The 46737-nt window shown below is 41.0% G+C and carries 59 protein-coding genes and 2 other annotated features; all 59 genes read right to left on the minus strand.

Going from position 1 to position 46737, the window contains the following annotated elements; translation table 11 throughout:
- Positions 1-80 (minus strand): hypothetical protein (locus tag ACIQXV_RS27910; protein WP_402965228.1); only part of this gene is annotated, 80 nt, incomplete at its 3' end.
- 176 nt (positions 81-256) lie between these two features.
- Positions 257-646: a 30S ribosomal protein S11 gene (rpsK, locus tag ACIQXV_RS27915; RefSeq protein ID WP_024027886.1), complete on the minus strand. Its 390-nt coding sequence runs from the start codon at positions 644-646 to the stop codon at positions 257-259.
- A gap of 21 nt (positions 647-667) precedes the next feature.
- Positions 668-1033 (minus strand): 30S ribosomal protein S13, encoded by a 366-nt coding sequence (gene rpsM, locus ACIQXV_RS27920; protein ID WP_166243776.1) that lies wholly within the window; start codon positions 1031-1033, stop codon positions 668-670.
- A 23-nt stretch (positions 1034-1056) separates the two neighbouring features.
- Positions 1057-1170: a 50S ribosomal protein L36 gene (rpmJ, locus tag ACIQXV_RS27925; protein WP_000868344.1), complete on the minus strand. Its 114-nt coding sequence runs from the start codon at positions 1168-1170 to the stop codon at positions 1057-1059.
- Between the two features lie 37 nt (positions 1171-1207).
- Positions 1208-1426 (minus strand): translation initiation factor IF-1, encoded by a 219-nt coding sequence (infA, locus tag ACIQXV_RS27930; protein WP_007085268.1) that lies wholly within the window; start codon positions 1424-1426, stop codon positions 1208-1210.
- 289 nt (positions 1427-1715) lie between these two features.
- The gene (locus tag ACIQXV_RS27935) at positions 1716-2366 is read right to left on the minus strand and encodes an adenylate kinase (protein ID WP_402965104.1); all 651 of its coding nucleotides are present in this window, start codon (positions 2364-2366) and stop codon (positions 1716-1718) included.
- A 58-nt stretch (positions 2367-2424) separates the two neighbouring features.
- On the minus strand, positions 2425-3720 hold the full coding sequence (secY, locus tag ACIQXV_RS27940; protein ID WP_402965107.1) for a preprotein translocase subunit SecY: 1296 nt from the start codon (positions 3718-3720) through the stop codon (positions 2425-2427).
- On the minus strand, positions 3720-4160 hold the full coding sequence (rplO, locus tag ACIQXV_RS27945) for a 50S ribosomal protein L15 (protein ID WP_402965109.1): 441 nt from the start codon (positions 4158-4160) through the stop codon (positions 3720-3722). Before rplO ends, secY begins: the two co-directional genes overlap by 1 nt.
- 29 nt (positions 4161-4189) lie before the next feature.
- A complete protein-coding gene (rpmD, locus tag ACIQXV_RS27950; protein WP_098533198.1) occupies positions 4190-4369 on the minus strand; it encodes a 50S ribosomal protein L30 in 180 nt (59 codons plus the stop codon).
- 13 nt (positions 4370-4382) lie between these two features.
- Positions 4383-4883, minus strand: coding sequence for a 30S ribosomal protein S5 (gene rpsE / locus ACIQXV_RS27955; RefSeq protein ID WP_402965112.1), 501 nt, complete (start codon positions 4881-4883; stop codon positions 4383-4385).
- Positions 4884-4907: 24 nt separating this feature from the next.
- Positions 4908-5270 carry a 50S ribosomal protein L18 gene (gene rplR, locus ACIQXV_RS27960; protein ID WP_402965115.1) on the minus strand — a complete coding sequence of 121 codons (363 nt, stop codon included), beginning with the start codon at positions 5268-5270 and terminating at the stop codon, positions 4908-4910.
- 33 nt (positions 5271-5303) lie between these two features.
- Positions 5304-5840 (minus strand): 50S ribosomal protein L6, encoded by a 537-nt coding sequence (rplF, locus tag ACIQXV_RS27965; RefSeq protein WP_402965118.1) that lies wholly within the window; start codon positions 5838-5840, stop codon positions 5304-5306.
- A gap of 31 nt (positions 5841-5871) precedes the next feature.
- Positions 5872-6270 (minus strand): 30S ribosomal protein S8, encoded by a 399-nt coding sequence (gene rpsH, locus ACIQXV_RS27970; RefSeq protein WP_402965120.1) that lies wholly within the window; start codon positions 6268-6270, stop codon positions 5872-5874.
- 29 nt (positions 6271-6299) lie between these two features.
- A complete protein-coding gene (gene rpsN, locus ACIQXV_RS27975) occupies positions 6300-6485 on the minus strand; it encodes a 30S ribosomal protein S14 (protein ID WP_007085277.1) in 186 nt (61 codons plus the stop codon).
- 21 nt (positions 6486-6506) lie between these two features.
- On the minus strand, positions 6507-7046 hold the full coding sequence (rplE, locus tag ACIQXV_RS27980; protein WP_402965123.1) for a 50S ribosomal protein L5: 540 nt from the start codon (positions 7044-7046) through the stop codon (positions 6507-6509).
- Positions 7047-7074: 28 nt separating this feature from the next.
- Positions 7075-7383 carry a 50S ribosomal protein L24 gene (gene rplX / locus ACIQXV_RS27985; protein WP_402965126.1) on the minus strand — a complete coding sequence of 103 codons (309 nt, stop codon included), beginning with the start codon at positions 7381-7383 and terminating at the stop codon, positions 7075-7077.
- A gap of 36 nt (positions 7384-7419) precedes the next feature.
- Positions 7420-7788 (minus strand): 50S ribosomal protein L14, encoded by a 369-nt coding sequence (gene rplN, locus ACIQXV_RS27990; RefSeq protein ID WP_149868112.1) that lies wholly within the window; start codon positions 7786-7788, stop codon positions 7420-7422.
- A 39-nt stretch (positions 7789-7827) separates the two neighbouring features.
- Positions 7828-8091 (minus strand): 30S ribosomal protein S17, encoded by a 264-nt coding sequence (gene rpsQ / locus ACIQXV_RS27995; RefSeq protein ID WP_066207109.1) that lies wholly within the window; start codon positions 8089-8091, stop codon positions 7828-7830.
- Positions 8092-8114: 23 nt separating this feature from the next.
- Complete coding sequence (rpmC, locus tag ACIQXV_RS28000) at positions 8115-8315, minus strand: 50S ribosomal protein L29 (protein ID WP_007085282.1); 201 nt, start codon at positions 8313-8315, stop codon at positions 8115-8117.
- Positions 8305-8739 carry a 50S ribosomal protein L16 gene (gene rplP, locus ACIQXV_RS28005; protein ID WP_402965131.1) on the minus strand — a complete coding sequence of 145 codons (435 nt, stop codon included), beginning with the start codon at positions 8737-8739 and terminating at the stop codon, positions 8305-8307. Before rplP ends, rpmC begins: the two co-directional genes overlap by 11 nt.
- 2 nt (positions 8740-8741) lie before the next feature.
- Positions 8742-9398, minus strand: coding sequence for a 30S ribosomal protein S3 (rpsC, locus tag ACIQXV_RS28010; protein ID WP_402965134.1), 657 nt, complete (start codon positions 9396-9398; stop codon positions 8742-8744).
- A gap of 3 nt (positions 9399-9401) precedes the next feature.
- Positions 9402-9743, minus strand: a complete 342-nt coding sequence (gene rplV / locus ACIQXV_RS28015; RefSeq protein ID WP_402965137.1) for a 50S ribosomal protein L22 — start codon at positions 9741-9743, stop codon at positions 9402-9404.
- A 17-nt stretch (positions 9744-9760) separates the two neighbouring features.
- Positions 9761-10039 (minus strand): 30S ribosomal protein S19, encoded by a 279-nt coding sequence (rpsS, locus tag ACIQXV_RS28020; RefSeq protein WP_026565526.1) that lies wholly within the window; start codon positions 10037-10039, stop codon positions 9761-9763.
- 60 nt (positions 10040-10099) lie between these two features.
- Positions 10100-10930: a 50S ribosomal protein L2 gene (rplB, locus tag ACIQXV_RS28025; protein ID WP_402965140.1), complete on the minus strand. Its 831-nt coding sequence runs from the start codon at positions 10928-10930 to the stop codon at positions 10100-10102.
- 29 nt (positions 10931-10959) lie between these two features.
- Positions 10960-11244 (minus strand): 50S ribosomal protein L23, encoded by a 285-nt coding sequence (rplW, locus tag ACIQXV_RS28030; protein WP_402965143.1) that lies wholly within the window; start codon positions 11242-11244, stop codon positions 10960-10962.
- A complete protein-coding gene (rplD, locus tag ACIQXV_RS28035) occupies positions 11244-11867 on the minus strand; it encodes a 50S ribosomal protein L4 (RefSeq protein ID WP_402965146.1) in 624 nt (207 codons plus the stop codon). Before rplD ends, rplW begins: the two co-directional genes overlap by 1 nt.
- 29 nt (positions 11868-11896) lie before the next feature.
- Positions 11897-12523 (minus strand): 50S ribosomal protein L3, encoded by a 627-nt coding sequence (gene rplC / locus ACIQXV_RS28040; protein ID WP_402965147.1) that lies wholly within the window; start codon positions 12521-12523, stop codon positions 11897-11899.
- A 39-nt stretch (positions 12524-12562) separates the two neighbouring features.
- Complete coding sequence (gene rpsJ, locus ACIQXV_RS28045; RefSeq protein WP_034676072.1) at positions 12563-12871, minus strand: 30S ribosomal protein S10; 309 nt, start codon at positions 12869-12871, stop codon at positions 12563-12565.
- 372 nt (positions 12872-13243) lie between these two features.
- Positions 13244-14431 carry an elongation factor Tu gene (gene tuf / locus ACIQXV_RS28050; protein ID WP_402965150.1) on the minus strand — a complete coding sequence of 396 codons (1188 nt, stop codon included), beginning with the start codon at positions 14429-14431 and terminating at the stop codon, positions 13244-13246.
- A gap of 129 nt (positions 14432-14560) precedes the next feature.
- Positions 14561-16642 carry an elongation factor G gene (fusA, locus tag ACIQXV_RS28055; protein ID WP_402965153.1) on the minus strand — a complete coding sequence of 694 codons (2082 nt, stop codon included), beginning with the start codon at positions 16640-16642 and terminating at the stop codon, positions 14561-14563.
- A gap of 50 nt (positions 16643-16692) precedes the next feature.
- Positions 16693-17163 (minus strand): 30S ribosomal protein S7, encoded by a 471-nt coding sequence (rpsG, locus tag ACIQXV_RS28060; protein WP_402965155.1) that lies wholly within the window; start codon positions 17161-17163, stop codon positions 16693-16695.
- Positions 17164-17202: 39 nt separating this feature from the next.
- Positions 17203-17625: a 30S ribosomal protein S12 gene (rpsL, locus tag ACIQXV_RS28065; RefSeq protein WP_248736895.1), complete on the minus strand. Its 423-nt coding sequence runs from the start codon at positions 17623-17625 to the stop codon at positions 17203-17205.
- A gap of 104 nt (positions 17626-17729) precedes the next feature.
- Positions 17730-17978 carry a 50S ribosomal protein L7ae-like protein gene (locus tag ACIQXV_RS28070; protein WP_402965158.1) on the minus strand — a complete coding sequence of 83 codons (249 nt, stop codon included), beginning with the start codon at positions 17976-17978 and terminating at the stop codon, positions 17730-17732.
- Positions 17979-18129: 151 nt separating this feature from the next.
- Entirely contained in the window at positions 18130-21729 is a 3600-nt protein-coding gene (gene rpoC, locus ACIQXV_RS28075) for a DNA-directed RNA polymerase subunit beta' (RefSeq protein WP_402965160.1), read from the minus strand.
- A gap of 87 nt (positions 21730-21816) precedes the next feature.
- Positions 21817-25377 carry a DNA-directed RNA polymerase subunit beta gene (gene rpoB, locus ACIQXV_RS28080; RefSeq protein ID WP_402965163.1) on the minus strand — a complete coding sequence of 1187 codons (3561 nt, stop codon included), beginning with the start codon at positions 25375-25377 and terminating at the stop codon, positions 21817-21819.
- A gap of 257 nt (positions 25378-25634) precedes the next feature.
- Positions 25635-26234 (minus strand): class I SAM-dependent methyltransferase, encoded by a 600-nt coding sequence (locus ACIQXV_RS28085; RefSeq protein ID WP_402965166.1) that lies wholly within the window; start codon positions 26232-26234, stop codon positions 25635-25637.
- A gap of 145 nt (positions 26235-26379) precedes the next feature.
- Positions 26380-26742 (minus strand): 50S ribosomal protein L7/L12, encoded by a 363-nt coding sequence (gene rplL / locus ACIQXV_RS28090; RefSeq protein WP_402965170.1) that lies wholly within the window; start codon positions 26740-26742, stop codon positions 26380-26382.
- 59 nt (positions 26743-26801) lie between these two features.
- Complete coding sequence (rplJ, locus tag ACIQXV_RS28095; protein WP_402965173.1) at positions 26802-27302, minus strand: 50S ribosomal protein L10; 501 nt, start codon at positions 27300-27302, stop codon at positions 26802-26804.
- 33 nt (positions 27303-27335) lie between these two features.
- Positions 27336-27481 (minus strand) — a sequence feature (ribosomal protein L10 leader region).
- A 53-nt stretch (positions 27482-27534) separates the two neighbouring features.
- Positions 27535-28233 (minus strand): 50S ribosomal protein L1, encoded by a 699-nt coding sequence (rplA, locus tag ACIQXV_RS28100; RefSeq protein WP_402965175.1) that lies wholly within the window; start codon positions 28231-28233, stop codon positions 27535-27537.
- Positions 28234-28404: 171 nt separating this feature from the next.
- On the minus strand, positions 28405-28830 hold the full coding sequence (gene rplK, locus ACIQXV_RS28105; RefSeq protein ID WP_007085303.1) for a 50S ribosomal protein L11: 426 nt from the start codon (positions 28828-28830) through the stop codon (positions 28405-28407).
- Between the two features lie 181 nt (positions 28831-29011).
- Complete coding sequence (gene nusG, locus ACIQXV_RS28110) at positions 29012-29545, minus strand: transcription termination/antitermination protein NusG (RefSeq protein WP_402965178.1); 534 nt, start codon at positions 29543-29545, stop codon at positions 29012-29014.
- A gap of 125 nt (positions 29546-29670) precedes the next feature.
- Positions 29671-29853 carry a preprotein translocase subunit SecE gene (gene secE, locus ACIQXV_RS28115; RefSeq protein WP_402965181.1) on the minus strand — a complete coding sequence of 61 codons (183 nt, stop codon included), beginning with the start codon at positions 29851-29853 and terminating at the stop codon, positions 29671-29673.
- 50 nt (positions 29854-29903) lie between these two features.
- A complete protein-coding gene (gene rpmG / locus ACIQXV_RS28120) occupies positions 29904-30050 on the minus strand; it encodes a 50S ribosomal protein L33 (RefSeq protein ID WP_402965184.1) in 147 nt (48 codons plus the stop codon).
- 116 nt (positions 30051-30166) lie between these two features.
- Positions 30167-30817: an RNA polymerase sporulation sigma factor SigH gene (gene sigH, locus ACIQXV_RS28125; RefSeq protein WP_402965186.1), complete on the minus strand. Its 651-nt coding sequence runs from the start codon at positions 30815-30817 to the stop codon at positions 30167-30169.
- A 69-nt stretch (positions 30818-30886) separates the two neighbouring features.
- Positions 30887-31396 (minus strand): NYN domain-containing protein, encoded by a 510-nt coding sequence (locus ACIQXV_RS28130; RefSeq protein ID WP_402965189.1) that lies wholly within the window; start codon positions 31394-31396, stop codon positions 30887-30889.
- Positions 31397-31399: 3 nt separating this feature from the next.
- Positions 31400-32143 (minus strand): 23S rRNA (guanosine(2251)-2'-O)-methyltransferase RlmB, encoded by a 744-nt coding sequence (gene rlmB / locus ACIQXV_RS28135; RefSeq protein WP_402965191.1) that lies wholly within the window; start codon positions 32141-32143, stop codon positions 31400-31402.
- Positions 32144-32563 carry a Mini-ribonuclease 3 gene (locus ACIQXV_RS28140; protein ID WP_402965194.1) on the minus strand — a complete coding sequence of 140 codons (420 nt, stop codon included), beginning with the start codon at positions 32561-32563 and terminating at the stop codon, positions 32144-32146.
- A gap of 3 nt (positions 32564-32566) precedes the next feature.
- Positions 32567-33964 carry a cysteine--tRNA ligase gene (cysS, locus tag ACIQXV_RS28145; RefSeq protein WP_402965196.1) on the minus strand — a complete coding sequence of 466 codons (1398 nt, stop codon included), beginning with the start codon at positions 33962-33964 and terminating at the stop codon, positions 32567-32569.
- Complete coding sequence (gene cysE / locus ACIQXV_RS28150) at positions 33945-34613, minus strand: serine O-acetyltransferase (RefSeq protein WP_402965199.1); 669 nt, start codon at positions 34611-34613, stop codon at positions 33945-33947. Before cysE ends, cysS begins: the two co-directional genes overlap by 20 nt.
- 52 nt (positions 34614-34665) lie before the next feature.
- Positions 34666-34931 (minus strand) — a binding site (T-box leader).
- Between the two features lie 48 nt (positions 34932-34979).
- A complete protein-coding gene (gene gltX / locus ACIQXV_RS28155; protein ID WP_402965202.1) occupies positions 34980-36437 on the minus strand; it encodes a glutamate--tRNA ligase in 1458 nt (485 codons plus the stop codon).
- Between the two features lie 176 nt (positions 36438-36613).
- The gene (gene ispF, locus ACIQXV_RS28160) at positions 36614-37090 is read right to left on the minus strand and encodes a 2-C-methyl-D-erythritol 2,4-cyclodiphosphate synthase (protein ID WP_402965204.1); all 477 of its coding nucleotides are present in this window, start codon (positions 37088-37090) and stop codon (positions 36614-36616) included.
- Positions 37090-37782, minus strand: a complete 693-nt coding sequence (ispD, locus tag ACIQXV_RS28165) for a 2-C-methyl-D-erythritol 4-phosphate cytidylyltransferase (RefSeq protein ID WP_402965207.1) — start codon at positions 37780-37782, stop codon at positions 37090-37092. The genes ispF and ispD overlap by 1 nt, the downstream gene beginning before the upstream one ends.
- A gap of 32 nt (positions 37783-37814) precedes the next feature.
- A complete protein-coding gene (locus tag ACIQXV_RS28170; RefSeq protein WP_402965210.1) occupies positions 37815-38903 on the minus strand; it encodes a PIN/TRAM domain-containing protein in 1089 nt (362 codons plus the stop codon).
- A gap of 203 nt (positions 38904-39106) precedes the next feature.
- Positions 39107-40180, minus strand: a complete 1074-nt coding sequence (disA, locus tag ACIQXV_RS28175) for a DNA integrity scanning diadenylate cyclase DisA (RefSeq protein WP_402965212.1) — start codon at positions 40178-40180, stop codon at positions 39107-39109.
- A 55-nt stretch (positions 40181-40235) separates the two neighbouring features.
- Positions 40236-41615: a DNA repair protein RadA gene (gene radA, locus ACIQXV_RS28180; RefSeq protein WP_402965215.1), complete on the minus strand. Its 1380-nt coding sequence runs from the start codon at positions 41613-41615 to the stop codon at positions 40236-40238.
- A gap of 112 nt (positions 41616-41727) precedes the next feature.
- Positions 41728-44169: an ATP-dependent protease ATP-binding subunit ClpC gene (clpC, locus tag ACIQXV_RS28185; RefSeq protein ID WP_402965217.1), complete on the minus strand. Its 2442-nt coding sequence runs from the start codon at positions 44167-44169 to the stop codon at positions 41728-41730.
- Positions 44170-44186: 17 nt separating this feature from the next.
- A complete protein-coding gene (mcsB, locus tag ACIQXV_RS28190; protein WP_402965220.1) occupies positions 44187-45257 on the minus strand; it encodes a protein-arginine kinase McsB in 1071 nt (356 codons plus the stop codon).
- A 1-nt stretch (position 45258) separates the two neighbouring features.
- Positions 45259-45807: a protein-arginine kinase activator protein McsA gene (gene mcsA / locus ACIQXV_RS28195; protein ID WP_402965223.1), complete on the minus strand. Its 549-nt coding sequence runs from the start codon at positions 45805-45807 to the stop codon at positions 45259-45261.
- Positions 45808-45832: 25 nt separating this feature from the next.
- The gene (locus ACIQXV_RS28200) at positions 45833-46294 is read right to left on the minus strand and encodes a CtsR family transcriptional regulator (protein WP_402965225.1); all 462 of its coding nucleotides are present in this window, start codon (positions 46292-46294) and stop codon (positions 45833-45835) included.
- Positions 46295-46737 lie beyond the last annotated feature (443 nt).

Consider the following 46737-nt stretch of genomic DNA (forward strand, 5'->3'; position numbering starts at 1 on the left):
GGCTCTACGACGAACTTACCGTACAAGGCATCATCGTAGATCTCAACCGTTTCGATTTTTGGTTTTTCTATTTCGATCATCAAATAACCCTCCTTCAAAACGTCGAAACCTCAATTAGACTCTTTTGCTAATTGAAATTCCCCCATGTATACGTTCCCGTTTTGTGCACAACAACTGGAATAATTCTCCTGTAACAGTACAAAAATTAATATCATATCCCATTATAGACATACGATACAAAATCTATACAGAAAAATTAAACACGACGGCGTTTTGGTGGACGGCATCCATTATGAGGAACAGGTGTAACGTCTTTAATTGCAGTTACTTCAAGACCAGCAGCTTGAAGAGCACGGATAGCGGCTTCACGGCCAGCACCAGGTCCTTTTACAGTAACTTCTAAAGTTTTCATACCGTGTTCAATGGATGTCTTAGCTGCAGTTTCAGCTGCCATTTGTGCTGCGAATGGAGTAGATTTACGAGAACCTCTGAATCCAAGCGCACCAGCACTTGACCATGAAATTGCATTACCATGAACATCAGTGATTGTTACGATCGTATTGTTAAATGTTGAACGGATATGAGCGATCCCTGATTCAATATTCTTTTTAACACGACGTTTACGTGTATTAGTTTTACGTGCCATTTAAATAACCTCCTTTGCCGATTACTTCTTCTTGTTCGCAACAGTCTTACGAGGACCTTTGCGTGTACGAGCGTTGTTTTTCGTATTTTGTCCACGAACCGGTAAACCACGACGATGACGTAATCCGCGGTAGCAGCCGATTTCCATTAAACGCTTAATGTTAAGAGAAATTTCACGGCGAAGATCACCTTCAACTTTTAATTTGTCGATGATGTCACGGATTTTATTTAATTCATCTTCAGTTAGATCACGCACACGAGTATTTTCAGAAACACCGGCTTCTGCTAAGACCTTTTGTGCAGTATTTTTACCAATACCATAAATGTAAGTTAAAGAGATAACTACACGCTTTTCACGTGGAATATCTACACCAGCAATACGTGCCATATTTTAGCGCACCTCCTTCAAAATTAACCTTGTTTTTGTTTATGTTTAGGGTTTTCACAGATAACCATAACTTTTCCGCGTCTACGGATAACTTTGCACTTTTCGCAGATCGGTTTAACAGATGGTCTTACTTTCATTATCCTAACCTCCTTAATGGTACGGAGTGCAAGCTGATTATTTAAAGCGGTAGGTAATTCTTCCGCGTGTTAAGTCATATGGAGAAAGCTCAACAGTCACCTTGTCACCCGGAAGAATGCGAATAAAATGCATTCGAATTTTACCAGAAACATGAGCTAGCACAGTATGACCATTTTCTAATTCTACCTTAAACATCGCATTTGGCAAAGTTTCAATAACTTTACCTTCAATTTCAATTACATCATCTTTGGCCATCGGTCTCGTCTCCCTTCTCTTTTCAAAAATAGCGTTTAATAAAATGCAAGCGAGTCAATCGTTTGTACGACATTATGCAACCTTATAATAGTAACATATAATACTGCAATTTGTCCGCAAGGAATTTCATCAAAATGAGGAATTGAAAGGTCCTCATGTCATTCTTGCCCAACTCTCGGTCCTGCATACTCAGCACAATAGAAAAGCATTTTGCTTTTACATACTTTTGAATCTTATTGGAGAAATTCGAGAGTCGAATGCCAAATTGTTCGAACTTTGCAAATCACCATTAAGCTAAACCCTCAAGTAATTGCTTGATATCAGTGAATACTTGATGTATATCCTGCTGACCATCAATTGTGCGGAGATAGCCTTTTGTTTCATAAAAAGTTAATAATGGTTCTTGTTGTTTGATATTGACGTCTAAGCGATTTTGAACTGTCTCAGCATTATCATCAGCTCTTTGATATAGCTCACCGCCGCAGCGATCGCATACACCCTCTTTTGCAGGAGGATTAAAAACTAAATGATAGGTTGAACCGCACTCTTTACAAATCCGGCGCCCTGTCAAACGATCCATTAAAATACTCTTATCAACGTTAATATTCATTACATAGTCAATCTTTTTATTTAAATCAACTAGTAAATTTTCCAACGCATCAGCTTGAGGTACTGTTCTTGGAAAGCCATCTAACAAAAAGCCTTTTTGGCAATCCTCTTTGCTTAATCGCTCACGAACAATGCCAATTGTTACCTCGTCCGGAACAAGTTCGCCTTTATCCATGAATGATTTTGCTTGTAGACCTAGTTCCGTTCCTTCTTTCATCGCTGCACGGAACATATCTCCGGTAGAGATATGAGGGATGCCGTATTGTTCGACGATTCTTTCAGCTTGAGTACCTTTACCGGCACCTGGTAGCCCCATTAATACTAAATTCACACGTGTTCCCCCTCGTGCTATAAATGGGTTTCAGGGGCCAAAAGGTCCCTAAAACCTTTTACTTAATAAAACCTTTATAATGACGTTTAACCAATTGTGCTTCAAGCTGTTTGTACGTATCAAGTGCAACACCGACAACGATCAGCAAGCTTGTTCCCCCAATTTGGGCTGATTGCGGTAAATTCGCTATTTTTATAAAAATAGTAGGAAGTACAGCAATTACAGTTAGGAAGATGGCACCAACAAAGGTTAAACGATATAAAACGCGAGTTAAGTATTCCTGCGTACTCTTGCCTGGACGAATTCCAGGAATATATCCGCTTTGCTTTTGTAAGTTTTCCGCTGCTTGTTCAGGGTTAACTTGAATAAAAGCATAGAAATAAGTAAACGCGATAATTAAAGCTGCATATAGCGTCATCCCAATTGGATGAGAATAGTCTAAATTTTTATTAATCCATAGCGTTACATCATTTGTTGGGAAAAATGATGCAACAGTTCTAGGAGTTACAATGAATGAAACGGCAAAGATAACAGGAATAACACCAGCTGCGTTAACTTTTAACGGCATGTGAGTGGATTGACCACCTACCGGATTACGTCCTGCCACAACCCGTTTTGCATACTGGATTGGTATTTTACGATTGGCTTGTTGGATGAAAATAACACCAACCACGATTGCAATCACCGCAAGAATGATTAAAGCAACCGTTACAATACGTAAGAATAGGGCCTCTCCTGCGTTTTCAAATTGCTGTACATAGATTTGATTAATTGTGGAAGGCATACCGGCAACAATCCCGGCAAAGATGATGATGGAAATTCCATTTCCTACACCTTTTTCGGTGATTTGCTCTCCCAACCACATCAAAAATGATGTCCCAGCAGTTAAAGTAACTGCAATTAAGAGATACGTACCAATTCCAGGGTTTTGAATCAATTGTCCACTGGCCAAGTTATTAAAGCCGTAAGACATACCTAATGCTTGGATAAATCCAAGTATGATAGTGAAATAACGGGTGATTTGAGCAATCTTACGACGGCCCGATTCTCCTTGTTTGGACCATTCCGTGAACTTCGGAACAACATCCATTTGTAAAAGCTGAATGATAATCGAAGCTGTAATATACGGCATAATACCCATTGCAAAGATGGAGAATTGTTTCAACGCTCCACCGCCAAAGGTATTTAAAATACCAAATACACTAAGCTTATCTTGATTAGCTAGAACTTCAGCATTTACATTCGGTACAGGGATAAATGTACCAAGTCGAAAAACGACTAACATTAAAAGGGTGAATATGATCTTACGTCTTATATCACCCACGCGCATAAAATTGGAGATTGTCTGGAACATTAGATCACCTCAGTGGTTCCACCAGCAGCTTCGATCGCTTCCTTAGCAGCAGAGGAGAATTTGTTAGCTTTAACAGTCAACTTTTTCTCTACGTTCCCTTTAGCAAGAATTTTGATTCCTGCTTTCTCGTTACTTACAACGCCTGTTTCGATAAGAAGTTCTGGAGTAACTTCTGTACCTTCTTCAAAGCGATTTAATGCATCAAGGTTGACAATAGCATATTCTTTACGGCTAATGTTGGTAAAACCACGTTTTGGTAAACGACGATATAAAGGTGTTTGACCACCCTCAAAACCAACGCGTACGCCGCCGCCAGAACGAGCATTTTGACCTTTATGACCTTTACCTGCTGTTTTACCTTGACCAGATCCGATCCCGCGACCTAAACGTTTCCGTTCTTTACGAGAACCTTCGGCAGGTTGTAATTCATGAAGTTTCATATTGGCACCTCCTTATGAAAAAGAATCAATTATTGTTCTTTAACTGTTACAAGGTGAGCAACTTTGTTAATCATACCGCGAATCGCAGCGTTATCTTGATGCTCAACTGTTTGATTTAATTTACGCAATCCTAGCGCTTTAACTGTTTCACGTTGGTCCTCAGGGCGACCAATTACGCTGCGGTTGAGGGTAATTAAAAGTTTCGCCATTTGATTTCCCCCCTTATCCTAACAGTTCTTCTACTGATTTACCACGTAATTTTGCTACGTCTTCAGCACGTTTTAATTGTTTAATACCATCAATTGTTGCACGAACCATGTTAATCGGAGTGTTTGTTCCCAATGACTTAGAAAGGATATCAGCTACCCCACCTAACTCAAGAACGGCACGAACAGGTCCACCAGCGATAACTCCTGTACCTTCAGAAGCAGGTTTTAGAAGGATTTCGCCAGCACCAAAGCGTCCAATTACTTGGTGAGGAATTGTAGTTCCAACCATTGCTACTTCGACTAAGTTTTTCTTCGCATCCTCGATGGCTTTGCGAATAGCATCTGGTACTTCTTGAGCTTTACCAGTACCGAAACCAACATGACCGTTTTTATCGCCTACTACTACAAGAGCTGTGAAGCGGAAACGACGACCACCTTTTACAACTTTTGCAACACGGTTAACCGTGACTACGCGTTCTTCTAGTTCAAGTTTGTTTGGATCAATACGACGCATCTTTTTGTGTCCCTCCTTTGTCTATTAAAATTGTAAGCCGTTTTCACGGGCAGCATCAGCTAATGCTTGAATACGTCCATGATATAGGTATCCGCCACGATCAAAGACAATAGAAGTGATACCTTTTTCTACTGCACGTTTAGCGACTAATTCACCGACCGCTTTTGCAGCTTCAACGTTGTTTGTAGATTCAAGACCGAAGTCTTTTTCTATTGTAGAAGCACTTGCTAAAGTTACTCCATTCATGTCATCAATTACTTGTGCATAAATGTGTTGGTTTGAACGAAACACATTTAGACGAGGACGAGCTGAAGTACCGCTAAGTTTCGCACGAACACGAGCATGTCTCTTCTTGCGAGTAGCGTTTTTATCAAGCTTCGTAATCATATACGTCACTCCTTTCGTTTAGCAATAAGGCGATTACTTACCTGTTTTACCTTCTTTACGACGAACGAATTCACCTTCGTAACGAATTCCTTTACCTTTGTAAGGCTCAGGAGGACGTACTCCGCGAATATTGGCAGCTAATGCACCAACACGTTCTTTGTCAGTACCTTTTACAATAATTTTTGTATTGGCTGGTACTTCAACTTCAACACCAGCTTCAGGTTCAATTTCAACTGGGTGTGAGTAACCAACGTTTAATACAAGTTTATTACCTTGCTTTTGCACACGGTAACCAACCCCGATTAATTCTAAGCCCTTTGAAAAGCCGTTGGAAACACCTTCAACCATGTTCGCGATCACCGCGCGAGTCGTACCGTGCAATGCGCGGTGTTCTTTTACGTCAGATGGACGAGTGATTGTTACTACGTTTTCTTCTACGTTAATTGCGATATCAGGATTAAAAGAACGACTAAGTTCGCCTTTAGGTCCTTTAACCGTAACAGTATTATTGTTTAATGTAACCGTAACTCCTGCTGGAATTTCGATTGGTTTTTTTCCTATGCGAGACATTTAGTGCACCTCCATTCATTCAGAAACTCTCTTACCAAACGTATGCTAATACTTCTCCGCCGATTTGTTTTGCACGAGCTTCTTTATCTGTAATAACACCATTTGATGTTGAAACTAATGCGATACCAAGACCGTTAAGAACGCGTGGTACCTCATTTGATTTAGCGTAAACTCGAAGTCCAGGCTTGCTTATGCGCTTAAGACCAGTAATAACGCGTTCGTTATTTGCACCGTACTTTAAGAAGATACGGATGATCCCTTGTTTGTTGTCTTCGATAAATTCAACGTCACGTACGAAACCTTCGCGCTTTAGGATTTCAGCAATTTCTTTTTTCAAATTAGAAGCAGGCACTTCTAACTTTTCGTGACGTACCATGTTCGCATTACGAATGCGAGTAAGCATATCAGCAATTGGATCAGTCATGACCATTATTTTTACCTCCTTCCCAACTTCTAGTTTTACCAGCTAGCTTTTTTAACACCAGGAATTTGTCCTTTGTATGCTAATTCACGGAAACAAATACGGCAAAGCTTAAATTTACGGTATACAGAGTGTGGACGTCCGCAACGTTCGCAGCGTGTATACTCTTGTACTTTGAATTTAGGCGTGCGTTGTTGTTTCGCAATCATTGACTTTTTAGCCACGTTTTCGCCTCCCTTATTCGATTACTTTTGGAATGGCATTCCAAATTGAGTTAAAAGTTCACGTGATTCTTCATCAGTGTTTGCAGTCGTTACGATAACGATATCCATACCACGAACTTTGCTTACTTTATCGTAATCAATTTCAGGGAAGATTAATTGTTCTTTAATACCCAATGTATAGTTACCGCGACCATCGAAAGCTTTTTTAGAAACCCCGCGGAAGTCACGTACACGTGGTAAAGAAACGGAAACTAATTTATCCAAAAATTCATACATGCGCACACCGCGAAGAGTAACCTTAGCACCGATAGGCATACCTTCACGAAGACGGAAGCCAGCGATAGATTTTTTCGCACGAGTTACGATAGGTTTTTGACCAGTAAGCGTTGCAAGCTCTTCCACTGCATTGTCAAGTGCTTTTGCGTTTGCAACTGCGTCACCAACGCCCATATTCACGACGATTTTTTCAAGTTTAGGAACTTCCATAACTGATTTATAATTGAACTTGCTCATAAGAGCAGGAGTAACTTCTTTAACAAATTTTTCTTTTAGGCGGTTCACTTATTGTACCTCCCTTCTAAAATTTAAACTATTTATCTAAAACTTCACCGGATTTTGCTACGCGTACTTTTTTGCCATCAACCGTTTTGTAACCTACGCGAGTTGGGTTACCAGACTTAGGATCGATAGGCATTACGTTTGATACATGAATAGGAGCCTCAAAGCTGATAATTCCACCTTGTGGATTCACTTGAGAAGGCTTAGAGTGTTTTTTCACAATGTTAATGCCCTCTACTAGCACACGGCTGTCTTTAGGATAAGAAGCCAGGATTACACCTGTTTTGCCTTTATCCTTACCAGAGATGACTCTTACTTGATCACCTTTTTTAACATGCATCTGATCGCACCTCCTTAAAGGCAATTGATTTTAAAATTATAATACTTCTGGAGCTAATGATACGATTTTCATAAAGTTGTTATCGCGAAGTTCGCGGGCAACTGGTCCGAAGATACGAGTTCCACGTGGGCTCTTATCATCTTTGATAATAACACATGCGTTTTCATCAAAACGAATGTAAGAACCATCAGGACGGCGAGCACCGCTCTTTGTGCGAACAATAACAGCCTTAACTACGTCACCTTTTTTAACAACGCCACCTGGTGTTGCTTGTTTTACGGTACAAACGATCACATCACCAATATTAGCAGTTTTGCGACCAGAACCACCAAGGACTTTAATCGTAAGTACTTCACGAGCACCAGAGTTGTCAGCAACTTTTAAACGTGATTCTTGTTGAATCATGTGTGTAACCTCCCTTCGGAATGAAGCTTATCCGAACAATTAAATAATAACTGCTTTTTCTACTACTTCGACTAAACGGAAGCGTTTAGTAGCTGAAAGTGGGCGAGTTTCCATGATGCGTACTACATCACCGATTTTTGCCTGGTTTTGCTCATCATGAGCTTTAAACTTCTTAGAGTACTTAACGCGTTTACCGTATAAAGGATGCTTTTTATGTGTTTCGACTAAAACAGTAACGGTTTTATCCATCTTGTCAGAAACAACGCGTCCAGTGTAAACTTTGCGCTGGTTACGTTCACTCATTATGTGAACCTCCTCTCGGATAATTACTTGTTAACGCTAATTTCTCTTTCACGAACAACTGTTTTCATGCGAGCAATCGCTTTGCGTACTTCACGAATACGAGCTGTGTTTTCAAGTTGTCCTGTCGCCAATTGAAAGCGAAGGTTGAAAAGCTCTTCTTTTAGAGATTTTACTTTTTGTTCAATTTCTGCAGTGGTAAGGTCACGTAGTTCATTAGCTTTCACTTGATTCACCACCAATTTCTTCTCGTTTTACAAACTTACACTTTACAGGTAGTTTGTGCATTGCAAGACGAAGTGCTTCACGTGCGATTTCTTCAGAAACACCTGCGATTTCAAACATGATTTTCCCAGGCTTAACAACAGCTACCCAGCCTTCAGGCGCCCCTTTACCGGAACCCATCCGCACTTCTAATGGCTTAGCAGTGTAAGGCTTATGTGGGAATATTTTAATCCATACTTTACCGCCACGTTTCATGTAACGTGTCATGGCAATACGGGCTGCTTCGATTTGACGGTTTGTGATCCAAGAAGCTTCCACTGCTTGAAGGCCGAATTCACCGAATGTTACTTCTGTGCCGCCCTTTGCGTTACCACGCATTTTACCACGGTGTTGACGGCGATATTTTACGCGTTTTGGCAATAACATGATTATTTGCCTCCTTCCGCATTTTTCTTCTTAGTAGGAAGGACTTCTCCCTTATAGATCCACACTTTTACGCCTAGCTTACCATAAGTAGTATCAGCTTCAGCCGTAGCATAGTCGATATCAGCGCGAAGTGTATGAAGTGGAACAGTTCCTTCGCTGTAATGTTCAGCACGAGCGATATCTGCACCGCCAAGACGACCAGATACTTGTGTTTTAATACCTTTCGCACCAGCGCGCATTGCACGTTGAATAGCTTGCTTTTGTGCACGACGGAAAGATACACGGTTTTCTAATTGACGAGCAATATTTTCAGCAACTAGTTTCGCATCAAGGTCAGCTCTTTTGATTTCAAGGATGTTGATGTGAACGCGTTTGCCGGTTAATTGGTTTAACGCTTTACGAAGTGCTTCAACTTCTGTACCGCCTTTACCGATTACCATACCAGGTTTAGCTGTATGGACTGTAACGTTCACACGGTTAGCAGCACGTTCGATTTCTACTTTAGAAACAGAAGCATCTTTTAAACGCTTCGTGATGTACTCACGAACTTTAAGGTCTTCGTGTAAAAGAGTGGCAAAGTCTTTGCCTGCGTACCATTTAGATTCCCAATCACGAATGATTCCGATACGCAAACCGACTGGATTTACTTTTTGACCCACAGCTTATCCCTCCTTCTTTTCTGTTAATACGATTGTAATGTGGCTTGTGCGTTTATTAATTTGGCTTGCACGGCCCATAGCGCGAGGACGGAAACGTTTTAAAGTTGGTCCCTCATCAACAAAAGCTTGAGTTACAACTAAGTTGTTAATGTCCATTTCATAATTGTGCTCAGCATTTGCCATAGCTGATTTTAATACTTTTTCTACGATTGGAGAAGCAGCCTTAGGAGTGAGATTTAAAATCGCCACCGCTTCACCAACTTGCTTTCCTCGGATTAGATCAACGACTAAACGTGCTTTACGAGGAGCAATTCGAACTGTTCTTGCAACAGCTTTAGCTTGCATTTGGATGCCCTCCTCTCTTAACGTCTTGTTTTCTTGTCATCATTGCCATGTCCTTTGTAAGCACGAGTTGGAGCGAATTCTCCAAGCTTGTGTCCTACCATGTCTTCAGTAACATATACAGGCACATGTTTGCGACCATCATAAACAGCGATTGTGTGGCCAATAAATTGTGGGAAGATCGTAGAACGTCGAGACCAAGTTTTAATAACTTGTTTACTCTCAGTTTCATTTAATTTTTCGACCTTAACCATTAAATGATCATCAACAAATGGCCCTTTTTTTAAGCTGCGACCCATGAAGGAACCTCCCTTCGTGACTGTTCTACGGTTCTCTCTTTGAACCGTAGCAAAGCCCCGTTATTTTTTACGACGACGTACAATGAATTTATCTGATTTGTTTTTCTTTTTGCGTGTCTTGAATCCAAGAGTTGGTTTACCCCATGGAGACATTGGTGATTTACGTCCGATTGGTGAACGTCCTTCACCACCACCGTGTGGGTGATCGTTAGGGTTCATTACAGAACCACGAACTGTTGGGCGTTTGCCTAACCAGCGTGAACGTCCAGCTTTACCAATCTTGATTAGTTCGTGTTGTTCATTACCTACTTGACCAACTGTTGCACGGCATTCAGCAAGGATCATGCGAACTTCACCGGAATTCAAACGTACTAATACGTATTTTCCTTCTTTACCAAGTACTTGAGCGCTTGTTCCAGCAGAACGAACTAACTGGCCGCCTTTTCCTGGCTTTAATTCGATGTTGTGTACAACAGTACCAACAGGGATGTTAGCTAGTGGAAGGGCGTTACCCACTTTAATATCAGCTTCTGGACCTGACATTACTTCCATACCAACTACTAAGTTTTTAGGAGCTAAGATATAACGCTTTTCTCCATCAACATAATTAATTAATGCAATATTTGCAGAACGATTTGGATCGTACTCGATTGTAGCAACGCGTCCTGGAATGCCATCTTTATTCCGTTTAAAATCGATTAAACGATATTGACGCTTATGGCCGCCACCTTGATGACGAACAGTTAACTTACCTTGGTTATTACGGCCGCCTTTTCTCGTTAATGGAGCTAGTAGAGATTTTTCTGGAGTGCTAGTTGTGATTTCAGCAAAATCAGAAGTAGTCATTCCTCGACGACCATTGGAGGTAGGTTTGTACTTTTTAATCGCCATTTTATTTCCCTCCTCTTCTTGTTAGGTTCTTATGCTTCAAAGAATTCAATTTCTTTGCTATCAGCAGTTAATTTTACAATTGCTTTACGACGTTTGTTTGTGTAACCGCCGAATTTACCCATACGTTTGAATTTACCTTTATAGTTCATGATGTTTACTTTCTCAACATCAACGCCGAAGATTTCTTGAACAGCATCTTTGACTTGTGTTTTGTTAGCTTTAACATCTACTTCGAACGTATATTTCTTTTCAGCCATTAGGTCAGTAGAACGCTCAGTGATAACGGGGCGCTTAATGATATCGCGTGCATCCATTACGCAAGCACCTCCTCTACTTTTTCAACCGCTGCTTTAGTCATGATTAATTTATCATGATTTACAACGTCCAATACGTTGATTCCATCAGCAGTTACAACTGTTACACCAGGAATGTTACGTGCAGATAATGCTACGTTTTCATCAAGGTCAGCAGTAACGATTAGTGCCTTTTTCTCGACAGAAAGGCCACCTAATACTGATTTGAATTCTTTTGTTTTTGGCGCATCGAAAATTAAGTTTTCTAGTACCAAGATATTTTCTTCTAACACTTTAGAAGAAAGTGCAGATTTAATCGCTAAGCGACGGACTTTTTTCGGTAATTTATAGCTGTAGCTGCGTGGTGTTGGACCGAAAACAGTACCACCTCCGCGCCATTGTGGAGAACGAATTGACCCTTGACGTGCACGGCCAGTTCCTTTTTGACGCCATGGTTTACGACCACCGCCGCGTACTTCAGAACGAATTTTTGTTTTATGAGTTCCTTGACGTAAAGAAGCTCTTTGCATCACAATCGCTTCAAATAATACGTGTTGGTTAGGCTCAATACCAAAAACTGCTTCATTAAGTTCGATATCACCGACTTGTGAACCGTTTTGGTTTAATAATGCTACTTTAGGCATTCCTTTGTTCCTCCTTTCTTAAAAGGTAATTATGCTTTAACCGCACCTTTAATTTTTAGTAATGCTTTTCTAGCTCCTGGTACGTTACCTTTGATTAAAAGTAAGTTGCGTTCTGTGTCAACCTTAACGATTTCAAGGTTTTGAACAGTTACTTGATCTCCACCCATGCGTCCTGGTAATAATTTACCTTTGAATACACGGTTTGGAGCAACAGGTCCCATTGAACCAGGGCGACGATGATAACGTGAACCGTGAGCCATTGGGCCGCGAGATTGTCCGTGGCGTTTAATTGAGCCTTGGAAACCTTTACCCTTTGAGATTCCTGTTACATCTACGATATCGCCTGCAGCGAAAATATCTACTTTGACTTCTTGACCAACTTCAAGTGCTGCTAAGTCGTCTCCGCGGAATTCGCGAATGAAGCGCTTAGGAGCAGTATTTGCTTTCGCAACGTGGCCTTTTTCAGGTTTGTTAGCTAACTTTTCACGTTTGTCATCAAAACCAACTTGAACAGCAACGTAACCGTCACTATCGGCTGATTTTTTTTGAAGAACAACGTTTGGAGCTGCCTCAACTACTGTTACTGGAATTAAGTTGCCGTTTTCTGCAAATACTTGAGTCATACCAATCTTTCTTCCTAAGATTCCTTTGGTCATGTAAGTCACACCTCCTGAATGATTTTTTATTTATTTTGATTAAAGTTTGATTTCGATATCAACACCAGATGGTAAATCTAAACGCATTAACGCATCAACAGTTTGTGGAGTTGGGTTAACGATGTCGATTAGACGCTTATGTGTCCGCATTTCGAATTGCTCACGAGAATCTTTGTACTTATGAACCGCACGAAGAATCGTATAAATGCTCTTTTCCGTTGGAAGTGGAATCGGTCCGGAAACGGCCGCACCTGAACGTTTTGCTGTTTCAACGATTTTTTCTGCAGATTGATCAAGGATTCTGTGATCATACGCTTTTAAACGGATACGAATTTTTTGTTTTGCCATTATTTTCCCTCCTTTATTCGCCTATTTTAAAAATAGACATTCTCAGTGAAAATTTCCCACACACTCGCCATGGCAAAGCGGCCGGGTGTGTCAGCAACCTTTCACATCATCGCAGTCAAAGACCAACATTGTCTATTATACATAAAACATAATGCAAACGCAACATTTATCACGATTATTTTTTTATGTTTCTGTGCTGAACACTTTTACTATTATAAAGGCTGGAATCCTTGATTACAACACCTAAATCAATTCTCCAGTAATCTCCTAATTCCTATTAGTAAAAGATAAGTATTATATAGAAGAAACTTGGTTTTCTACAAAAAGAAAAGCAGATGGATCGTCACCCATCTGCTTTTTCTATTTAAAAAATTACTCTTGGATTGTTGTGATTGAACCTGACCCAACAGTACGTCCGCCTTCACGGATAGAGAACTTAGTTCCTTCTTCGATTGCAACAGGAGCGATAAGTTCTACTGTCATTTCAATGTGATCGCCAGGCATAACCATTTCTACGCCTTCTGGAAGATTACAAATACCAGTAATATCAGAAGTACGGAAGTAGAATTGTGGACGGTAGTTTGTGAAGAATGGAGTATGACGTCCACCTTCTTCTTTAGATAAAACGTAAACTTGTGCTTTGAACTTTGTGTGTGGAGTGATGGATTTTGGTTTAGCCAAAACTTGTCCACGTTCGATTTCTTCACGAGCTACACCACGAAGAAGGGCACCAATGTTGTCGCCAGCTTCAGCAAAGTCAAGAAGCTTACGGAACATTTCTACACCTGTTACAGTAGTAGATTTTGGCTCTTCAGTGAAACCAACGATTTCAACTACGTCACCAACTTTAACTACACCACGCTCAACACGTCCTGTAGCAACAGTTCCACGGCCAGTGATTGAGAATACATCCTCAACAGGCATCATGAAAGGTTTGTCAGTATCACGTTCTGGAGTTGGGATCCATTCGTCAACAGCAGCCATAAGCTCGTTGATTTTTTCTTCCCAAGCACCTTCGCCTTCTAATGCTTTAAGAGCAGAACCTTTGATAACTGGAGTGTCATCACCAGGGAAGTCGTATTCTGTTAATAGATCACGAATTTCCATTTCTACTAATTCAAGAAGTTCTTCGTCATCCACCATGTCACATTTGTTCATGAATACAACAAGGTATGGAACACCTACTTGACGAGAAAGAAGGATGTGTTCACGAGTTTGTGGCATTGGACCATCAGTTGCAGATACAACAAGGATACCGCCGTCCATTTGTGCAGCACCAGTGATCATGTTTTTAACATAGTCAGCGTGTCCTGGGCAGTCTACGTGTGCATAGTGACGTGCATCAGTTTCATACTCAACGTGTGCAGTTGAGATTGTGATACCACGTTCTTTTTCTTCTGGCGCACCATCGATTTGATCATAACCGCGAGCTTCAGCTTTACCTTGCTTTGCAAGTACAGAAGTGATTGCTGCTGTTAAAGTAGTTTTACCATGGTCAACGTGTCCGATTGTACCAATGTTAACGTGTGGCTTTGAACGGTCGAATTTAGCTTTTGCCATTTGGAAAATCCTCCTTTGGATTATAAAAGTTTAAGTATATTCTTATAGAAACTGCGATCATGGTTGTCCATATTTCGCAGTTTCTATACTTACATAAGTAGTTATACTTTAAAGAGTGGTGAAAATCAATTATTCACCTTTATTTTTTTTGATTATTTCTTCAGAAATTGACTTCGGTACTTCTTCATAGTGATCAAAGTGCATAGAGAATACTCCACGGCCCTGTGTACTAGAACGAAGTGCTGTTGCATATCCAAACATTTCTGAAAGTGGAACCATTGAACGAACGGTTTGCGCATTACCACGAGCTTCCATACCTTCAACTCGGCCACGGCGTGCAGTAATCTGACCCATGATATCACCAAGGTAATCTTCTGGGATTGTTACTTCCACTCTCATGACAGGTTCAAGGATACAAGGTTGACATTTTGATGCGGCATTTTTAAGAGCCATAGATGCAGCAATCTTAAACGCCATTTCAGAGGAGTCAACATCATGGTAAGATCCGTCGAACAATCTTGCTTTAATATCCACTAATGGATAGCCAGCAAGGACACCGCGACCTAATGCATCTTCAAGACCGGCTTGAACTGCAGGGATATATTCACGAGGAACAACACCACCGACAATACCGTTTTCAAATTCGAAGCCTTTACCAGCTTCGTTTGGTGAAAACTCGATCCAAACGTGTCCGTATTGTCCGCGTCCACCAGATTGACGTGCAAACTTACCTTCAACTTGCGCTGAACCTTTGAAAGTTTCACGATATGCAACCTGTGGAGCACCAACGTTAGCTTCAACCTTGAATTCACGACGCATACGATCAACAATGATATCAAGGTGAAGCTCACCCATACCGGCGATAATAACTTGTCCAGTTTCCTGGTCAGTGTGCGCACGGAATGTTGGGTCTTCTTCTTGAAGTTTTTGCAACGCAGTCGTCATTTTGTCTTGGTCTGCTTTTGATTTTGGTTCAACTGAAAGTTCAATTACTGGTTCTGGGAATTGCATTGACTCTAGGATCACAAGGTTTTTGTCATCACATAGTGTGTCACCAGTAGTTGTATCCTTCAGACCTACAGCTGCAGCAATGTCACCGGCAAAAACCTTAGAGATTTCTTGTCGGCTGTTTGCGTGCATTTGCAGGATACGTCCAATACGCTCACGCTTGCCTTTTGTAGAGTTTTGGACATATGATCCAGACTCTAAAGTACCAGAGTATACGCGGAAAAACGTTAATTTACCAACATAAGGATCTGTCATAACTTTGAACGCAAGAGCTGAGAATGGCTCTTCATCATCTGAATGGCGTTCAACAATTACTTCTTCATCATCCACATCATGACCTTTAATTGCAGGTACATCTAATGGAGATGGAAGATAGTCGATGACAGCGTCCAACATTAATTGAACACCTTTGTTTTTGAAAGCTGATCCACAGATAACAGGATAGAATTCAACATTAACGGTACCTTTACGAATTCCGGCTTTAAGCTCTTCCTTCGTAATTTCTTCGCCACTAAGGTATTTCTCCATTAATTCTTCATCTAGTTCTGCAACCGCTTCGACTAATTTTTCACGGTACTCTTCAGCAAGTTCGCGGTGTTCCTCCGGAATTTCACCCACTTCAATATCAGTACCTAAGTCGTTACCGTAAAATACGGCATTCATTTCTACAAGGTCAATAATACCTGAAAATTGATCTTCAGCACCAATTGGTAACTGAATTGGATGTGCATTCGCTTGCAGGCGGTCGTGGATTGTTCCTACAGAATATAGGAAGTCAGCTCCAATTTTATCCATCTTGTTAACGAATACTACACGTGGTACACCATAAGTTGTTGCTTGACGCCAAACGGTTTCTGTTTGCGGCTCAACACCTGATTGTGCATCAAGTACGGCTACCGCGCCATCAAGAACACGAAGGGAACGCTCAACTTCAACTGTGAAGTCTACGTGTCCTGGAGTGTCAATGATATTTACGCGATGACCTTTCCATGCTGCAGTTGTTGCTGCGGAAGTGATTGTAATTCCGCGTTCTTGTTCCTGCTCCATCCAGTCCATCTGAGAAGCACCTTCATGTGTTTCACCGATTTTATGAATCTTACCAGTGTAATAAAGGACACGCTCAGTGGTCGTCGTTTTACCGGCATCGATGTGTGCCATGATGCCGATATTACGAGTGTTTGCTAAGGAGAACTCTCTTGCCATTGGGTCTTTCTCCTTCCTAGTATGAAAGTGTTTTTATATTGAAGGTTAAATTACCAACGATAGTGAGCAAACGCTTTGTTTGCTTCCGCCATTTTGTGCGTATCTTCACGCTTCTTCACAGCTGCACCAGTGTTGTTTGCTGCATCCATGATTTCGTTAGCCAAACGCTCTTCCATCGTTTTTTCACCGCGGTTACGTGCATAGTTAACTAACCAGCGAAGACCAAGAGTTGTACGGCGATCAGGGCGCACCTCAACTGGAACTTGGTAGTTTGCACCACCTACACGGCGAGCTCTGACTTCAAGTACAGGCATAATGTTTTTCATCGCTGCATCGAATATTTCCATTGGCTCTTTGCCAGAACGTTCACGAATGGTATTAAACGCTGAATAAAGAATTTCTTGTGATTTACCTCTTTTACCGTCAACCATCATTTTGTTGATTAGACGAGTAACTAATTTTGAATTATAAAGCGGATCAGGTAAAACGTCTCTTTTTGCTACAGGACCTTTACGTGGCATTTTATTTCCTCCTTTCAAAGAAGCTTCTATTTAAGTTGATTATTTCTTAGCTGCTTTTGGTCTCTTAGTACCGTATTTTGAACGGCTTTGCATACGGTTGTTAACACCGGCTGTATCAAGAGCACCACGTACGATGTGATAACGTACCCCTGGTAAGTCTTTTACACGTCCTCCACGGATAAGAACAACACTGTGCTCTTGAAGGTTGTGTCCAATACCAGGAATGTATGCAGTCACCTCAATACCGTTTGTCAAACGTACACGAGCATATTTACGTAACGCTGAGTTCGGTTTCTTTGGAGTCATTGTACCAACACGAGTACATACTCCGCGTTTTTGTGGTGAAGATACATTTGTTTGTGATTTTTTGAAGCTATTATAACCTTTATTTAACGCTGGAGATTTTGATTTCTCTGCCACTGATTGACGTGGCTTGCGCACTAGTTGGTTAATAGTAGGCATGATTTGTTTCCTCCCTTCATTATTTGTAAGTCCACACATCCAGGTGGTTCATTTTTTTGCAAAAACAAAGTTTTTGCAGACTACTCTATCTACAAAAACAGTTTTTAACGGATAATAGCAACAGCTGCCGCACCTACTTCAATCCCACATGCTTTTCCGAGTTTTTTCATCGAATCGACATATAGGACAGGAACATCTAACAAGTGGGCTTCACCAACGACCTTTGCCGTAACCTTTGGTTCAGCGTCGTTTGCAACGACTAACACTTGTACAATACCTTCCTTAAGTGCTTTAACTGTTTGTTTCGTTCCTATAACAGTACGTTGTGCCTGTAATACTTTTTCATAAGACATAAAACATATCCTCCAAAGTATCAGGTGAATAGGAGCACCTTTGATATAGTAACATCTTAATAAATAGATGTCAACCTGTGTTTTACTTTTTTATACAAAAATCTTCTTTAAATACGGTACCTGCCATGAAGGCAGATACCGTATAAAAGTTTTAATCAATTGCAACTATTTCTTCGGAAGTTGTATCGCGAAGCACTGGCTCCGCTTTACGGTAGCGCTGCATTCCTGTTCCAGCAGGGACAAGCTTACCGATAATAACATTTTCCTTCAAGCCGAGCAATTCATCCCGTTTGCCTTTGATCGCTGCATCGGTAAGAACTCTTGTTGTTTCTTGGAATGATGCGGCAGACAAGAATGAATCTGTTTCAAGTGACGCCTTTGTAATACCAAGTAATACCGGTCGTCCAGTTGCAGGCAATTTACCCTCAAGTAAGGCTTTTTCATTTGCATCAGTAAATTGGTGAATATCAAGGAGTGTACCTGGGAGTACATCCGTTTCACCTGCATCGCTGACACGAATTTTACGAAGCATTTGACGAACCATTACTTCGACGTGTTTATCGCCAATTTCAACCCCTTGCATACGGTAAACCTTTTGAACTTCACGCAATAGGTACTCTTGAACAGATGTTACGTCTTTTACTTTAATTAACTCCTTCGGATCGATCGAACCTTCTGTTAGTTCCTCACCGCGTTCAACGTGGTCATTGATTGCCACTTTCAAGCGAGCTGTATATGGAGCATTGTAAGTACGAGATTCAACCTCACCCTGAACGACGATTTCGTGCTGGCGGTCACGGCCTTCATTGATACCGACAACGACACCTTCAATTTCAGAAATAACCGCTACACCTTTAGGGTTACGTGCTTCAAAGATCTCTTGAATACGCGGTAAACCTTGGGTAATATCGTCTCCTGCAACACCGCCTGTATGGAACGTACGCATCGTTAACTGTGTTCCTGGTTCACCGATTGATTGTGCGGCAATAATTCCAACTGCTTCACCAACTTCAACCTCTTGACCAGTTGCTAAGTTACGGCCATAACACTTTTTACATACGCCATGACGGGTATTACATGTAAACGCAGAACGGATTTTTACAATTTCAATTCCTGCTCCGACAATGATTTCTGCTAAATCTTCAGTAATCAGTCCGTTTTCAGGAACAAGGACTTCGTTTGTTTCCGGATGCTTGATGGCTTTACGTGCATAACGGCCAATTAATCGTTCATCCAATCCTTCGATGATTTCTGTACCGTCTTTTAATGCACTGATGGTAAATCCTCGATCCGTTCCACAATCGTCTTCACGGACAATAACATCTTGGGCAACGTCAACAAGACGACGAGTCAAGTAGCCAGAGTCAGCTGTTTTAAGCGCGGTATCAGCAAGACCTTTACGAGCACCGTGAGTGGAGATAAAGTACTCTAATACCGTTAATCCTTCACGGAAACTTGATTTGATCGGTAATTCGATGATACGTCCAGCCGGGTTGGCCATCAAGCCGCGCATACCTGCAAGCTGCGTAAAGTTTGAGGCGTTACCACGGGCACCGGAATCACTCATCATAAAGATTGGATTCGTTTTGTTCAAGGATTTCATTAGTTTCCCTTGAATGGTGTCTTTTGCTGCACTCCAAATGGCAATAACACGATCATAACGCTCATCTTCCGTAATCAAACCACGTCTGAATTGCTTCATCACGTTATCTACTTTTCCTTGGGCTTCGTGGAGAATTTGCTGCTTTTCACCTAAAACGACGATATCAGCCACACCAACGGTAATCCCAGCCTTAGTGGAATGTTTAAATCCTAAGTCCTTCATACGGTCTAGCATTTTTGACGTTTCAGTAATTTTGAAACGTTTGAATACCTCCGCAATGATATTTCCAAGGATCTTCTTTTTAAACGGATCAATCAATGGCATATCTTTAATTTTCGCCTTGATGTCTTCACCTTTTTCTACAAAATACTTCTCAGGTGTTTCGACTTCTAAATTATGTCTTGTCGGTTCATTGATATAAGGGAATGACTTCGGAAGAATCTCATTAAAGATAAGTTTACCAACCGTTGTGATTAATAGCTTATTATTTTGTTCTTCAGTAAAGGTTTCATTTCCTAATGAACCAGCATGGACAGCGACACGGGAATGAAAATGTGCATAGCCGTTTTGATAGGCAAGGATTGCTTCGCTTGTATCTTTAAAAATCATCCCTTCACCGACAATACCTTCACGCTCTAAGGTTAGGTAATAGTTCCCTAATACCATGTCCTGAGAAGGCGTAACAACAGGCTTACCATCTTTAGGGTTCAAGATATTTTGTGCTGCAAGCATTAAAAGTCGAGCTTCTGCTTGTGCTTCTGATGAAAGTGGTACGTGAACAGCCATTTGGTCACCATCAAAGTCGGCATTGTATGCTGTACATACAAGTGGATGGAGGCGAATTGCCCGTCCTTCGACAAGAGTTGGTTCAAATGCCTGAATTCCTAATCTATGCAATGTAGGGGCTCGGTTTAATAAAACCGGATGCTCTCTGATTACATCTTCAAGTACGTCCCAAACATCAGGAGAGACGCGCTCAATTTTTCGCTTAGCAGATTTAATGTTGTGAGCTAAACCTTTTTCAACTAGTTCCTTCATAACAAAAGGCTTAAATAGTTCCAAAGCCATTTCTTTCGGAAGGCCACACTGATACATTTTCAAGTTTGGACCTACAACGATAACAGAACGGCCGGAATAGTCTACACGTTTACCGAGCAAGTTTTGACGGAAACGGCCTTGTTTACCTTTTAACATATGAGAAAGCGATTTTAACGGACGGTTACCAGGACCTGTAACTGGGCGGCCGCGACGGCCGTTGTCGATTAATGCATCTACTGCTTCTTGAAGCATCCGCTTTTCATTTTGAACGATAATGCTTGGTGCTCCAAGGTCTAATAAACGCTTTAAGCGGTTGTTACGGTTAATAACACGACGGTAAAGATCGTTTAAGTCTGATGTTGCAAATCTTCCCCCATCCAATTGAACCATCGGACGAAGTTCAGGAGGAATAACAGGCAGCACATCAAGAATCATCCATGATGGCTCGTTTCCAGAATTACGGAATGCTTCCAGCACTTCAAGCCGTTTAATTGCACGAGTGCGTCGCTGGCCTTGTGCTGTTTTTAATTCTTCCTTTAAGATGTCTACTTCTTTATTTAAGTCAATATCGGAAAGAAGCTTTTTAATGGCTTCAGCACCCATGGAAGCTTGGAATTTGTTTCCGTACTTTTCACGGTATGCACGATATTCTTTTTCAGATAAAAGCTGTTTTTTATCAAGAGCGGTATCACCCGATTCCGTTACCACATAAGAAGCAAAGTAAATAATTTCTTCTAAGGCACGAGGGGACATATCTAAAACAAGTCCCATCCGGCTAGGGATTCCCTTAAAGTACCAAATGTGTGAAACAGGTGCAGCAAGCTCAATATGACCCATACGTTCACGACGAACCTTTGCACGTGTTACTTCAACGCCGCAGCGGTCACAGACAACACCTTTGTAACGAACGCGCTTATATTTTCCGCAATGACATTCCCAATCCTTTGTTGGACCGAAAATCCGTTCACAGAATAAGCCATCTTTTTCAGGCTTTAAAGTACGATAGTTAATGGTTTCTGGCTTTTTCACTTCTCCGAAGGACCACGAACGGATTTTATCCGGTGAAGCAAGACCAATTTTCATATACTCAAAATTATTAACGTCCAGCAAGGGGCCTACCTCCCTTTTGATCTCAGGTTTTACCCTTAGTGCGTTGAAATGCTGAAGCACATGCTTAGCGTGTGCTTCAGCGGGGAATTACTCTTTTGAACCAACTTTTTCTGATTCAAAGTTTTGCGCATCAGGAACAATGTTTAATGTATCGACTTGCTGTAAGTCATCGTCATCTTCCGTATCGCGCATTTCAATTTCTTCCTCGTCACCGGAGAGAATTTTCACATCCATACCAAGACTTTGGAGTTCTTTAATTAATACTTTAAATGACTCTGGAACGCCTGGTTCCGGAACATTTTCACCTTTGACAATGGCTTCGTATGTTTTCACACGGCCAACAACGTCATCTGATTTAACGGTAAGAATTTCTTGTAGCGTATATGCTGCACCATATGCCTCAAGAGCCCAAACCTCCATTTCACCGAAGCGCTGCCCGCCAAATTGAGCTTTACCACCAAGCGGCTGCTGCGTAACAAGTGAGTAAGGTCCAGTCGAACGAGCATGGAGCTTATCATCAACCATGTGTGCAAGTTTAATCATATACATAACACCGACAGAAACCCGGTTATCAAACGGCTCTCCGGAACGGCCGTCATAAAGGACGGTTTTGGCATCGCGTGCCATTCCGGCTTCTTCAATCGTACTCCAAACATCTTCCTCAGTGGCCCCGTCAAATACCGGAGATGCCACGTGAATACCAAGGTAGCGAGCCGCCATCCCAAGATGAAGTTCTAATACCTGACCGATGTTCATCCGCGATGGAACCCCTAAAGGATTTAACATGATATCAACAGGTGTACCATCCGGTAAATAAGGCATATCTTCTTCAGGTAAAATTCGGGAGATAACCCCTTTATTACCGTGACGTCCTGCCATTTTATCCCCTTGATGGATTTTACGCTTTTGTACGATATAAACACGAACAAGCTGGTTTACACCTGGTGGAAGTTCGTCGCCATCTTCACGATTAAAGACTTTGACATCATGAACAATACCACCGCCGCCGTGCGGTACTCTTAGGGAAGTATCACGAACTTCACGAGCCTTTTCACCAAAAATAGCATGTAAGAGACGTTCTTCAGCCGTTAATTCTGTCACACCTTTAGGCGTTACTTTACCAACGAGGAGGTCTCCGTCTTTTACTTCAGCACCAGTACGGATAATACCGCGCTCATCCAAATTACGAAGGGCATCTTCCCCAACGTTTGGAATATCACGGGTAATTTCTTCTGGTCCTAGTTTTGTATCACGAGATTCTGATTCATATTCTTCAATATGAATAGAAGTGTAGACATCGTCTTTTACAAGGCGCTCACTCATAATGATGGCATCTTCATAGTTATAGCCATCCCATGTCATAAAGGCTACGAGGACATTTCGTCCTAACGCTAATTCACCTAGCTCCATTGAAGGACCATCGGCAAGAATTTCACCTTTTTTCACACGGTTACCCACAGCAACGATTGGACGTTGGTTATAGCAAGTACCTTGGTTAGAGCGAATGAATTTTAATAGGCGGTATTTTTTAAGATCGCCTTTTACTTCTTGGCCATCTACTTCTTTTATTTGACGAACCCATACTTCACGAGCTTCTACATGTTCGACAATACCATCATGCTTACAAATAACCGCAGCACCGGAGTCTTTCCCTGATACATATTCCATACCTGTACCAACTCTAGGCGCCTCTGGTTGCATAAGTGGCACTGCTTGACGCTGCATGTTCGCACCCATCAAAGCACGGTTAGAGTCATCATTTTCAAGGAACGGAATACATGCAGTCGCCGCAGAAACAACCTGTTTTGGTGATACATCCATGTAGTCAATGCGGTCTCGGTTAACAACTGTGTTTTCCCCGCGGAAACGAGCAACAACTTCATCGTCAAGGAAGGAACCATCGTCACCTAGTCTTGAATTTGCTTGTGCTACTACATAGTTATCTTCTTCATCCGCTGTTAAGTAATCGATTCGGCTTGTTACCCTCCCAGTATCAGGGTCAACACGACGATATGGTGTCTCGATAAATCCAAAACGATTTACCTTAGCATACGATGACAACGAGTTGATCAGCCCAATGTTCGGACCTTCCGGCGTTTCAATCGGACACATACGACCATAGTGAGAGTAGTGAACGTCACGTACTTCCATCCCTGCACGTTCACGTGTTAAACCACCAGGTCCTAATGCAGATAGACGACGCTTGTGCGTTAATTCTGCAAGCGGGTTAGTTTGATCCATGAACTGTGACAATTGTGAACTGCCAAAGAATTCTTTGATTGACGCAATCACAGGACGAATATTAATCAATTGTTGTGGTGTGATTGTTGCTGTATCTTGAATCGACATTCTTTCACGAACAACACGTTCCATACGGGATAATCCGATTCGGAACTGATTTTGTAACAGTTCACCAACAGAACGAAGACGTCTGTTACCTAAATGGTCGATATCGTCTGTATCGCCTACTCCATGTAATAAATTAAAGAAGTAGCTAATCGATGCAATGATATCCGATGAAGTAATATTTTTAATTGGTTCCGCCACATAGGCATTACCCAATACATTAATAACCTTTTCATTTTCATCGCCGGGAGCATAGATTTTAATGCTTTGAAGGATTACTTCCTCTTCCACTACTCCGCCAACAGGATTAAAGCCTTTGAAATTAATATTCTTTTCAAGAGCCGGCAAAATTCTGTCAAGGTTTCTCCTATCTAGGAGTGTTCCTTTTTCAGCAATAATTTCACCTGTTTCCGGATCGGCAAGCGATTCCGCTAAACGCTGGTTAAATAAACGGTTTTTAATATGAAGCTTTTTATTAATTTTATAGCGGCCTACATTGGCTAAATCATAGCGCTTAGGATCAAAGAAGCGAGATACTAATAAACTCTTTGCATTATCAACGGTTGGTGGTTCTCCTGGACGAAGGCGCTCATAAATTTCCAAAAGCGCTTTGTCGACACCTTCCGTGTTGTCCTTCTCAAGGGTATTACGGATATACTCGTTATCCCCAATCAAATCAATGATTTCTTGATCGGAACCGAAGCCTAGTGCACGCAAAAGAACCGTAACGGGCAGTTTCCGAGTACGATCAATTCTCACATATACGACATCTTTGGCGTCTGTTTCATACTCCAGCCAAGCGCCGCGGTTCGGAATGACAGTAGCTGTAAAGCCCTTTTTGCCATTTTTATCAAGTTTTCCACTAAAGTAAACACTTGGTGACCGCACTAACTGTGAAACAATTACGCGTTCTGCCCCATTAATGACAAACGTACCTGTTTCCGTCATAAGTGGAAAATCACCCATGAATACATCTTGATCTTTTACTTCACCTGTTTCTTTGTTTACAAGACGCACTTTCACACGCAATGGAGCAGAATATGTAACGTCCCGTTCTTTTGATTCTTCAACAGAATACTTTGGATCGCCAAGACTGTAATCAATAAATTCCAGTGATAGGTTACCAGTAAAGTCTTCAATTGGTGAAATATCCTGGAACATTTCACGCAATCCCTCATCCAGAAACCATTGATATGAAGAGGTTTGGATTTCAATAAGATTTGGTAATTCTAAAACTTCACTGATTCGTGCGTAACTTCTTCGTTGGCGGTGTCGTCCATACTGAACTAGTTGACCTGTCAACTGATTCACCCCTCAAATCAAGCGTTATTTAATAAATCTATTCACGTCTATTAAGATAAACCTAGGGTCCATCCTATTAGACAAAAAGAAAAAGGGTTTTTTACTCAAAAACCACATTTTCACATTTCGACTATTATTTTGTCATCATTTCCTTCTAATTCCAGTTTTATACTAAAAAAATAAGTATTTTAAGGAATAATTCGGAAATTATTATGATGGCATTTTATAATGCTACCACAACGACAATTTCGAGTCAACTACTTTTTTGCTCTAATAATAAAATAGCCTTTTGATTTGTCAATAGTCTCAACATCGGAAAATTGCATCTTTAATTTTTCAAGTGCAGATGGTGCTCCTTGTTTCTTTTGAATCACTACCCAAAGCGCGCCTCCCGGAACAAGATGCTCATAGCTTTGTTCAAAAATATCATGAACTACATCTTTCCCAGCTCTAATCGGCGGGTTTGTTAAAATGGCAGCAAATGAATTCTCCCTAACATTTTGCAACCTGTCACTTTCATAGATATCAACATTAGTAATCCGGTTCAGCGATGCATTTTCCTTCGCTAACTGGATTGCCCGTTCATTAACATCAACCATATGAACCGTACAGCTAGGGTTGGCTTTCGCAATCGCTAAACCAATCGGGCCGTAGCCACAGCCTACATCAAGTACAAGTCCTTCTGCTGCCGGCATAACAAAAGACTCAATTAGTAAACGTGAGCCAAAATCTACCTCTCTTTTTGAAAAAACACCGTTATCGGTTTTAAAGCGAAAAAGATGATTTCTAAGGGTATAATCCCAATATTTCGGGTCACTTTCAACCTTTTGGGAACGAGAATAGTAGTGTTCGGACATTAGACTCACCTCCGGAAGAGTAAATAATTGAAGAGATTCGAGGACTTAGAACTTTGATAACTATCTAGCTTCAGCACCTAGGCGCTTCCGCTTTTAAAATAGCCAAAAAAAGCCCGCTTATACAGCGAGCTTTTTTATAGAAAAATTACTTAACTTCAACGTTAGCTCCAACTTCATCAAGCTTAGCTTTGATTGCTTCAGCTTCTTCTTTAGCAACGCCTTCTTTAACAGCTTTAGGAGTGTTGTCAACAAGATCTTTTGCTTCTTTAAGTCCAAGACCAGTGATTTCACGAACAACTTTGATAACTTTGATTTTTTGATCGCCAGCGCTAGCTAGGATTACATCAAATTCAGTTTGCTCTTCAACAGCAGCTGCACCAGCTCCGCCTACCATTGCTACAGGAGCAGCAGCAGTTACGCCGAATTCTTCTTCGATTGCTTTTACAAGATCGTTAAGTTCTAAAACAGTCATAGATTTAACTGCTTCAATGATTTGTTCTTTAGTCATGATTAATTTTCCTCCTTAGTTTTCGTTACGATTTATTTTGTTAGGCTGTTAGTGTTAGCTTACGCGCCTTGTTCTTCTTTTTGATCTGCCACTGCTTTTGCAGCAAGAGCAAGATTGCGAATTGGAGCTTGTAGTACGCTGAGTAGCATAGAAAGCAAGCCTTCGCGTGATGGTAGGTCAGCAAGAGCTTTAATTTCTTCAGCTGATGCGACATTCCCTTCGATTACACCTGCTTTAAGCTCAAGTGCTTCATGCTTTTTCGCAAAGTCATTCAAGATTTTAGCTGGTGCTACAACATCTTCAGTACTGAACGCAATTGCGTTTGGACCTGTTAATGCATCGTTCAAGCTAGAAAGCTCAGCTGCATCAGCTGCACGGCGTACCATTGAGTTTTTATAAACTTTAAATTCAACGCCTGCTTCACGAAGTTGTTTACGAAGTTCAGTTACTTCTGCAACTGAAAGACCACGATAATCAACAACGACAGTTGATACACTTGCTTTTAACTTATCAGTAATTTCGTCAACTAATTGTTTCTTTAGTTCGATTACACTGCTCATCTTTACACCTCCTGTAGATTATCTACATTTATACCAGGCAAGTAAAAGCCTCCATATCATACCGGACATGGAGGCAGCATATAACAAGCTGAGAGCATCAGCTGTTTCTATTCGCTACACCTCGGCAGGACATTAAGCCATATGGCACCTGCTGTCTACAGTACAAATGTTTTTTATTTAAACAACAAAATTGATTATAGTAAATCTATTTTGTTTTGTCAATTGGAAAAATTTATTTAACTGCTACAGATGAAGGATCTACCTTAACACCAGGTCCCATTGTTGAAGCAACAGTAACGTTCTTCATGTAAGTACCTTTTGCAGCTGCAGGTTTTACTTTCACCATTGTTTCAAACACAGTGTTGAAGTTTTCAACAAGCTTTTCGTTTTCGAAAGATGCTTTACCGATTGGCACGTGAATGTTACCAGACTTGTCAACGCGGTATTCAACTTTACCTGCTTTGATTTCATTGATTGCTCTTGTTACATCAAATGTAACAGTACCTGTTTTAGGGTTTGGCATTAAGCCTTTAGGCCCTAATACACGACCAAGTTTACCAACTTCACCCATCATATCAGGAGTTGCTACGATTACATCAAAGTCAAACCAACCTTGTTGGATTTTAGTGATGTATTCAGAATCTCCTACATAATCAGCGCCAGCTGCTTCCGCTTCTTTCACTTTCTCACCCTTCGCGAATACTAAAACGCGTTGAGTTTTACCAGTTCCGTTTGGAAGTACAACTGCACCACGGATTTGTTGGTCAGCTTTCTTAGGGTCAACGCCTAAACGGAAAGCTACTTCAAGAGTCGCATCAAATTTTGTGTAGTTTGTTTTCTTCGCAAGATCAATTGCTTCTGCAATTGGGTATGCTTTTAAGCGATCTACAAGCTTAGAAGCTTCTAAATACTTTTTACCTTTTTTAGCCATTTTTATTTCCTCCTAGATTGTGGTTTTAGCGAATTATTCTCCCACGGCGAAAAGCGGAGGCGCCTTGCACAGGGGCTTATGACCCCGAGCCCCTAGGCGCCGTAGCTAGCCCACGAATAAAGGTTGCGCAGAACGCAACCCCCACTCATTAAACACTAACAGTTACATGGATTAGTCTTCGATAACGATACCCATGCTGCGTGCAGTACCTTCAACCATGCGCATTGCTGCTTCAACGCTAGCTGCGTTAAGGTCAGGCATTTTTTGTTCCGCAATCTCGCGTACTGTATCACGCTTTACTGTTGCTACTTTATTACGGTTAGGTTCACCAGAACCAGACTGGATTCCAGCTGCTACTTTCAAAAGAACGGCAGCAGGAGGAGTTTTCGTAATAAATGTAAATGAACGGTCTTCAAATACCGTAATTTCAACAGGAATGATCAAACCAGCTTGATCTGCTGTACGAGCGTTAAATTCTTTACAGAATCCCATGATATTAACACCGGCTTGACCTAGTGCAGGTCCAACTGGTGGTGCAGGGTTTGCTTTCCCAGCAGGAATTTGTAATTTAACGACTTTAATTACTTTTTTAGCCACGAGACACACCTCCTTAAAGTCCGTGATGTGGTAATTGGGATCCTTAGGAACCCTCCCACTCAGGCATCTGTCTTTATATAATATTCATAAAGAACTTAAACATTAGTCTAGTCTCACAATGGAGACATACTGACCTTTGAAATAGTAACATTTTTTATAAATGATTTCAAGTTTTTTTACATTATAATTTCTCAATTTGTGTAAATTCAAGTTCTACCGGGGTATCTCGGCCGAACATATTGACTAATACTTTTAGTTTAGCCTTGTCCTTGTCCATCTCTTCAACAGACCCAGTAAAGTTCGCAAATGGACCTTCTTTTACACGGACGGTTTCACCAATTTCATAGTCTACATCGATTCGTTTTTCTTCTACGCCCATGCGCTTCAGTAATCCAGTCACTTCTTCCGGTAATAACGGAGTTGGTTTTGAACCTGAACCCGCAGAGCCAACGAACCCAGTTACACCAGGTGTATTCCTTACTACATACCATGAATCGTCTGTCATAACAATTTCCACTAAAACATATCCAGGGAATACTTTTCGTTTTACAACTTTTTTCTTGCCATTTTTGATTTCTGTTTCTTCTTCTTCAGGAACAACGACGCGGAATATTTTATCCGACATTCCCATTGATTCCACTCGTTTTTCCAAATTTGCCTTAACTTTATTTTCATAACCTGAGTAAGTATGAACTACATACCAATTCTTTTCCATATAAGAGGACTAGATGTCCGTCCCTCCCTGCATTTATTTAAAAACCATAATAAAAAACCCGTCAAAACGGGCTTTTAGCTAAAATTTCCTTTATTGATTACCATTATACCATGAATGATGTCTTATTATTCAAGAATTAAGCGAATCAATTTTGAAATCCCTAAATCCAGTGCAGCAAAGAATACGCCAAAAAAAACAACAGTTGATAAAACAGTAATGGTAGAACGAGTTAGTTCACTGCGTTTTGGCCAGCTGACTTTCCTCATTTCACGAATAACATCACTGAAGAACTTTCTTATGCGTTGCATATTTCGTAACCCCCAACTATCTTAAGTAGCCATGCTAGTATCTATAATAATTATTTTGTTTCCCGGTGGATGGTATGGGTTGCGCAAGTTTTACAGAATTTCTTTAATTCTAATCGATCTGTTTGCTCCTGCTTGCTGACTGTCGAATAATTCCGCGAGCCGCAATCAACACAGGCAAGTATAACCTTTTTGCTCATATTCGACACCTTCAACTATTTTTCTCTTTTTCCCTCAAAATGTACCATGACCCCTAATTAATGTCAATAACTATTGAGACCAGATTGATGAATCTCACATAAATCATTTCCCGAAATTACAGCGAAAATTCGCGGATTTCTAAGTAGCGCTCAAGCTTTCTTTTCACCCGCTGAAGGGCATTATCAATGGATTTAACATGACGATTAAGTTCTTCAGAAATCTCCTGATAGGACTGACCATCTAAATAGAGTGCCAATACTTTCCTTTCCAAGTCACTTAATAATTCAGTCATTTTGACTTCTATATGGTCAAATTCTTCTTGATTAATAATTAACTCTTCCGGATCCAGCACCTTAGCACCTGACAAAACATCCATCAACGTTCGGTCCGATTCTTCGTCATAAATAGGCTTGTCCAAAGACACATAGGAATTTAGTGGAATATGCTTTTGCCTTGTAGCTGTTTTAATCGCCGTTATAATTTGGCGGGTAATACACAGCTCAGCAAACGCTTTAAAGGAGGTGAGCTTGTCCTCACGAAAGTCACGAATCGCCTTATAAAGTCCGATCATGCCCTCCTGGACGATATCCTCTTTATCGGCTCCAATTAAAAAATAGGATCTTGCTTTTGCACGTACAAAATTACGATACTTGTGGATTAAATAATCCAGCGCTTCACTATCACCTTGGTGAACCAAATCGACAATTTCTTCATCTTCCATCACGAAGAAATGTTCGTTGAGCTTAGTTCCGAAGTCTGTACTCAAAGTAGATCCCCTCCACCGAACATGCATACATACTAATAGTATACAGTAGAAATATTTTGAAGTCGAGGCTCATTTCTGTCCTCTGCGCCATTTTTCAAAAATTTCTGCCATCTCATCACTAATCGGTATTTTGGATACTGGTTTCTTCTCCTGAATTTTCTTTACCTTTTTTTCAATCCCTTTTTCAATTGAGGACATTTCAAGCAGCAGCTCACGAGCGGATTTACGCAAGGCTCCTTGTCCAAAAATCGCCCATTGCTCCGTGTAATCGGAGGTGGCCACATGGATTTGTGTCTTTCGATTATTTAAACTGATCGCCATTTTTTCAATCCGTTCATCTGCTGTTTCGTTCTCTTTCGTAAAGATGACTTCTACCTTATGGTTTTTATATTTCTTCTCCGTCCCTTGTACATAATAGGCATCAAATACAACAATGACACGGTATCCGGAAAAGGCTTGATATTCTGCCATTCTTTCCACTAGCCGATCCCTTGCGGCTGGTAAATCTCGATCCTTTAATGCCCTTAATTCTGGCCAGGCTCCGATAATGTTATATCCGTCGACAAGCAGAATATCCATATTCTACCTCTCGAGTGGGTGCCGTTTACGATAAACCTCATACATGAGCAAGGAAGCAGCAACGGAAGCATTTAAAGAGGTCACTTTTCCGACCATCGGCAAATGAATGAGAAAATCACACTTTTCTCCGATAAGCCGCCCCATACCTTTTCCTTCACTGCCGATGACTAAGCCAAGTGGCAGTGTACCATCTATTTGACGGTAATCTTGTTTCCCTTTAGCATCTGTTCCGGCAATCCAAACGCCCCGTTCCTTAAGTTCATCGATAGTCCGTGCCATGTTTGTCACACGGGCTACTGGTATATATTCAATTGCACCTGTCGAGGCTTTTGCGACTGTAGCAGTTAAGCCCACAGCCCTTCGTTTCGGAATAATAATCCCGTGTGCCCCGACCGCATCTGCCGTTCTCATAATGGAGCCAAGGTTATGCGGATCCTCAATTTCATCTAACAGTAAAAAGAAAGGATGTTCATTTTTCTTTTCTGCCGCGGCAAACAAATCATCGATTTCTGCATATTGATATGCCGCAACATATGCAAGGACTCCTTGATGATTTTCTTCCGCAATTTGGTCAATTTTTTTCTTCGGAACAAACTGAACAAGTACATTCGCTTCTTTTGCTAATTGGGTAATCTGCTGCATTTGTCCGCGCTGTGATCCTTCAGCAATTAATATTTTATTAATATCCCTTTCCGACTTCAGTGCTTCGATAACTGGATTTTTTCCAACGATGTATTCCTGATCCATTTAACGTTCCTCCTTTCTTTCATCCACATAGTAAAATGCTTTCCGAATAAGCTCTTCTAAACGCTCATTTTTTGCTGTCAAATATAAATAGCCCATTAACGCTTCAAACGCTGTACTGTAGTGATATGTCTGGACATCTGTATTTTTCGGAACTGTCCCTGATTTCGCATTTCTGCCGCGCATAACCACAGCTAATTCTTCTTCATCCAGCACTTTATCGTCCATCATTTGAAAAAGAATTTGGCATTGTGCCTTCGCCGATACGTATTTTGTTCCAGTACGATGTAACTGATTCGGCCGTACCTTCCCACTATACAAAAGATGCCGTCTTACATAGGTTTCAAAGATGGCATCACCCATGTAGGCCAAAGCGAGGCTATTTAATTGTTTTGCATCGACTGTATGATCATATTCAAACATAAATTATCCTCTTTTCCATCTCGTACCTTGCGCGGTGTCCTCTAATATGATATTCATTTCCTTTAGCTGATCTCTAATTTGGTCAGATAATTGGAAATTTCGATCCTTACGTGCCTGGTTTCGCTTTTCGATTAGCGCATCAATTTCTTCGTCCAGCATTTCTTCACTTTCAAGCGTTAGCCCCAGCACATGGAATAACTCTTCAAATTGGTTTGTAAAAGTATCAATGACTTCCACAGCTGTATTCTTTTCTAATAGATAATAATTAGCCAGCTTGGAAAGCTCAAATAAAACGGAAATGGCTAATGCTGTATTAAAGTCATCATCCATCGCTTCAATAAATTGGTCTTGTAATGCAGATATTTTATCAAGCCACTCTTGATTAGTATCGGTTAAATCCGTGCTCGCTTCTTTACGATGTTTTAAATTTTGATAGGAGGTGGTTAGACGTTCAAAAGCAGCCTTCGTGCTCTCCAATAATTCTTCACTGTAGTTAATCGGATTGCGGTAATGAACGGACAGCATAAAGAATCGTAACACTTGTGGATTATGCCGTTTAATAATGTCATGCACCAAAACAAAATTACCAAGGGATTTTGACATTTTTTCATTATCAATATTGATATAGCCGTTATGCATCCAGTAACGTGAAAACAGCTTTCCTGACAAGGCTTCCGATTGGGCAATTTCGTTTTCATGGTGCGGGAAGGTTAAATCCTGTCCGCCAGCATGGATATCAATCGTATCGCCAAGATACTTTTTCGCCATTGCTGAGCATTCAATATGCCAGCCTGGCCTTCCAGGTCCCCAAGGGCTTTCCCAGAAGATTTCTCCTTCCTTTGCCGCTTTCCACAAGGCAAAGTCTAAGTCGTCTTCTTTCTTATCGCCGACTTCAATCCGTGCTCCCACCTGCAGGTCATCGATTGATTGATGGGAAAGCTTTCCGTATTCAGCAAAGCTTCTTGTACGATAGTACACATCACCTTCAGATTCATAGGCATACCCCTTTTCGATTAATTGACTAATGAAATCGATGATGATATCCATATTTTCCATGACACGTGGATGCACATCTGCCTTTTCACAGCCCAATGCGGAAACATCTTCAAAGTAGGCATTAATAAATCGATCGGCAATCGTTGGAACATCTTCCCCTAACTGATTGGCCGCGCGAATCAATTTATCATCAACATCGGTAAAATTGGAAACATATTGGACATCAAAGCCTCGATATTCCAAATAACGCCGAACGGTGTCAAAAACAATTGCCGGACGGGCATTGCCAATATGGATATAATTATAAACTGTCGGTCCGCAGACATACATTTTTACCTTTCCTTCTTCTAGCGGAACGAAAGCTTCCTTTTTTCTTGTGAGTGTATTATAAATTTGAATGGCCATTGTCTTTAATCCTTTCTTCTTTTAATTCATCCAATTCTTGCTTCAATTGATTTAGTTCAACTTGCATTTCTTTTAAGCGGTCAGCAACCGGATCCGGCAGATCACAATGGTTTAGGTTATTATTAATTCGCTTACCATCCTGAATCACAACCCGGCCGGGAATCCCCACAACTGTTGCGTTAGGGGGAACCTCTTTCAAAACAACAGAGCCACCGCCAATTTTGGAATTTTCTCCGATTGTAATCGATCCCAGCACCTTTGCACCTGTAGCGATAAGGACATTGTCTTTAATCGTTGGGTGCCGTTTCCCTTTTTCTTTACCCGTTCCGCCAAGGGTTACCCCTTGGTATATAGTTACATTATCCCCAATTTCACAAGTTTCCCCAATCACTACACCCATACCGTGGTCAATAAAAAATCTCCTGCCTATTTTTGCCCCAGGATGGATTTCAATTCCGGTAAAAAACCGGCTTACTTGAGAAATGAACCGGGCCAGAAAAAATAATTTACGGTTAAAGAATGCGTGTGCGAATCGATGTGCCCAAATCGCATGTAAGCCTGAATACGTCAAAATAACTTCTAGATAGCTTCTAGCAGCCGGATCCTGTTCAAAAACAACCTCGACATCCTCCTTAAACTTTTTGAACATTGCCATTCCCCCTTGTTTTTGAATAGAATAAAAAAAACGCCTCTGTCATATAGACAGAGACGCTTGTGCGTGGTTCCACTCTGATTAGACCGATTAGCTTGCCGCGCATTTCGAATAGAATACGTTCGACTTGAGCTAAAAAGGGTCTCACTCGACTTGTTAACGGATGGTTCCGCCCATATCTACTCGGAGTTGACTCTTTTCGAAATGGGGCTCAGAGGTGCATTTCAAATCAGGAGAGGCCTAAACCACTTTCAGCCGGTGATGGTTTTCTCTTTCAAGCATCCTTTTTCTACTTTTCCTCTTCTTCGCTTTAGAAAGTATGAAATTTTCTTTCTTTTACTATATTACATTTTTCCTATAATGTTAACCAATAATTTTATGAATTCTCTTTTGAACCTTATTTTTACCTAGAAGTTCAATCGATTGGGGCAGATCCGGACCATGCGTTTGGCCTGTTGCTGCCGCACGAATCGGCATAAACAGATTTTTCCCCTTTTGTCCAGTGGACTTTTGAACAGCCTTCATTGCGGCCTTAATGCCATCCGCACGGAAGCCTTCAAGCTGATCAAGCTCATGGGAAAATGCCTTTAATACCTCTGGAACTGTTTCCCCTGCTAAAATTTCCTTTGCCTCGTCTTCGTATTCTGCATCCTCTTTAAAGAACATGTCTGATAATTCTACGATTTCCGCTCCAAAGCTCATTTTTTCCTGTAAAAGTGCTGCTAGGCCGAGAGCCCACTGATGCTCTTCATCGGTCAGATTTGCGCTTAAACGTCCTGCCTTAACTAAGTGTGGAAGCGCAAGCTCAAGTACGCGATCAACCTCAATCTTTTTCATGTATTGGTTGTTCATCCATGTAAGCTTTTGCTTATCAAATAATGCCGGTGATTTTGATAGACGGCTGGCATCGAAGAGTTCAATAAACTCATTCTTTGAGTAAAGCTCTTCTTCACCCGCTGGCGACCAGCCAAGTAAGGTAATAAAGTTAAATAATGCTTCCGGAAGATAACCCATTTCCTCATACTGCTCGATGAACTGAATAATCGATTCATCCCGTTTACTTAATTTCTTGCGGCTTTCGTTGACAATTAACGTCATATGGCCAAACACAGGCGGCTCCCAACCTAATGCTTCATAGACCATCAGCTGCTTTGGCGTGTTAGAAATATGGTCATCGCCGCGCAGCACATGGGAAATCTCCATTAAATGGTCATCAATGGCTACCGCAAAATTATAGGTCGGTGTGCCATCCTTTTTAATGATGACCCAATCACCCATGCCTTCTGATTCGAAGGACACTGTACCCTTTACCATATCATCAAACGTATAGGTTTTTCCTTCCGGCACGGCAATACGAATACTTGGCTCGCGGCCTTCTTGTTCAAGTTGACGGCGCTCTTCATCCGTTAAATGGCGGCATTTACCGGAATAATGAGGAGTTTCACCTTGTTCCGTTTGTGCTTCCCGCTCCGCTTCCAACTCAGCTTCTGTGCAATAGCATTTATAAGCATGTCCGTTCGCCAGCAATTGATTGTAGTAGGTTTCATAAAGATCATTTCGTTCTGATTGACGGTATGGGCCGTATTCCCCGCCAACGTCGACACTTTCATCCCAATCCATACCAAGCCATTTTAAATACTTTAACTGGCTTTCCTCGCCGCCGGCAATATTCCGCTTCTTATCTGTATCTTCAATCCGGATAATAAATTTCCCGCCTTGGCTGCGTGCAAACAAATAGTTGAATAACGCCGTACGGGCATTTCCAATATGTAAATGTCCAGTTGGACTTGGTGCATACCTTACACGAACATCGTTTGACATGATCATGCCTCCATTTAGAAATGCGAAAGCGCCTTGCCCAGGGGCGACAGGCATAAGACGAGCCGGCTAGAAGGTTGCTCTTTAACCTTCTTGACGGATTGGCTGTAGACCTGCGAGCCCATAGGCGCTGCAGCTAGACACTTCTTCAAGTTTAAAATTTTCACTAAATTATTTTATCATTTCTTTTTCAATAAAACTACTACTTGGGAGGCAATGCCTTCTCCTCTGCCGGTGAAACCAAGTTTCTCCGTCGTTGTCGCTTTCACATTAATTTGTTCGGTTTCTGCCTCTAGTAATTCAGCAATCCGCGCACGCATTTGTTCAATATAAGGAGCCATTTTGGGCTTTTGGGCAATGATGGTGCAATCAGCATTGACAAGCTCGTATCCCTTGTTTTTTACCAGCTGCCATACATGCTCCATCAGCTTTGCAGAATCTGCATCCTTAAAATTCGGATCGGTATCGGGGAAATGTTTGCCGATATCCCCTTCCCCAATCGCGCCAAGACAAGCATCGGAAACGGTATGTAATAAAACATCGGCATCAGAATGACCTAAAAGTCCTTTTTCATATGGGATTGTAATGCCGCCAATAATAAGCGGCCTCCCTTCAGTTAATTGGTGAACATCAAAGCCCTGCCCAATTCGAAACATCAGCAAAACTCCTCTTCTCTTTTTTTAATGATGGCCTCGGCAAAATATAAATCTTCAGGTGTTGTCAATTTGATATTATCGTAGTCGCCTTCTACAATCGCAACAGGATGGTTTAGGCGCTCCACTAAGCTGGAATCATCCGTCCCTAAAAATTGATCCCTCTCTGCCTTTTCATAGGCTTCCCTAAGTAACGAAATACGAAAAGCTTGTGGGGTTTGAACAGCCCACAAGCTTGAACGTTCGACAGTTGCCATTACCACACCATTTTGTACCTTTTTCATGGTGTCTTTTGCCGGCACCCCAATAATAGCAGCACCAGTTACTTCTGCTTTTTCTGTTAAACGGTGGATATGTCCCTTTTGAATAAAGGGCCGGGCTGCATCATGAACGAGTATAATTCCATTGGTGTTTACAGTTTTAAGGGCATTATAAATGCTATGCTGGCGTTCTTCCCCGCCTGGCACGAGATTCATTACCTTCGTCACACGATACTTTTTAAGCAATGCATTAAATTCTGACTCATCCTGAGGGTGAATCGCTAAAATTATACCGCTGCATGCCTCATCCTCTTCGAAAACCTTTAACGTATGGATGAGTACAGGGATGCCATTCAGTTCTAACAAAAGCTTGTTTCTTCCTGCTCCCATTCTTTTTCCCTGGCCAGCTGCCGGGAGAATGACTTGGTAAGTCATATTAAAACCCCAATCTCTCTATCTATGTCCAGCTACAGCGCTTTTTCTAACAATTTCGGTTTGGCAAAAATCATTCTGCCTGCCGATGTCTGAAGAACACTCGTCACAAGAACCTCGATTCTTTTGCCGATATATTCTCTTCCTTCTTCGACAACAATCATCGTTCCATCATCTAAATAGGCAACACCTTGATGATACTCTTTACCATCCTTGATCACTTGAACGGTTAATTCTTCACCAGGAAGGACGACCGGCTTCACGGCGTTTGCCAAATCATTGATGTTCAACACAGTGACATTCTGCAGTTCACACACTTTATTCAAGTTGAAATCATTCGTTACGAGGATGCCATTTGTTAATTTCGCTAGTTTCACGAGCTTCGAGTCTACTTCGCTAATTTCTTCAAAATCGCCCTCATAAATTTCTACCTTGATTGCGAGTTCCTTTTGAATCCGATTCAATATATCCAAGCCTCTGCGGCCGCGGTTTCGTTTCAACACATCGGAAGAATCAGCGATATGCTGCAGCTCCTCAAGAACGAACTGCGGGATAACAATCGTACCTTCCAAAAATCCCGTCTGACAAATATCCGCCACACGCCCATCAATGATGACGCTGGTATCTAATATTTTTAAATCCTTGCCGGCTGACTTTTCGGATTCCTCTTCCCCAGACTTTTTCTTGTTTCCGCGATTACCAAAAAGACCTAACAGCTCATCCCTCTTTTTAAAACCTACCTGGAAGCCTAAATAGCCGAACAAGAGAGTCAGCAAGATGGGAGCCACCGCATTTAAAAATTGTACTTGGACGGCATTAAGAGCAAAGCCAATCAAAAAGGCCACGATTAAGCCAAAAATTAGGCCAACACTTCCAAAAAGCACGTCTGTTACAGGAATCTTCACTAAAGAATCTTCTAACCATTTAATAAAATTAAAGACATAATCTACTGCCCAAAAGGTAATAAGATAAAAAATGATAGCACCTAAAATAGCAGTGACATATGAATTATTAATCAGTGGAATGTCATTTAAATGAATTAATCTAAACAATTCCGGTAATAAAAGTATTCCAAGCGTACCACCGATAATGAGGAAGCAAGCTTGCACAATTCGTTTTAACATTCCATCACCTCCTCTAATTCATTATAAACATATTCCCAAAATTGAAACCTTGATTTGGTGATTATTTTTCCAAATTGTAAACGATTTGAAATAAATCAGTTATGTTAAATTCTTACTCCTCATAGGGTAGCATCTGAAAAAATTTGTGTCAAACAAATTGAAATTTCCCATTTTAGCACAGGCAATTAAGTTTTTCAATGCTTTTATAGCTGACGATCTGTATATAGCCGCTCTTTTATTAATTTGAAACCTTCTTTTATTTTTTTCGCACGAACTTCGCCAATTCCTTCTACATCATCCAGTTCTTCCACTGTGGCGGAGATAATTTTCGACAGTTCACCAAAAGAACTGATGAGATTTTCAATAATTATCGTTGGCAGTCTCGGAATCTTATGCAGGATCCGATAGCCTCTTGGGCGTTTATTTTCATCAAGATGGACATAGCCAAGATAGCCCAATAATTTTAATAAAACCATATCCTCAATGGTCCCGCTTGTCGTCAATGCTTGCATTCGCTGCAGGACATCCCGGGCCTTAATATCCCGTTCGAAGGCGTAATCTTTCATAATCAGCATTGTCTCTTCTTCTAAATCTGTTAAAATTTCATTCATTTGCAAGCGAATAAGACGCCCTTCTGTCCCCAGTTCATGCAGAAAGGTTACTAGTTCATTTTTAATCTTTAACACCATTTCAAAACGATGAAGGACAAGTAAAAAGTCGTTATATGTAACGGATTCCTCGAACTCTAAAATACTTAAATTGGTAATGCTTTGCTCGAGCACGACCTTATACTTCTCAAGCGTTTGAATGGCTTGATTGGCTTTTGTTAAAATGACAGCAATGTCTTTTAATGCATAGCGAAAATTCCCTTGATATAAGGTAATCACATTTCTCCTTTGTGAAATGGCTATGACTAAGGCTTTTGTTTGTTTGGCTACTCTCTCAGCCGTGCGATGCCTCATCCCTGTTTCGGATGAGGGTATTTCTGAATTTGGTGCAAGTTGGGCATTAGCAAAAAGGATTTTGTTTCCTAATTCATTTAAGATGATGGCACCATCCATTTTTGCCAGTTCATATAAAAAGCTCGGCGAAAAAGGGCAATTAATTGCAAAGCCGCCATCGACAATGCTTTTTACCTTTTCGTTATAGCCAACAACAATAAGCCCTCCTGTATTTGCCCTAAGAACATTATCGATTCCCTCGCGAACCGGTGTCCCAGGTGCTAAGAATTGTAAAACATCACTGACAGATTGTTCACCAAGCTTTTTATTTTCCATCTGTTACCCTCCCAACGCTGCTTGCAGTGCCTCACTAGCGGTCGAGACACCCATTTTAGAATGGCATAGCATTAAAAACCCTATCAATGACCTCAGAAAGCGTATTACATGGAATTACACTTATTTGTTTGAACACAGATGGATTTTTTAGTGCATTTTTAGCTACATACACTTTCTTAAATCCCATTCTTTCTAATTCCTTTACTCTGGATTCAAGAGCTGGTACTTTCTTTAATTCGCCAGTTAGACCAATATCGGCAATAAATACAGTATCATTCGGGATGCCTTTATCTTTATAGGATGATACAATACTCATCAACGCTGCAAGATTACTGGATTGCTCTTTTAATCGAATTCCACCAGTGGTCTTAATAACCACATTTTGGTTGAGCATTTGAAGGCTTGCTCTTTGTTCTAGAATAGCAGTTAACGTGCTTATTTGGTCTTTTCTCATACACTCCCCCACTCTTGATGGATAAGGTGTAAATGTTGGTGAGACCAAACTTTCTATTTCTACAATAATGGGTCTGGTACCCTCTTTGATGACAGTTAAAGCACTTCCACTAACAGCTCCATCCCTTTGAGTCATAAAAAATTCAGAAGGATTATCTATTCCAACCATTCCAGACTCAGTCATAGCGAAAAATCCCATTTCTCCTGTGCTGCCATAACGATTTTTACTTGACGAAAGTGCTTTTAGTTCTTCACCTTGTTCTCCGTCTATGATTAAGACGGCATCTACTAAGTGTTCTAACGCCCTTAATCCAGCGAGTTCGTCATCTTTTGTCATTTGCCCCACCATAATCACCGCACGTGGTCTATCGGGGCTTTTAGCCACTTTTAAAAGCTCATTTGCACACTCCATTGTCTGTGTTGGGGAGCCGGGACGGGAGTTGTATTCTTCCAGAACAAAGGTCTGAATGCTATCTATTATAATTAAGTCGGGATCTACTTCTTCAATACAAGCAAGGACATTATTTAAACTTGTGTCAGAATTCACAAATATATTATTATCTACATTCGGTAAAATCCGCTCAGCTCTTCGTTTGATTTGGCTGTCGCTCTCTTCTCCCGAAGCATACAACACCTTATACCCCTTTTCCGCAAGGTCTTGGGATACTTGTAAAAGAAGAGTGGACTTTCCTGCACCTGGTTTAGCGGTAATAATCGTGATGGAGTCTTTGACAATTCCACCACCCATTACTCTATTAAATTCACCAATATCGGTGATAATTCTATCGCTATTTTGCGATTTAGCTTCTGTTAGTCTTTTAACTGAGGCAATCCCCTTTGATACTTTTGTTGCAGTCGATTGTTTTTCATTATTTCCTTCTTCAAGGGTACTCATTGAGCCACAAGAATTACAAAATCCTTGCCATTTGGGGTGTGGATGACCACAACTGGAACATACATAGACCGATGTTTTCTTTGCCATTGTTTTGCACTTCCTAATTAAGATCCTTATATTGCTTAAGAAACGAAAAAAGAGGCACACGGGTTGACTTTATTCACGTGTACCTCATTCTTGTGTTTTTAAGCACCTAGAGTTATTTTACTAAGCTTGTTTTTTCTGCCATTCTTACAACGAATTCACCATTATCCACATCAATTATAGCATGTTGGCCTGTTAATAAGGTTCCTTTTAATAATTCTTCAGATAGACGGTCTTCAATATGCTTTTGTATGGCCCGTCTCAATGGTCTTGCCCCATATTCAGGGTCGTACCCTTCTTGAGAAATTTTCCCTTTTGCGGCTTCTGTTAACTCTAAAGAAATATCTTGTTCTTTTAAACGCTTGATTAACTGGTCTGACAGCAAAGTAACAATTTCATTAAGATGCTTTCTCTCTAAGGCATGGAAAACAATGATTTCATCGATACGATTCAAGAATTCCGGACGGAAGGCTTTTTTCAATTCCTCCATCACTTTTCCCTTCATATCTTTGTAATCCTGCTCACCATCCTGAATATTAAAGCCAACATATTTGTTTCGTTTTAGTGCTTCTGCACCGACATTGGATGTCATAATCAAAACAGTATTTCGGAAATCAACTGTTCTGCCCTTTGAATCCGTTAGGCGGCCATCTTCAAGTACTTGAAGCAGGATATTAAATACATCTGGATGTGCTTTTTCAATTTCGTCGAGCAGTATGACAGAATATGGTTTTCTACGGACTTTTTCCGTTAATTGTCCGCCTTCCTCATAGCCTACATATCCTGGAGGTGACCCAACTAATCTCGAAGTGGAGTGCTTCTCCATATATTCAGACATATCAATGCGGATCATCGCATCATCATCACCAAACATAGCTTCTGCAAGAGCACGTGCTAATTCTGTTTTCCCCACCCCTGTTGGTCCAAGGAAGACAAAGGAACCAATTGGGCGTTTCGGATCTTTTAACCCTGCTCTTGCCCGGCGAACCGCCTTTGAAACCGCCTTGACGGCTTCTTCCTGGCCGATAATCCGGGAATGAAGCACTTCTTCCAAATTAAGCAGCTTAGCTGTTTCAGTTTCAGCAAGCTTGGAGACAGGAACACCGGTCCAGCTTGATACAACACTGGCGATATCTTCAACAGTAACTTCATTGTTCTCTTTACCTTGCTTTTCCTTCCACGTTTTCTTCGTTTCTTCCAGTTGCTCTCGAAGACGCTGTTCCGTATCCCTTAATGAAGCAGCCTTTTCAAATTCTTGGCTTTGGACGGCCGCATCCTTTTCTTTACGCACTTCCTCAAGTTTTACCTCTAATTCTTTTAAATTAGGAGGAGTTGTATAGGAGCGAAGTCGTACCTTTGACCCCGCTTCATCGATTAAGTCAATTGCTTTATCCGGAAGGAACCGGTCTGATATATATCGGTCTGAAAGCTTAACCGCTGCTTTAATGGCTTCATCCGTAATGGAAACACGGTGATGGGCCTCGTAGCGGTCACGCAACCCTTCCAAAATTTGAATAGATTCTTCAGCGGTTGGTTCGTCAACGCGAATTGGTTGAAACCGTCTTTCTAGTGCTGCATCTTTTTCAATATATTTACGATATTCATCAAGAGTCGTTGCCCCAATACATTGAAGCTCCCCACGGGCAAGCGATGGTTTTAAAATATTGGAGGCATCGATCGCACCTTCCGCCCCACCGGCACCAATTAATGTATGAAGCTCATCAATAAATAAGATGATATTTCCGGCCTGCCTGATCTCATCCATTACCTTTTTCAAGCGATCCTCAAATTCACCACGATATTTTGTTCCGGCTACAACGGTTCCCATATCAAGGGTCATTACCCGTTTATCACGAAGAATCTCAGGTACTTCATTGTTCACAATTTGTTGGGCAAGCCCTTCTGCAATGGCCGTTTTACCGACACCCGGCTCACCGATTAATACAGGGTTATTCTTGGTCCGACGACTCAGCACCTCAATGACACGCTGAATTTCTTTACTTCGTCCAATCACAGGATCTAGGCTGCCTTCTCTAGCAATAGACGTTAAATCTCTTGCAAGTCCATCAAGTGTTGGAGTATTCGCACTAACAGATGCCCCGCCCTGATGGCCGCCGGATTCATTGCTGCCTAATAATTGGAGTACCTGCTGGCGTGCCTTATTTAAGCTAACTCCAAGATTATTAAGTACTCGGGCAGCAACTCCTTCTCCTTCACGGATTAAACCAAGGAGAATATGCTCTGTTCCAACATAGGAATGTCCTAATTTTCGTGCCTCATCCATTGATAATTCAATGACTTTTTTCGCTCTAGGAGTATAGTGAATCGTTTGAGAAGCTTCTTGTCCCTTACCAATTAAGTTTTCCACTTCTTTTTGGATTTTGTCAGAACCTAAACCAAGCCCATATAATGCTTTCGCTGCAATTCCTTCACCTTCACGAACTAACCCTAACAAAATATGCTCAGTTCCAATATTATTGTGTCCAAGGCGAATCGCTTCCTCTTGTGCCAAAGCAAGAACCTTTTGTGCTCTTTCGGTAAATCGTCCAAACATCATATTCTCTTCCTCCTCACCTATTTTCCATTCTCCATTTTTATTCGATCCCTAATGAGTGCCGCCCTTCTAATATCCCTTTCATGCGGTCGTAATGAACCGCCGGCATATTGCTGAAGGAAACCCGGCTGGGTCAAAATCATTAATTCATTTAAAATTGTTTTAGGCATATTTTCGATAAACCCCATATCAATTCCAAGCCTAACATCTGATAAACATCTTGCCGCTTCCTTCGATTCAATAATTCGACTATTAGATAATACTCCTAAGGAGCGGTACACCCTGTCTTCTAATTGTATGTTCGAAGTTTTTCGTAATGCTTCACGGGCTGACCTTTCTTGTGAAATTAGCTGGCCCACGACCCCCTTTAGATCACGGCTGATATCCTCTTCCGATTTTCCAAGAGTTATTTGATTGGAGATTTGAAAAATATTCCCCAGCGCTTCACTGCCCTCACCATAAATCCCTCTTACGACAAGCCCTAATTGATGAATAGCCGGAATGATTCGATTAATTTGCTGAGTTAAGATTAACCCTGGCAAATGCATCATAACGGAAGCACGGAGTCCTGTTCCCACGTTGGTCGGACAGCTTGTTAAATAGCCGTGTTTTTCATCAAAGGCATATTGAATATTCCCTTCAAGCCAATCATCTATCTCATTTGCGGCATCCAATGCTTCCGATAATTGTAAACCAGGAAATAAGCATTGAATTCGGATGTGATCTTCTTCATTAATCATAATACTAACTTCTTCGTTTTCGGTTAATAGAACGGCACCATGTGGTGAATCTTCAGCTAGCTTTGGGCTAATCAAATGCTTTTCTACTAATACTCTTTTCTGGAGGGGCTGCATTTCTTCAATTTTCAATAATTCCATCTGCCCAAATTTTTGCACAGCGGTTTTTCCTAAAATTTCTTCCATATTTACAATAATCATTTTAGCTTCTTCATGTGAAAAAACAGTAGGAAATTTATAGTCTTCAATGTTTCGCGCCAAACGGATTCGGGAGCTAAGAACAATATCTGAATCAGGTCCTTCCTCGCTCATCCAGGAGCTAACGGCAGACCTTAGAAAACGTTCAAGTGACACGTTATTCCCCTCCCTCAGCGCTTGCGGCTAATTTTTTCTCTAATGTACGTATTTCATCGCGAATCTCCGCTGCCCTCTCAAATTCTTCATGGGTGATGGACTCTTTTAAGTCACTTTTCAGCTCTTCAATCTGTTTTCGAAGATGAATCCCACCGCCCATTCTTTTTGGGATTTTCCCGTTATGTGTCCAATTCCCGCTATGAAGCCGCCTTAATACAGGCTTTAGCTGGTCTTTAAACGCCTCATAGCAATGAGCACACCCAAAACGGCCTATCTTTAAAAACTGTGGAAATGTCATGGAACAATGCTGACACTGAAGAATTTCCTCCTGATGGAACGGGCTTTGGCTTGGCTTTTGAAAAGTAGGATCAATATTTAATAAGCCCGCTAAAAGATTATTAAACGCAAAACCTGATTCTCCATTAAAGATAAACATTTCACCTTTTTCCTGAGCACATTTCTCACAAAGATGCACTTCTGTTTTTTCTCCATTAATGATTTTTGTAAAATGAAGTGCTGCAGGCCTTTGATTGCATTCTTGGCAAATCATATTTTCACCTCTCCGGCTGCGCTAGTTATTTATATTTTAAAGATGTTAACATTGCTTTTAGCATTCTTGCTCTTAATTCATCTCGGAATGGCAGATCAATATATAATACGGAACGATCAATGACACTTAACATAATTTTCGCCTCTCGTTTTGTAATGATCTCCTCTTGGACAAGCCTGACAATGACATCCTCGGCACTTGTTTGACTAATCCGAGTTTGAAATAGTGACAGCAAATGATCGATTAAATGGGCAAAGTCGTGGGATTGAACCTTCATAATCCGAATATATCCACCGCCGCCCCGTTTACTCTCAACAACATATCCTCTTTCAATCGTAAAACGAGTATTTATAACATAATTGATTTGTGAAGGAACACATTGGAATTTATCCGCGACTTCACTTCGCTTAATTTCAACAAGATCCTCTTCACTCAATTCCAAAACCTGCTTTAGATATTTTTCAATAATATCGGAGATGTTTCTCATCTTCCCACCCCCCATCTTCTGACTTTGACTATATTTGACTTTAATTATACTGAAATTTTTATGTAGATGCAACGATTCACTACTATTGATTTTCTCCAAATTTCACGGGTGTGAAACCTGTGAATTGTGGTAAATAACTACTAAATATGTAATGATTCATAAATTTTGAAGGCAGAACGTAAAAAATTCAGGCATTTGCCTGAATAAAAGTAACTTTTTTGCCTTTTATACTTTCCTTAATGGAATTCTAAATATACTTTCGGTCTGAAAGGAGTTTACTTTCCGGTTTTGGCTATTTACTTTCCAGTTTCGGATATTTACTGTCCACTTTTCTGATTTTACTTTCCACTTTCACTTATTGGACACAAAAAAGACAACCAATACAGGTTGTCTTTCATTTGCCTGGCAACGTCCTACTCTCACAGGGACGCATGTCCCAACTA

Source organism: Neobacillus sp. NPDC097160, from assembly GCF_044762155.1.
Taxonomy (GTDB): domain Bacteria; phylum Bacillota; class Bacilli; order Bacillales; family Cytobacillaceae; genus Neobacillus.

Coding starts and splice junctions, on each gene's coding strand:
- rpsK (WP_024027886.1), bottom strand. CDS start 646: ATGGCACGTAAAACTAATACACGTAAACGTCGTGTTAAAAAGAATATT.
- rpsM (WP_166243776.1), bottom strand. CDS start 1,033: ATGGCACGTATTGCTGGTGTAGATATTCCACGTGAAAAGCGTGTAGTT.
- rpmJ (WP_000868344.1), bottom strand. CDS start 1,170: ATGAAAGTAAGACCATCTGTTAAACCGATCTGCGAAAAGTGCAAAGTT.
- infA (WP_007085268.1), bottom strand. CDS start 1,426: ATGGCCAAAGATGATGTAATTGAAATTGAAGGTAAAGTTATTGAAACT.
- secY (WP_402965107.1), bottom strand. CDS start 3,720: ATGTTCCAGACAATCTCCAATTTTATGCGCGTGGGTGATATAAGACGT.
- rplO (WP_402965109.1), bottom strand. CDS start 4,160: ATGAAACTTCATGAATTACAACCTGCCGAAGGTTCTCGTAAAGAACGG.
- rpmD (WP_098533198.1), bottom strand. CDS start 4,369: ATGGCGAAACTTTTAATTACCCTCAACCGCAGCGTAATTGGTCGCCCT.
- rpsE (WP_402965112.1), bottom strand. CDS start 4,883: ATGCGTCGTATTGATCCAAACAAACTTGAACTAGAAGAACGCGTAGTC.
- rplR (WP_402965115.1), bottom strand. CDS start 5,270: ATGATTACGAAGCTTGATAAAAACGCTACTCGCAAGAAGAGACATGCT.
- rplF (WP_402965118.1), bottom strand. CDS start 5,840: ATGTCTCGCATAGGAAAAAAACCAATCGAAATTCCAGCAGGAGTTACG.
- rpsH (WP_402965120.1), bottom strand. CDS start 6,270: ATGGTCATGACTGATCCAATTGCTGATATGCTTACTCGCATTCGTAAT.
- rplX (WP_402965126.1), bottom strand. CDS start 7,383: ATGCATGTTAAAAAAGGTGATCAAGTAAGAGTCATCTCTGGTAAGGAT.
- rplN (WP_149868112.1), bottom strand. CDS start 7,788: ATGATTCAACAAGAATCACGTTTAAAAGTTGCTGACAACTCTGGTGCT.
- rpsQ (WP_066207109.1), bottom strand. CDS start 8,091: ATGAGTGAACGTAACCAGCGCAAAGTTTACACTGGACGCGTTGTTTCT.
- rplP (WP_402965131.1), bottom strand. CDS start 8,739: ATGTTATTGCCAAAACGCGTAAAATATCGCCGTCAACACCGTGGTAAA.
- rplV (WP_402965137.1), bottom strand. CDS start 9,743: ATGCAAGCTAAAGCTGTTGCAAGAACAGTTCGAATTGCTCCTCGTAAA.
- rpsS (WP_026565526.1), bottom strand. CDS start 10,039: ATGGGTCGCAGCTTAAAAAAAGGGCCATTTGTTGATGATCATTTAATG.
- rplB (WP_402965140.1), bottom strand. CDS start 10,930: ATGGCGATTAAAAAGTACAAACCTACCTCCAATGGTCGTCGAGGAATG.
- rplW (WP_402965143.1), bottom strand. CDS start 11,244: ATGGATGCACGCGATATCATTAAGCGCCCCGTTATCACTGAGCGTTCT.
- rplD (WP_402965146.1), bottom strand. CDS start 11,867: ATGCCTAAAGTAGCATTATTAAACCAAAACGGTTCACAAGTCGGTGAT.
- rplC (WP_402965147.1), bottom strand. CDS start 12,523: ATGACCAAAGGAATCTTAGGAAGAAAGATTGGTATGACTCAAGTATTT.
- rpsJ (WP_034676072.1), bottom strand. CDS start 12,871: ATGGCAAAACAAAAAATTCGTATCCGTTTAAAAGCGTATGATCACAGA.
- tuf (WP_402965150.1), bottom strand. CDS start 14,431: ATGGCAAAAGCTAAATTCGACCGTTCAAAGCCACACGTTAACATTGGT.
- fusA (WP_402965153.1), bottom strand. CDS start 16,642: ATGGCAAGAGAGTTCTCCTTAGCAAACACTCGTAATATCGGCATCATG.
- rpsG (WP_402965155.1), bottom strand. CDS start 17,163: ATGCCACGTAAAGGTCCTGTAGCAAAAAGAGACGTTTTACCTGATCCG.
- rpsL (WP_248736895.1), bottom strand. CDS start 17,625: ATGCCTACTATTAACCAACTAGTGCGCAAGCCACGTCAATCAGTGGCA.
- ACIQXV_RS28070 (WP_402965158.1), bottom strand. CDS start 17,978: ATGTCTTATGAAAAAGTATTACAGGCACAACGTACTGTTATAGGAACG.
- ACIQXV_RS28085 (WP_402965166.1), bottom strand. CDS start 26,234: ATGTCCGAACACTACTATTCTCGTTCCCAAAAGGTTGAAAGTGACCCG.
- rplL (WP_402965170.1), bottom strand. CDS start 26,742: ATGACTAAAGAACAAATCATTGAAGCAGTTAAATCTATGACTGTTTTA.
- rplJ (WP_402965173.1), bottom strand. CDS start 27,302: ATGAGCAGTGTAATCGAACTAAAGAAACAATTAGTTGACGAAATTACT.
- rplA (WP_402965175.1), bottom strand. CDS start 28,233: ATGGCTAAAAAAGGTAAAAAGTATTTAGAAGCTTCTAAGCTTGTAGAT.
- nusG (WP_402965178.1), bottom strand. CDS start 29,545: ATGGAAAAGAATTGGTATGTAGTTCATACTTACTCAGGTTATGAAAAT.
- secE (WP_402965181.1), bottom strand. CDS start 29,853: ATGCAACGCATAAGAAAGTTCTTCAGTGATGTTATTCGTGAAATGAGG.
- rpmG (WP_402965184.1), bottom strand. CDS start 30,050: ATGAGCAAAAAGGTTATACTTGCCTGTGTTGATTGCGGCTCGCGGAAT.
- ACIQXV_RS28130 (WP_402965189.1), bottom strand. CDS start 31,396: ATGGATATTCTGCTTGTCGACGGATATAACATTATCGGAGCCTGGCCA.
- rlmB (WP_402965191.1), bottom strand. CDS start 32,143: ATGGATCAGGAATACATCGTTGGAAAAAATCCAGTTATCGAAGCACTG.
- ACIQXV_RS28140 (WP_402965194.1), bottom strand. CDS start 32,563: ATGTTTGAATATGATCATACAGTCGATGCAAAACAATTAAATAGCCTC.
- cysS (WP_402965196.1), bottom strand. CDS start 33,964: ATGGCCATTCAAATTTATAATACACTCACAAGAAAAAAGGAAGCTTTC.
- cysE (WP_402965199.1), bottom strand. CDS start 34,613: ATGTTCAAAAAGTTTAAGGAGGATGTCGAGGTTGTTTTTGAACAGGAT.
- gltX (WP_402965202.1), bottom strand. CDS start 36,437: ATGTCAAACGATGTTCGTGTAAGGTATGCACCAAGTCCAACTGGACAT.
- ispF (WP_402965204.1), bottom strand. CDS start 37,090: ATGTTTCGAATTGGGCAGGGCTTTGATGTTCACCAATTAACTGAAGGG.
- ispD (WP_402965207.1), bottom strand. CDS start 37,782: ATGACTTACCAAGTCATTCTCCCGGCAGCTGGCCAGGGAAAAAGAATG.
- ACIQXV_RS28170 (WP_402965210.1), bottom strand. CDS start 38,903: ATGTTAAAACGAATTGTGCAAGCTTGCTTCCTCATTATCGGTGGTACG.
- disA (WP_402965212.1), bottom strand. CDS start 40,180: ATGGAAAATAAAAAGCTTGGTGAACAATCTGTCAGTGATGTTTTACAA.
- radA (WP_402965215.1), bottom strand. CDS start 41,615: ATGGCAAAGAAAACATCGGTCTATGTATGTTCCAGTTGTGGTCATCCA.
- clpC (WP_402965217.1), bottom strand. CDS start 44,169: ATGATGTTTGGACGATTTACCGAAAGAGCACAAAAGGTTCTTGCTTTG.
- mcsA (WP_402965223.1), bottom strand. CDS start 45,807: ATGATTTGCCAAGAATGCAATCAAAGGCCTGCAGCACTTCATTTTACA.
- ACIQXV_RS28200 (WP_402965225.1), bottom strand. CDS start 46,294: ATGAGAAACATCTCCGATATTATTGAAAAATATCTAAAGCAGGTTTTG.